This window comes from Paenibacillus sp. Lou8.1, from assembly GCF_024213565.1.
Lineage (GTDB): Bacteria > Bacillota > Bacilli > Paenibacillales > Paenibacillaceae > Paenibacillus > Paenibacillus polymyxa_B.
This window is the reverse complement of sequence record NZ_JANAVN010000005.1, coordinates 173,015-230,685: the sequence shown is the minus strand read 5'-3', so window position 1 is coordinate 230,685 and position 57,671 is coordinate 173,015. Positions and strand designations below refer to the sequence as shown.

Sequence of the window (57,671 nt, the reverse complement as noted above, 5' to 3'; positions counted from 1 at the left end):
CCGACACTTCCTTGATCGAAAAAGGGAAGCCTGCCATTTGCACAGGTTTGCGTGGACTATGTTCACTGGAAGTCGCCATTCACACGGCGAACACAGATCTACATTCCGGCTCTTTCGGTGGCGGCGTGCCGAATGCCCTGCATGCTCTGGTGTCCTTGCTGGCAACCCTGCATGACGACAAAGGCGGCGTAAGCGTGGAAGGATTCTACGACGATGTCGCTCCATTATCGGCAGAGATGAGAGAAGAATTCATGAAGCAAGGCTTCAATGAGAGCAAGCTGCAACAAGATCTTGCACTTGATTCCCTCTATGGCGAAGAAGGATTCAGCTTCGTTGAGCGTGTTGGGGCGCGTCCGACACTAGAGCTGAACGGCGTGTACGGCGGCTTCCAAGGGGAAGGCACGAAAACGGTCATTCCGAAAGAAGCTCATGCTAAAATCACGTGCCGCTTGGTGGCTAACCAGAATCCGCAAGACATTCTGGACAAAATCGAGCGCCATTTACGCGCTCATGTTCAGGCAGGAGCTACTCTGGATATTCAACAGGGTGAAAAAGCAAACGCCTTTAACATCGACCCGTCACACGCGTTTCTGCAAGCGGCAGCCGATGCTTTTGAGAAGGTATACGGTGTGCGTGCCCTCTTTACCAAGGATGGAGGCTCCATCCCAATCGTGGAAACCTTCTCCCGTGTGCTGACTGCCCCAGTCGTGCTGATGGGCTTCGGCTTGCCAGATGAGAACCTGCATGCGCCTAATGAGCATTTTAACTTGGATAATTTTGATAAGGGTCTGCTGACGATTGTAGAGTTTTTGAAATCGGTGTAAGCACATGACAACTTCTTATGGCTAAGTTACAATAGAGAGGGCGAAAGCCCTTTCTATTTTTTTTTGGAGGAGCGCTACATAATATGATTATTCAGTTTATTCGTTTACGGTAATGTGAGGTACAGTTCATGAAAACTCAACCATTTTTTTCGAAAATGGGTTGGGTCTATTTGGCTGTGCCTTTTTTCATTCACCAAATACGAATGAACGAGGTGCTTTTCTGTGTCCAAATGGAATAAACACGAGATGAAGGCTGGCCTGATTGGTAAGCATGAACATCTCTTTAGGTGTCCTCTATGCTCTCAACCGATGCGTATGGTGGAAGGTAAAAGCCTCCTATGTACGAGTCAGCATTGCTATGATCTTTCAAAATACGGGTATTTACATTTAGCCGCCCGGTCCTATAAGACCAAATATGATAAACAACTGTTTTCCTCCAGAAGAATGATGTGCAATAGCGGATTTTTCGATCCCTTAAATGAAGCGATAAGCAGCACTATAATGAAATTTATGAAGCCGCTGTTTGATCAAAAATCACACCTTTACTTGCTCGATGCAGGTTGCGGGGAAGGCACTCATTTGAGCCACATTCAGGATAAGCTGACTTGGAAGGGAATCACCGAGCTTACAAGCGTAGGTATGGATCTGTCTAAAGAAGGTATTGTGGCCGCAGCCAAAGAATATCCTCATCCTCTCTGGTGTGTTGCCGATCTGGCTCATTGTCCATTTTCAAATCAACAATTTGACGGTGTACTCAATATTTTATCCCCTTCTAATTATGCTGAATTTACAAGAATTCTTTCGGAGGACGGCTGCGTCCTGAAAGTTATTCCCGAACGATATTATCTTCGGGAATTAAGATGCTTGTATGAACAGAAAAAGAATACGCCTGCTTATTCGAATGACAATATATTAAGCCGATTTAAAGATCATTTTAAACTTCTATCCGCCGAACGGGTAACCTATCGTTTTATGTTAAATGCCGACCTCTTGAAACCTTTGCTCCATATGACTCCCTTATCGTGGGGAGCTACGGAAGCAGACTGGCAGCGAGTGCAGGAAATAAATTTACCGTATGTCACAGTAGATTTGCTCATCTTATGCGGTAAAAAATAGATACTAAAAAGCATTCACAGCATGGGATCATCCATACTTCGTGAATGCTTTTTTACGTTAGTTCCTCGCTTAAGAAAAACGGGTGTAGCGCAACAGGTGAGCCAGCCGATTGAGCCGTTCTATCTCCCGATCCAACTCATGCAGCGGCTGTCCAGCCAAAGCAGCGTTTGCTCTCAGATCCCGTAGCGGGTTCATTTTTCGACCCATGAGTTTGAGCACCGTTGCCTTCCCCATGTTATTCACCACCACATATTGCGTTAGCGGGTCAAGCTCAATCCACAATACATGATGCTGTTGAAAAAACGATAATAGTTGCTTTTTTAACGCCTCCAGCTCTTCAATCTCACCTGTGATTTGCGGATGATGATGAAAAGCCACATAACCCATCACCCGCAGGTCACTTATGATTTGTTCCAAATGAAGCGTTTCGTTTATGTACACATTGTTTGTGCTCATGCGGTTTCTTGCACCATTCGTATGATCTTCCCGTATGACGTTCACCACCTGACTATCGTTTATATCAAGCTTTATCTTTCCCCTTTTCCAATAGCTGCACAAGCCAGCAACCTCCAAACCACAATGCTCCTACAGCAAAAAAAACGGTATACACCGTATATAACGTGGTCAGTTCAAACAAGCTATTGTACCGATTAAGCAAGATCCCCCACAAGCATAGCAGAAAACTGCTACCATTTTGCTGATGAAAGCGATGCTTGTAGATCCGTTGAATCAAAACAGCCACAAATCCTATCAACAAAACGTGATTCAGCAAAATACTCCACATTTCCATAAGCCCCCTTTTTCACCATAGCGCAATGGCTTTGAAAAGTCAGGACGTACACAAACCTTGCGAATAAAAAAACAACCGGCTTATACGCCAGTTGTTTCTCTTTCTACAAAATACTTATTGGTCATATAATGGGCCTTGCCTCTGGAAGTATCCACCATTCCCTTTTTGTTGTCGAGAAAAACAATCTCCCGGCATTTGGTGCAGTACCACTTGGTCCGCTTAAAGGGAGATTCTGTTACATACGATGTACCACATTTGCAATCTACTTTAATTAAGGTTTCAGTTGATTTGTAAGCCTGGGACAACTCTTTTAGGCCAGTATCCGGCTGTTGAATCGGGATAATAACCTCCTGATAGCTTGAATACTGATTATGCACCTTAAAATCAGCCACCAGTTCCGCATGCAGTCCAAAGTACTCTTTGCCAATCTCGGTTACAAATTTCTTGCCGATTCTGTAACACTCAAGCCATTCCTGTATCTGTTGATTAGACAAAGGCACTGTGCCCTTGATACCACTATTTAATGTGTAAGTCATGATGTATAAAGTATCATCTTGTCTATGTCCGTACATGAGAAGCCTCCTTATAATACACTTGATAATGTACTACAAAGCGTAAAAAACATCAATTTTATTATTTGGCAAAAGACCTAATATCATTTTAGTAGGCACACAAGAGGTGTGAGTGTATAGTTAGAAAGCAACTGACAATCTGTCAGTTGCTTTGTCTTTCCACATAGTATTTGTTGGTCATGTACCATGCCTTTCCTTTATCTGTATCCACCATGCCCTTTTTACGATCCAGGAACACAATGTTATTACACTCCTTGCATGACCACTTGGTTCTTTTGTGCGGTGACTCTTCTATATAGGAAGCACCACATTTACATTCTACCTGAATTAATGTTTTATACTGACTGTACGCCTCTACCAGTGGGTCCAGTTCTACAGCTTTGCGTTCTATTACAGGCTGTATTATGGATATGTGTTCTCTCTGCTCCGAGTATTCATTATGTACCTTGAAATCTGCTACCAACTCAGGGTTTAAACCAAAATACTGTTTTCCCACAACCGTTACAAACTTGCTGCCAATTCGATATGCTTTGATCCATTCCTGCACCTGCTTACTGGTTAGGTCGACCGTTCCCTTTATACCGCTGTTCAGCGTATAAGTCATCAAGTGTTGGTTGGGTGTCATATGTCTTAACATTCACCTCCGATCAAGAATATACCACAGGTAGCTCTAGGCAAAAGCTACTTCCTACTACCTGAAGCAACGAGCTTTTTCTGCCTTGTGATTCTTCTTCAACACCTATATATAAAAGTATAACTCAAAACCTGATCCATCTTCCATCCTGTCGTCATGCTGAATACTGCTTTTGTAGGGATTTATATTCTTAGACTATCACCAGATGCATTTCTATCTTAGTATAACTTTGTGGTACAGTCTTGTGTTTTGATCACTCCTGTTAGTTGCACTATGATCTCTAATGGTAGTTTCTTCCTTATATACATAGTACATCATTTACACGCAAATTCCCACATATTTCAGCGGTTATTCTGTAAAACAAAAGCCTTCATCCTTTTTAAAAGGGTTACGGGACTGATCACATGGTAGAGGTTACTGCTTCCTTGCCGTCCCCCCGATTATGTTATAATAAAATAAAGCAAAAAGAGCGAGGTGAAGTCGATGAAATGGGAAGAAATTGCCGAATCACATCCAAGGCGATTTGTGTTGGTTGAGGCTATAAAAGCCAGTTCCAATAACCGCGTGCGCAATCTTGAAGACATGGCGGTTATTCAGGATTACGATAACCCAAAAGATGCATGGAGCGGGTATAAACATTTTCACAAACTGTATCCGTCACGCGAACTGTATGTGTTCCATACCAGTCGATCCGATGTCGAGGTTGTAGAAGAGTTTTTCTCAGGAGTACGGCAGCGTACATGAAGATTAACCTTCATAATGGTTTGCCAATTGTTTCCTTAACATTGAGACATCACGACCAAACTGCTCTATTACCAAACGTATTGTTCGATACAGGGTGCGCTGCAACAGTGTTTGATACGGATTTACTTGCCCAAATCGGCATTCACATTGATTTCATTAACGGGAGAGCAAAGCGGATGTACGGGGTGGGCGGTACAAGTGAAATTTGCTACGAACAGGTAATTCCTCATCTAAAAATCGGTCATATTCAATTAGATATATTTCCAATTCAACTAAGCTCTATTCAAGAGCCGTATGGATTTGATGGCATATTAGGCATTGATTTTATGCTAAAAACAAAATTAATTGCTGACTTTGATTTAATGAACATCCACTCCCCACTTTCACCTTTAAAATAATTCCAAGCAGGTGGTCACATGTCTCTTCCTTTAAATCTGTTTACCATCATGCTCAGCCCGTAGAAGTATTACTTATACCCTTGGTTTCTCCTGCGGGCTGAGCCTTTGCCCAAGGGAGCGTGATGGTAATGAAACCTAATCAAAAAAATCGTAATCGAGCTTATTTTAGGCACCACAGAAAACGTGTTATTCAGCGTAAAAAACGGCTTTCAGCACACCGGGGATGGGTCATCAAATTCGATGGTGTATTCTCCAAAGGAAAAATCCATTGTTCCTGCTGGATGTGCAGTAATAAAACAAAACGACTGGGCTATCCCAAATCAGAGCTAGCAAGAATAGATAACTGCCAGGAACAGCTTCAAGATTATCGTTTCTAAACTAAAAAACGATCAAAACAAGCGAATGTCCATTGCTATGACACTCGCTTGTTTTACGTTTACAATAGATTTTCCAGCTTCTCTCCTCAATTTGAAATATAGAATAAACTTACTAGGTTTGATCAGCTAACATACCACAAAACAAAAGCCTTCCCGACCACCCTTCACTGTCGAAGGATCATCGAGAAGACTTTGTACCCCGCAAGGAACGAGAGGTCAGATTTTTAATTCTCCAAGCCTGATTAATTCCACGACCGCCTGTGAACGACCTTTTACGTTCAATTTTTGCATCACATTGGAAATATGGTTTCGGACCGTTTTTTCGCTAATGAATAGCTGTCCGGCGATGTCACGTGTTGTTTTGTCCTGCACGAGCAGTTCAAATACTTCACGTTCACGGTGAGTTAACAAAAACTTGTTTTTGTGGTCGTTACCCTTCGTCAATTTCACCCCTCCTTGCTCGGGTTTTGTGTGGTGTAACAAGGTTAAGGGATACAGTCAACACATTTTATGTCATGTGCTCAGGTATGGTTCAATATGCGGATAAAAATGGGCATAGGCACCTTACTAACTCCCTTCGATGGAGGGTTGGACTCTGCGCCTAATTTATGTATTGACAGGCATATGGGCCAGCCTTATGATAAGAAAAACCGCGACTGATAATCATTATCAAAATAAAAATTCGATATAGGTATCGCGCAACAGACTATGGTTCAAGGCCAGTTTGGCCAGAAAGGGTGTTCTTTGATTATGAAACTACGTTATGCCGTACCGGCCGGAGTGCTGGTCTCTTCTATTCTGTTCGCAGGTTGCGGACAAACCGGAACTGCTACTCAGCAGCCTGCCGCGACGACCAAAGATGCAGGAGCAACAACACAGACAACGACTCCTGCCGCTTCTGCCCCCAATTTTGATCAAGCGGTAGCAGCTTACCGCACCTATGCCATCGAGCAATGCGATACGTTTGTGAAGAAGACAGAAGAATTCACGAACGCAGTCAAAGCTGGCGAGCTGGATAAAGCCAAGGCGCTGTATGCTCCTGCACGTATGTACTATGAACGGATTGAACCGATTGCAGAAGCGCTGGGTGATCTTGACCCGAATATTGATGCACGTGACGGTGATGTGGATGCAGCGGATTGGCGCGGCTTTCACCGGATTGAAAAAACATTATGGGAAGAAAACACAACCAAAGGAATGGACGAGTTTTCCGACCGACTGCTGAGTGATGCCAAGCTGCTGCGTGCCAAAGTAGAAACAGTTAATATTGACGCCAGCCTGATGGTAACGGGTGCAGTCGAGTTGTTGAATGAAGTATCCACCTCGAAGGTGACGGGTGAAGAGGAGCGATATTCTCATACAGATTTGTACGACTTTGCAGCCAATGTGGAGGGCGCACAAAAGATATATGACATTTTGAAAACAGATCTGAACCAAAAAGATGCGGCGTTGGAAAAACAAATTGGTGAGCGCTTTACGGCCTTACAGCAAGAGTTGGCTCCTTTTAAGGACGGAGAAGGCTATGTGTCGTATACAAAACTGAAACCGGAAGAAGTTAAAAAGTTGAGCCAAAACCTCGATGCCTTGGCAGAACCGTTGTCCCAAATGGGGAAATTGTTAGGAGTGTAATGATATGAAAGGCTTTAAGCGGCAAAAAGGGCAAGAAAAGCCGCAGTATGCGGAATCCCATAATGAACAGGCCGATCTGGTAAAAAAGGATGCGAAGCTAGTGGAAGATGAGCTGTCAGGAAAAAGCAAATCCGTATCACGCCGAGACCTATTGAAGCTGGCCGGGGTAGGTGGACTAGGCCTCCTGCTTGGCGGCGGGGGCGTGGGAGCCGTGCTGTCAGCCGGTCAACGTCTCGAAAGCATGATGACGGATGTGGATACCAAAGATGTAATCCCTTTTTACGGTAAGCATCAGGCAGGTATTGTGACTCCGGCGCAGGATTTCATCTGCTTCGCCGCTTTCGATCTAACAACCAGCGACAAGGAACAGGTGCGCAGCCTCTTCAAATTCTGGACGGAAGCAAGCGCTACAATGACTTCTGGCGTGCTGCTTGGCAACGATAATGAAAATCTCAACCTCCCTCCTTCCGATACGGGCGAGGCGGCAGGATTGTCGCCATCCCGCACGACGATCACCTTTGGTGTGGGCCCATCCTTTTTTGATGGACGATACGGCCTGGCAGGGCTTAAACCTGCCGGGTTCCGTGAGCTGCCCCGTTTTCAAGGGGATGCCCTGGAGGAGCAATGGTGCGGTGGCGACATCGGAGTGCAGGTATGTGCCAATGACTTGCAGGTAGCTTTCCATGCCCTGCGTAATTTGGCACGTATCGCCAGAGGAACGGCGGTGCTTCGCTGGACGCAGGAAGGCTTCCAGCGAACAGCACAGGCTGATCCTGCGGGAAGCACACCACGCAATTTGCTGGGCTTCAAGGACGGTACAGGGAACCCCGACACCTCCAAGGCAGACGAGATGAATCGGCTGGTGTGGACACAGGCCAGTGACGGACCAGCATGGATGGGCGACGGCAGCTATATGGCTGTTCGCCGTGTACGCATGCGAGTAGAGGTGTGGGATCGCTCAACATTGGGCGACCAGGAGGATACTTTTGGACGTCATCGCAGCAGCGGGGCCCCACTCGGCAAGGTCAAGGAGTTCGACAAGCTTGATCTGGCGGCCAAAAATCCGGAAGGCAAGCCGGTTACACCTCCCACCTCTCATGTCGCTTTGGCTCATGGGGACGGGAGCATTAATATTTTACGGAGGTCTTATTCGTATTCAAGCGGATTGGACAAGCAAACAGGACAGCTGGATGCTGGGCTGCTGTTCATCAGCTACCAGCGTGATCTGTTCAAGCAGTTCGTTCATATTCAGGAGAAGCTTGCACGCAATGACAAGCTGAACGAATACATTGTACACAAAGGCAGTGCGGTGTTCGCCTGCTTCCCAGGTGTATCGCAAGGCGGCTACATCGGGGATACGTTATTTTAACAGCAGGCAAGGAAGGGGATTTATATGAATCGGCGCAATAAAAGCTTGGGATGGGTGTTTGTGCTGGTGGCAGCTCTGCTGCTGACCGTAGCTCCGTTCATTTCCGGGTCGGTCGCTTTTGCACAAACAGATGCCAAAGCTGTCACCAATGATCAGCTAATGCCTGTAGTGGGCGGAGCACTAGTGGAGGCGGGACAAGCCCAATGGACGGAAGCCTCCAAGGATCTGAAAGAATTCCGCACGCTGTGGGAGGCCGCCAAAACAAATGGCGGAGATTCAGCTCACATCGCGGCTGTAGATCAAGCACTCACCGATGCGGAACAAACACTCGCCAGTGGTGGCGGGGAACCAGCGAAAGCTGCCTTATCCGTGCTGGCGCGCTCGGTCAATGAGTACGTCACTGCTGCCGAAGGGGACAAACCAGCCCCGGCTGGAGCCAAAGCAGCGGAAAAACTGCTTCCCATGGCGAAGGGCAGTCTGGCCGCCATGCAAAAAGGCGATTGGGCTGCTGCCCGGGTGGATTACGATCGAATCGTCAAAGACTGGTATCAGGTAGAAACACCGATTCGTTTGGACAATTTCCCGGTATACAGTTCGCTCGAAACTAAAATCAGTCTCATCCGCATCTCCATGCAAGCTGAGCCTATTCGCCAAGAACAGGCTCTCAAGGAAATGCAGAAATTAACGACTCTGCTGTCTGATTATAGTCAGGGTAAATCTATGAACACAGGTCAAGGAACGAATGCAGGCAATACGGCTGCCAGAACGGCGAATGGTTCGGCTGCTTCCCTAGGCGATGCAGTTACCTTGCTCGAATCCGCACGCCAAGATGCTGTAGCTAATCAATCAGAGCAAGCGGCTGACAAGGTAGTGCAGTTTATCGCTCTGTGGCCTTCTGTCGAAGGACATGTACAAATTGCCGATCCGACGTCTTACACTGCAATTGAAAATGAAATGACCGAGACTTCAGGATATCTGCTGTCTTCTCCACCGAATACGGACAAAGCCATTCAGACTCTTGATCAAATGCTGGACAGGCTCCGTCCGTTGACGGAAGAACGTTCTTACACTGCGTGGGATGCTGCGCTGATTTTGCTGCGTGAGGGCCTGGAGGCCATCCTCGTGCTCGCAGCTCTGCTGGCGTATGCCAAAAAAAGCGGCGAAGCCGTGGCTGGACGGTGGATATGGGCAGGAGCCGGAACGGGGCTGGTGCTGAGCGGAATTCTGGCAGTACTGTTCACCACACTGGTGGCAGCTGCCGCATCAGGCAGCATGCGTGAGTTGCTGGAGGGTGTCACCGGGCTGGTGGCGGTCGTGTTGATGCTGACCGTTGGTAGCTGGCTGCATAGCAAATCCAATGCTGCCGCGTGGAACCGCTTTGTGGAAAACAGCGTGGGCAACGCGCTGGCACGGGGAAGCCTGTGGTCGCTATTTGCGGTTTCTGCGCTCGCAATTCTGCGTGAAGGAGCCGAGACAGCTATCTTTTATGTCGGTATGGCTCCAGCCATCGAAACCTCGCAATTGCTGCTCGGCATTAGCTCGGCGACGGTTGTTCTAGTCATTCTGGCGTTTGCGATCATTAAGTTCAGTGTACGATTGCCGATTCGTGCCTTTTTCCTGACTGCGACTGTACTGATTTACTATCTCGTATTCCGATTTCTGGGCGAAAGTATTCATTCGCTTCAGGTGGCTGGCAAGCTTCCGGGGCACACTGCCTCCTCGCTTCCGTCCATTAGCTGGCTGGGAATGTATCCAACTTGGGAAACCTTTGTCCCACAAATCGCTGTACTGATCTTTATGGTATGGCAGCTTGTGCGTCAAGAAATGCGCAGCTCCAAGCAACATTGAGTCGATACTACCCTACTCATCATGTAAAAAACGCCAAATCACAGGTCCGATTTGTATCGGTTCCCATGAGTTTGGCGTTTTTTACATACTTACAACGCATCCTCAGGCAACGGAATCATGCGCTGATGATGCAGCAGGTCTGTGCGGTCACCGTGTTCACGAATGACATGCACCTCCCCACGAAAATCGAGCAGCTCCGCCGGGGTAGCATGTCCCAGAAATTGTAGCGGACTATAGCTTAATCCATAGGCACCTGCATTCGGAAAGGCAATATAATCGCCCTCGTGAATCGGAGGAAGCTGCGCTTTTTTCACAATACAATCCTCGGGTGTACAAAGCGGACCAACAATACTTACCGTTTCAAGCTCCAAAGATGCTTCCTCCGGATGCTCCCCTATTCGGCTTGCAACCTCTTCTAATGATTGTTCGACAGTAACAGCCGTTTGAGCAGAAGCGTCTCTCTGCCCCATCCGTAGGGTTGCTTCCACTTCTCGTTCTTTGGGTTCTTTCGATTCTCCCGCTTGCCTACGCATAATTCGCACCGGGTAGTTGTCCCTAATGCGGCGTCCTCGAAAAGTAGCAGCGGCGTAGTGATTCATGCCACCATCAGCCACGACAAACTTCTCCCCCTTGGATTCCTTTGTATACAATGCTCGGCAGACATACATGCCCGATTGAGCAACCAGATACCTGCCGCTTTCGATGATTAGCTTAACCCCGGGCATGCGGGTTCGGGTCTGCTCCGCGAGTGCGTTCAGTCCGTCAATGACGTGATCCATATCAAGTGGTTGCTCATGAGCAAAATAAGGTACACCAAACCCGCCGCCCAAATTGACCGTATGCATTGCCACACCATACTGAGCCTGTACCCGTTTTGCCAGCTGCAGCGTATTCGCAAATGAAGCTAAAATCTGATCCGATTTCAACATTTGCGTACCTGTATATACCTGAATACCTTGAAAATGGACATGTGGGCAATCTTCCAGCACCTTAAAAAAGTGATCCAGCTGCCCTTCATCCACTCCAAAGGGGCGCGGAACGCCGCCCATTTTAATCGTTGCTCCAGATAGGTCGTTATCGGGATTGATGCGAACCGCTGCCCTGACAAGCTGGCCCGCTTGGGCAGCAATGTCCTCCAGCAGACGCAGCTCCCTCACCGATTCGACATGAATACAGCCGATTCCATAGGCTATCGCCTCGTTCAGCTCGGCTACTGTTTTTCCCGGTCCGGCGTACAGCACGTCTTCCGCAGCATACCCGGCCTCCATAGCGACGAACATTTCTCCAGCCGAAGCAATCTCAACACCACAACCTAACGAACGCAGCAATCCAGCCAAGGCTACGTTACCATTAGCCTTGAGCGCATAATGTACACGCACGGCCGGGTGCAATCGGGATAGCAACGAGCTGACGTGGGCATGCAGCGCGTCCCCGTCATAATAGTAAAATGGCGTCGGATGCTCGCCGAAACGCTCCAGTAAGGCTTCGTCCTTTTTATCCATCACCTGAGTTCTCCTCCTCTCTATGCCTTGATACTCAGTATTGTGCATCATTCGCTTCCCTCCGCTCGAAAACACAATCATACTCATACTGCATATATCGTCTCACCCGAGCGTGCTGCTTCATGAATGGCTGCCAGCAGTCTGACGCGTTCAGCAGCCTCGCAAAATGGAATGGGCTCCGCTTCTCCCCGGATGATGCTACAAAAGGTATTCAACTGATTGACATAATAGTTCATAGGCTCGAAAACCGTTTTGGTATGCGAAGATGTCTGTGATAACCCAGGCAGTGCGTCCACATCTGTTATATTCGGCATGATATCCTTCTTTATTTCCGTCCTGAGTGTTATTTTATAAAAACCTAAATTTGCCCGAAAGCAGTCCTTCAAGGTGACTACTGCCGAATCAAAGGTCAGTACATGAGCACAGCGATAAGGGCGCTCAAATGAAAAGAGGGCAGATGCCTCCAATCCACTCGGATAACGGGCTTGCGCACGAAATGTCCAGTCACAGCCATGAGGACCATCGAAATCCGATTGACTGTGGAATTCCGCCTGCTCTAATCCAACGACGGCTTGAAGCAGCTGGAGCCAGTACACGCCCAGATCCCAAAAGCATCCCCCACCCTGCTCCGGACGAGATCTGTAATTGTCCGCATGTCCTTCTTTTGCCGGAATGCATAGACTCGTCTCTATGGAGCGTAAGCGACCATAACACCCCGATTCTACCATCCTCCGCAGCTCATGCTGCCAAGGATGGTGCTGCACCATGACTCCCTCCAGCAGGTAAGCACTGCTCTGTTCGACTGTCGCTGCCAAGGGAGCCAGATCAGCCGTATTCAGGCATAACGGTTTTTCCACCAGCACATGCTTATGAGCCCGTAGTGCTTTGCCAATCCACTCGGCATGTAAATCGTTGCTGAGCGCAATATATACAGCATCGATCTCCGGGTCCTTTAGCATATCCTCAGCATGCCGATAAACGACACTGACGCCAAAACGATCTGCCATTTCTCCTGCCTTGGCAACCGTGCGGTTCGCAAGCGCGGTCACGCGTGCCCCTGCAACATGTCGGATCGGTTCCAGCAACGCACGGGGAGCAATGGCAGAACAGCCAATGATCCCAAAGCGAATATCTCGCATCGCTGGCTCTTGCGCAGCCGCCGTAGCGTTCATAACCCCTGCTCCATTCCTGGGGAGCTTACTGGCATTTGGATACTATTCACATATGACTCTATATAACGCGGCGTCCGACTGCGCAGCTCTACGATCCTGCGATGCATATCCTCCAGTATCTGAGCACTACCGTCATAGGTTTGTATCCATGTATCGTACCGCATACCGAGCCCCAGTCGTTCCCATAGATCCGCATTATGCTTTTCATGCACACCAAATGGCTCCAGCATAATGAGTGGAGTGGCCGTAGCGAACGAGTCGGTTAGGCTGCCACCACCTGGCTTGCTGACAATGGCCTGGACACGACATGCTTGGTCCAGCATGCTATGGTAATCCGGTCCGACCTGATACACTGTCTTCTCGCCTCTTTTCACCTCTCCGAAAGGCGGAAATGTATGCTCCCCGGCTTCATTACGCTGCCATGTCCTCCACTGCGGGTCCATCTGAAAATAGCGTATACTGTCCCGTTGTTCATCCGGTTGATCCTGATCATACAACAGCAGATCCAGCTCCCAGCCCGCTTCTTCCAACCGTCCAACCTTGTCACGATATGTGCCCATGCCCCAACCGCCGCCATGTACGAATAAGCGGGATTGCCGTGCTTCAAATGGTACATACTCCACGGCTGGCACATCAATATAGTGGCTGACTCTATTCTTATCATTTTCAAAAAAGGTCATTTCTCCACAGCCCTCCGCAAAACGCGGGTTATGCTTGGCTAGATTTTTCCAGGAAGGAGAAGGTGTCGAATCCATGTACACGATGTCCACATGCACCGACTCCGGTTCTCTGCGCTTACGATACTCCTCCAGTACATACATCCAATGACCGGATAAGCATATAAAATACCGCCGATCCTCCTCCATCCATTGGTTCAGCAGCACTTCCATCGCAGCGAGATCCAGTGAATTACGCATATCCTGCGGAACCTTTTGTGACATTAAGGCCACCGCAAAATTGTCATGGTAAGCTTTGCGGCTTTTGTCGACCTTGAGACGGGCCGATTCTGGCAGCACATTTTCAAATACATGAATCGCCGTATCCACGCCCAGCCTGCGAAGACCCGCTTGTAACAACAAGCCAGGGGTATAAAAGCCCAATCCGAAACCGGAACACAAAATCGTTACCTTCATAAGCTTATCCGTACTCTTACGCATGCTCATACGCCTCCCGTTTAATTCAGCACTGTAAAATGATGCTCTGCCAAAAAACGCTCCAGCTTTGTAGTCAATCGCATTTTATCCTCATCGCTCGCAGCAACCAGCTCTAAATAAAGACGCCCCTTACCTCGTGCCCGTTCGCTTCCAGCAGTTTCTTTGTTACCATTCAAGTCCGGCTTAGCCATGCCGTTCCCTTCTGATCCGCCATCGCTGGCCCCAATCCCGCTCACACGAACCTGCTTGGCAGGCGATCTGCCTCCGCGCCCGGTTGCATTTCTGCTTGGCGTGCTTGTATGGCCCACAATCTTGTTCTCGCCATCTCGTCCACCTGTGTTCACATATAATGTATTGGCACCCAGAGGCATGACACCTTCTTCCCGTTCACCTGTGAACAACAATCCTTCACCTTTCAGCCCTTCCAGCAGTTCTTCATAGGATAGACTGCCATCATGGGACAGTGAATAATTCGTCAGCGTGCCACGCATATTTTTCCCGGCCAGAAAGGTATCGAGCTGATGCTTGATCAAACTCATCGACTTTCTGGCATTAATTTCGATAATAGGCTCCAGCTTCCCACCACGAAGTGTCATGGAATCAATGCATACATCGCCGTAATAACCATCCTGATACAATTGCCGTCCCACATCCTGCATTAAGCTAAAATAGCCCTCGCGCTCCAGCCGCTCTAAAAAAGCCCCGTCCGGCGACAAGGATTCCCGATAAGAGAATTGAGTATTAGCCAGCCATTGTACAGATAGGATATCGACACTTCCATCATCACCAATCGTAAATTGGCATGAAAAATCCTGCTCTTTCTCCTGAAAAGGCTCCAAAAGGAAAAGCACCCGTTTGCCTTTGCGCTCCTGTCCACGCAAATACGATACGATCCGGTCCAGCATTTGTGTCGAGGTAATGTGCAGGTTTCCTTTGCCCGATACGCCAAAATCATCCTTGATTAAAAAGCTTCCATCCCGCAGTAGCTTACGCCCCGCCTCAGCGACATCTGCAAACGAAGTCACGATATAGCCCGGGTTGCGCAAACCGAGACTGCGTTTCAGATCAGAGGAATACGTTTTGGCATTTACCTTGCGAATCGTTTCCAGCGGTGGCTGATGCAGTGTTATACCCCAAGCACGTGCAGCCTCCTCCACATGCGGTAAACCCGCAAACGGGCTAAGCACACAGCCTTCCAGTTGAGGAAACCCCTCTCCAGCATCGGCCTTGCGACTGCCCAGCAGTTCGAATACTGAAGCGGCCGATACGTTGCCTGCACGCTCCATGCCGTCGGTTAAATCCCGTTCGTTGACAGCCGGATGAAACCCCAACTGCGCGATATACTGACGATGTACAGGCGAAATAGCATAACGGGTCAATAACGCATCTCCCGGCTGGCAAAAGCTGAACAACAGTTCATCCATGGCTGCTACAATCGCAGAAGAAGCCCGGTCTGGCAGGGCTGGCAGGGAAGCTAACTGGGCATCCCGCCAGTAAGCCTCCGCTTCGAACGTTCCCATATACAAATGACGCTGATTCGGTATCGCATTCATATGATTCGCTTCCTTTCCTGCTTCATTATTGGCCCACTACACGGTAGCGCTACTGGCTCGCGCTCGTATAATCACGTAGAGCAAACTGCCATATCAGGCGGATGATCGCCAGCAGCCAGAGAGGTGCGAGAAATGCCCATACCACCAACCCGGTATCCATTTTGCCGAGAATGAACATGGGCGGAAAATTACAAATGACAAACACCGGAAGCACGAACAAACCGATACGCTGAATCAGATTACTGTACACGGCCATCGGCACATAGTTTGTCTCGAAAATGCTGTTGGACAGCTCCGTAACGCCGTTCGTGCGGATAATCCAGAAGGCCAGCAGTTGGGGGAGCAAAAATACGGAGTATGCCGTAAGCACTCCGCATCCGAGCAGCACAGAGAACCCTCCTGCGGTTTCAAAATTAAATGGCAATCCGAGCCGATACCAGCCGATCCCTGTCATAATTCCGCCGCCAATTACATTCGGCACGGTATAGCCCAGCTCAAATTGACGCAGTGTCACCATAAATTGCAGTGATACGGGTTTGGTCATGAGCACATCCAGTGAGCCGGTACGAATTTTGTCAGGCAGGCTTGTAAAATTACTGTAGAACAATCCACTATAAAATCCGCTCATCATCGTAAACACGCCGATATATAACAATATGGCGTCAGGAGACCAGCCGTTAATGTCCGTCCCGGCGCGGTATGGAACCGATGCGTACAGCAGCTTGATAAGCAAATAAGCCGTTTCAACCAGAAATGCAGTTATAAAATTAATGCGGTATTCCATCTGCGACATGACGGAAAACTGGACAAACTTCCAGTACAGTCTGATGTAGCGTCTAACGTTTCGGAAAACATTTTTCATGTTAACCCCCCACCGAGACAAAGCGTTTGACCCCGGCTTGCCACACCCAGCGTGATACGGCCGCCAGCACTACAATCCAGAGCCATTGCACGCCAATGCCTTTAGCGGCTTCCAGCAAAGTCAGCTTGCCCGTTAACGCATTCACCGGAAAAAATACGGTGTAGCTGAACGGCAGCAGACTGAACAGACGGGCCAAAACATCTCCAAAAATCGTCAGCGGAAACACGGTACCGCTAGCTACGTAAATGACAAGCGACAGTGTATAAAATAGCCCCGCCGATTCCGTCACCCAAAAGGCTATGCCGCTCAGCGCATAATAGACCACAAAATTAAGCACAAGCGCTCCCGGCAACGCCAATATGTAAAGCAAGATGTACGATAGCCCGAAGCTGATTTGTCCTTCCAGGCTAAGACATAACAGCAAAATAGCAGCCGCCAGCAGCACGACCGCGGACTGTATGACTTTGCCTCCGATAAACCGGCAAAAACGGTAAGCGAAATAATGCACAGGCTGTACCATGAATTTTGCCAGTCCACCTTCCTTGATATCTGTAGCAATTTCGTATTCAAAGCCCGTAGCAATCAGTTTTCCAGTTACTCCCGCCATGACCACATACACCAGCATTTCTGGCAGAGAATAGCCCAACACTCTTGCTTGTCCCGAAGAACCGAATACAGCTAGCCAGAGAAAAATTTGCGTCATGATCGGCAGCATAAATCCCGCCATTTGGAGCCAATAATTAGCCCGATACTCCATTTCGTTTTGCATGCCAAGCTGGAGTACCTTCACATATTTGTTATTTCGCATCGGCCAGCCTGCCCCCATCGTACAAATTGGCTATCCCCTCTTCCAGCGGGACGTCCTCAATCGTAAAATCAACGACAGGCAGTGCGTCCAAAATCTTTTTGGACCAAGCCAAGGTATCTTCTGCATCCAGCTCAAATACCGCCTCTATCTCCGAGTTGGAGCGAAGTTTGCCGAGGCTCGCCAATGTTAGGTTGGATACGGGGATCTCCAGTCGAACCTTAAGTAATTTACGGGCACCGATGACCTCATTCACCTTGTGTAAGTCTCCGTCATACACCAATCTGCCCCCGCTGATAATGATGGATCTACTGCACAAATCCTCAATATCCTTCATGTAGTGGCTTGTCAGCAGGATGGTCGTCCGGTGCGTGCGGTTATAGGCTTTGAAAAACTCTCGAATCCGCCGCTGAGAAACAAGGTCCAGTCCAATGGTCGGCTCATCCAGCAAAATGACCCGTGGACGATGCAGCAGCGCGGCGATCAGTTCCATTTTCATACGCTCGCCGAGAGACAACCGCCGAACCTGCACATGAAGCTGCTCCTCCACCCCAAGCAGAGTGACCAGTTCATCCAGCGCCTCTTTGTAACGGTTTTCATCAATTTCATAGATAAGCTTGTTCAGCTCGAATGACTCGCTTGCAGGCAAATCCCACCAGAGCTGGTTTTTCTGTCCCATTACAATGGAAAACTGACGTTTAAACTCTTTTTGTCGTTTCCACGGGGTAAAGCCGAGTACGGATGCCTCCCCGTCCGTGGGATGGAGAATGCCAGACAGCATTTTGAGCGTCGTTGTTTTGCCCGCTCCATTTGGACCGAGAAATCCGACAATTTCGCCTTCCTCAATGCTAAAGCTGACATTTTGTACAGCCTCTTTGGTCAGCTGCTGACGCCTGAACAAGTTTTGTAACGATTTGCGCACGCCCGGCTCCTTTTTGTAGTACGTAAATGTTTTCGACAATTGGTTTAATGTAATGGACGGCAATCAATTCCCCTCCTCTTTCCTCTGCGCGTAACCCCTGGATGAACGTGCCTGATAAGGCCGAGTGCTCTGGACTACTCGGCTGCTTGCTCTGCTAAAATCATCAGTTCCTCCAGCATATGCCGCTGTCTTTCAATTAAATGCAAAGCTCGTTCCGTAATCTCAGGCATCCGATGCTTGCGCAGTTGAAGCCCTGTTTTGTAAATATGCAGATTAAGCTTGTGCCAATCCGCGTACAGCCCCTGTGCCAATTCAATTACGTGCTGTGTTTGTGGCCCCAGCGTGGCTTGATGCAGCAGGCAATAATCAGCTGTATAATCCGTCAAATGAAGGGCACTGCCCAATCGCAGATTGTAATAGATTTCATGACAGTACGTCCGAAAATCCTGATCCTCCATGTCTGCCAACAGACGGAAGTCACCGACAAATGCCCGGTACCCCTCATCTCCCCGCTTGACCTGTTTGCCTGTTACAGCTTTCCCCGTTTGATTTTCCGACTCATTAGACGTAGGTACGCCTCTCCAGATGGCTTCGTGTCCAGTCAAATACTGTCGAATATGATGAGCACACGCAGCATGCATCTCACTTGGCGAAAGCGGGGCAGGCTGCTCCACCAGCCATGCATACTCAATAATGCCCTGCATCAGATCGTCGAGCCGGGCTGAGCCCACATAAGTCATGGCATGTCCCGAGGAATCGAGCAGGAAGCTATCATTCACCTGTGCTGTCCGTTCTTGCAAGTCCAATCCACACAACTCAATCACGTGGCCCCTTGGGTAATTTTTCACATATACATCGTGATAGGTTAAAGCGGTGCTCGACGTATGCAGCATGGTACCGTAGCCCGATGTGAGTACCCGCAACAGGTCGGTTTCATCACTGACACCAGCGACCCACGGTTCCACTCGAATAACAGGTCCGCCACTGGCTGCCATTTCTTGAAGCTGCTCTGGATATTTCTCAGGTCCGAAGCGCTTCAAATCTCCACCATACTCTGCGCACATACTCCCACACAGCATGAATAGCTCGGATTCGGCCATGTTCACCCCGTACCTCCGCAATGAGGTACGCAGGGAAGAATATACACAATGTTTCCCTGGAAGAGCGTTTGCCACTTCTTCTGCACCATAGTCCACAACGGAATCATTACGAGTCTCCATATCGGATCCCTGCATCAACCTTGTCTTTTCGGCGCCCTTATGCATATTTGCCCAGCAGACGCTCAATGCCTTGCAGTGTAGATAGATGCTCCAGCACTAGATCGTCGTCCTCCATCGTAATATCAAGCTCATTTTCCAACTCTACAATTAATTCCACAGCGGATAAGGAATTCAGCCCCAAGGTTCGCAGATCCTGATCCGGAGTCAACTGTTCCAGTTCTCCCGGAGCCAGTTTCAAAATCTTTTCCAGCAAGGGTACTACATGGTATACATCTGTTTTCATTTTTGATTCCCTCCAATTTATGAGCATCCTAATCCAGCAATGATACCTTCCAATTTGTGCGCATACGCATCAGCTTCCTGCCAGCTGTCTGCCAAAATAAGTGTGAAAATCCGGTTCACATAGCCCCGCTTCACAGGGATACCAGACAATGTACCCGCCGTATACACAAACACCCCTTCTGGACGTTCGGGCGTATAGAGCAAGCCCTCCTCCGCGAGCAACCCGCACAAGCGGCTGTAGGTGAGAGGTGTAGCGGTAACGTTGCGGTAATAACGGGATAATGTTTTATGCTGTTCTCCCAGGACGGATGACAGGAATGAAATATAGGTAGATAATGTAAACCTACCGTTAATCTCAATGACTGGAACCAGCAAACCTTCTTGGTCAACAAAACCGTCAATAGAGGCCATTCCTGTGTACCCAATGGAATAGAGATACGTACCCAGCTGATAGGCGCAACGTCTCACTTCTTCCTCCAGCGCATCACCAATCTCAGCCGGCACTTGAGATCCGATATATACGGTGCCATCCACGTTTTGTCTTTTTAGCGAAAACATCGTCACACCACCGCCCTCGTCAATGCAGAGCTGGTAGTTCAGATCCATCTGCTTATTGTGCCAGCGCTCCACCAGCCAGCCGCCGGAAGATGGCGACGAGCCGCCAAAGCGCCTCATCACACTCAGCAGCGTGTCCAGCTTGGACAGCTCGTCCAGCATATACATGCCTTGTCCCGAGGCACCGTGCGGCTGCTTGATAATCAGCTTCACAGGTCCATCCGATAAGTCAGCCAGTCTGGCACACTCCCTGCGGATCGCCGATTCGTCTGCACATACAGCGCCTTCGCTGACAGCAAAACCAAGCTTTTGCGCGGTCAGGCGGCTGAATATTTTATCATTCACCTGAGCACTGACCGCGGATGGAGCGCCGATCAGCTCCAGCCCGCAAAGCTCCGCGATCGCTTCCTCCTGCGGTGTGACCGCATAGGGGACGAGCCACGCTTTGGCTCCGCCGTTGCTGTGGCCTGCATCTGCAACCGTACGCAGTCGTGCCAAAAGCGCCTCATCCGCCAGCACCAGCTCTGAAATCGGCGTTAGCGGATCAGAAGGCTCCGGCACCTCAATACGCGGCAGGCTAAAGCCCAACCGTTGAAGCATGTCCAGAAACGCCTCATCCGGCTGTTCCCGAAGTACAATGACATCCTGACTTCGACATAGCAGGAGATTCATTTCCTCCATCCGGTTTACGACTTGCTGTTCATCCCGGTCTACCATGCCCCCCTTGCGGGGGGATGGATGCCACACTTGCTCTGCGCCGATATTAAACAGCCAAATCAGGACTCCATGGTCTCGTTCATGCGCAAGCGCTTCCACAAGGTTAATCGTTTTAGTCGTCACGTCTTGTCATCATCCCTCTCTCTTCCATCCAGTAACAAACAACATCCATAGAAAACTAAATGTACTTCAGAGAGCCTGCCCCATGCAGATACAATACGCTGCATTTGGAGCACACCGGAGTCAATCCTTCATGATTAATCTTTTGACGAGTTTTCTCATACGCATCCGAGTTCCATATCTCCTTCAGACTGTGCTCACGCATGCTTCCAATCGTGAATTCACTGAAAAATTTGCAAGGCATGACCTTCCCGTCTGGTAAAATATCTGTTCTGGAGGTGAGCGCCAAACAATGATTGGAACAACGACTGACCATTTCCTCGCCATGGATAAATTTATCAATTTCCTCATAATCCAAACCGGGCTGATAGCGCACGCGAATGTTCCATACTCGCTCATTGATCCGCTGTAGTTCCTGCATCAGAGGATCGATGTTATCCGGGTTGATTTTATATTTGAAAGCATGCCAGCTACTAATATTTTTTTCTTCAAGTTGTCGGAGCCAGGAGAAATTACGTGTAAAATATTCATCCATTTTGAGGGAAGTTTCTTTGGAAATGTACCAGGGGAACGTCAGCAGCACCAGATCCAGCCTTTTGTCCTCCAGCATTTGCAGAAATTCGTACATCCGTCCGATCATGTTATCGTTAATGACCGCATGGACAGTTACCCGTCCCTTGTACAATCCCTGGTCGCGCAGTTCAATCAGCTTATCCATCTGCCGCATTGTTTTTTGAAAAGTGCCTTTACCGCGGATTAAATCGTGTTCTCTTTCAAAACCTTCAATCGCTATTAATAACTCCAGATTTTCGGACAAATCCAAAATCCGGTCCAAATATTTATCAATAAGTAACCCATTTGTACAAAAGGTCATTTCGCGCCGATCTTCCGCCAGCACGTCCAAAATTTCATCAAAACGTCGATGAAACATCGGTTCGCCGCCCCACATGTACAGTCTGGACTTGGCTTCCTTGGTTTCGCTCAAAATTTGCCGGAGCATGTCCGGAGCAAGGTCCATGTTTTGTTCTTCTTTATCCATTTGGTGATGGTAGCCTTCCTCGTTCCATTCAAAGCAGTGTGTACATCTCAGGTTGCAGCGGTTAGTCAGCTTAATGCCGATCGTCTGGGGCATGTCCGTTTTGAAAGTAGGGTCCTGTGTGGCGTTACGGTAAGATACAGAAGCGTTTTTCAGGTTACGCTTGATGAGCTTGAACGCTTTCTCATCAATCAGCACATTGCTTTTGGGCTGCATGCTAACACCTCGTTTAATGGATTTTCAGGCACATGTACCTAGCTGTACGTCAGACCGTCTCCATTCCCTCCAGATGCGCTTGTTCCGCATCGCTGATCCCCTGAATGTAGCTGCAAAACGCATCTACCGAGCTCAAATGCTCTAGCTCAAAGGAATCAAAATCAATCTCCACATCAAACGCATCCTCCACTTGCAGCATGAAATGAACCAACTGCAACGAATCCAGTCCCGCATCATGAATAATGTCCGAATGTCCATCCAGCTTAGCGACCAGTTCAGGATCTTCCTTAACCGCGCTGATCATTTCAATCACTTGGCTTTGCATAGCAAACTCCTCCTTGTGAATGAGATTCTGTTCGTTCCACCCAACGATGCCCTCTGCAAAGAAAGCTCCTAGAAAAATTCCTTCACTGGAACTTTATTCAATTATACTCCTCCAATGAAGAGACAAGTCAATAGGTTGTTTTGTAAGTAAAACTCGCAATTTGTAAATTAATGTATGATAATTTCTACAATTTTCGCTGGCTATTTTTTCGCAAAATCTAATAAAAATTCTTCTCACATCTCTTGCATGAGCAGCAGAATTATTTTACAATACACGCGAAAATGTTTTTCTTTATATCCTTCTTATATACGATACTTATTTTCACACAAACATTCTACAGCCAAAGGAGCACAGCTCATGTCCCCCATTCTTCATACATTAGCCCATAGACTGGAGCAGCTTCCCGTACAGGAGCGCAAGCTGGCGGAATCCATCCTGCAATCCCCGGAAGATGTGTTGCATCTGGGTATTCGGGAGCTGTCAGAGCGTTGTGGTGTAAGTGCGGCGACCGTTACGCGGTTTTGCAAATCACTACATTTTAAAGGCTATCCCGATTTCAAAATGAAGCTGGCCGCCGAGTTGTCTCATTCCAACCGTAATGGTGAAGAATCCTATCAGGATATTGTCGCCGGAAATTCACTTTCCCGAATCGTGCAGGCTATTCAGGCGAACCATACCGCATCCATTGCAGACACGACCCGACTGCTGGATTTCAACAAGCTGGAGCAGGCCATTGCATGGCTGTCAGCCACGAGCCGCATTGATCTTTATGGCATGGCGACATCGTCGATTGTGGCCCAGGATTTTTACCAGAAGCTCATCCGTATTGGCAAGAACAGCACTGCCTTTGCAGATTCCCATATGCAGATCACCTCTGCCTCCTCGCTCGGAGCGGAAGATGTCGCCTTTGCCGTCTCTTATTCAGGGGAAACCCAGGAGACCATTGCGGCTCTACGCTGTGCAAAGGAACAGGGGGCCAAGACACTATCCCTAACCTCCTTCGGAAACAATACGCTGGCAGGCCTTGCGGATATTGCGCTATTTTCCTCTTCATTGGAGGAAGGAATGCGACGTGGGGATATGGCCTCTCGTATCGCCCAGCTTCATATTATAGATATTCTGTTTACAGGTATGGTGAGCGCGGATTTTGACAAATATATTCCAAGATTAGAAGGTTCATATCAACAAGTGAGCAAGCTCAAAAAACAACCAGGGGGTCACTAAGATGAACATACGCATTTTGAACAGCCGTGAAGACCTGAACGCTACTGCCGCCGCTGTGATCGCTAGCTTGCTGCTATCCAAACCACAGGCCATGCTTGGCCTGGCCACCGGTAGTACGCCGATTGGCATTTACCAACATCTTGCAGATATGTACCGCAAGGAACAGGTCAGTTTTGCACGCGCCTATTCCGTGAATCTTGATGAATATGTTGGTCTTCCCCCAGAACATCCGCAGAGCTATCGAAGCTTTATGAATGAGCACTTGTTCCAGCATATCGACATTCCCATATCCCATACACGTGTTCCTGACGGGAATGCAGTAGATCTGGCAGCAGAATGTGCAGCGCACGAGCAGGCTATTCTGGATCATGGCCCCGTGGATCTGCAGTTGCTTGGCATTGGTCATAATGGGCATATCGGCTTTAACGAACCCGGTCCCAGCTTGGCTGGAGCCACACATGTTGTAGATTTGAAAGAAAGTACGCGCTCGGCCAATGCTCGATTTTTTGGCGAAATAGATGCTGTACCCAGACAAGCAGTTACGATGGGGGTAGGCACGATTCTTAAGGCGAAGCAAATTATACTGGTGGCTTTTGGTGCGGATAAGGCCGACATTATAAAGCAGGCTTTAACTGGACCTGTCACGACTGAGTGTCCGGCTTCTTTGCTGCAATGTCACCCCAACGTACTTATTTTACTGGATCAGAAAGCGGGAGGATGGTTCAATTGAAGTCAGATGAAATGAGTGGTAACGTACCCCAGCTACTGTATGGGCAAGTTGTCGTTGGAAATGACATCATTGAAAAAGGGGTTGTCGTCATTGAGGGGCAGTCCATTGTTTATGCTGGTTCCGAGGGAAATTTGCCCGCCGATTGGACATCGGTAGTCTTGGCAAATCAGGAAGAAAGTGCAGCGAGAGCGGTAAAAATTGTGCGTCTGGAAGGAGGCTATCTGCTACCAGGCTTTATTGATATTCATGTTCACGGCGGTAACGGTGAGGACTTTATGGACTCCATTCCAAAGGTGCTGGATACGATCACCTCCTTTCACGGTTCACAAGGAACGACGGCCATGCTGGCTACCACCATGACCGCGCCCAAGGAACAGATTGACCGAGTATTGAGTGAAGTTCACGCATACATGGCACTACCTATGCCCTATGCTCAGTTGGAGGGCGTACATCTAGAAGGGCCGTTCATCAGTCCGAACTGGCCGGGAGCGCAAAACCCGGAACATATCGTGCCACCGAATCTCTCATGGGTGACAGAATGGGAGCAACGCTATCCAGGCCTTGTTCGCCAGCTCACGCTTGCGCCCGAACGGGAAGGAGCGCTGGAACTGATTGCATGGCTTTGCAGCCATGGCATTACCGCAGCTCTCGGTCATACAGATGCTACGTATGAAGAGGTTGAACAGGCAGCGACGGCGGGGCTGAACCATGCGGTGCATGCGTTTAATGCTATGACTCCGCTGCATCATCGCAAGCCGGGAGCCGCCGGAGCCGTACTTGCTGATCCGCGCATTGAAGCAGAAATCATCGCGGACGGCATTCATGTGCATCCCGCCGCCATTTCCCTGCTCGCTAGGTTAAAGCAGGCTCATAATCTCATTCTCATCACAGATGCCATGTCTGCTACGGGTCTGGAAGACGGGAAATATACGCTCGGCGATTTGCCGGTGATCGTGCAGGGCGGTGTAGCACGACTGGAGGATGGGGTCACTTTGGCAGGAAGCACACTAACGATGATTGAAGGCTTCCGCTATTTGGTTCAACATGTGGGTATGAGTATTCCCGCGGCATCACAAATGGCCAGCCTGAATCCGGCTCGATCCTTGCACATTGCTGATCGTACAGGTTCGCTTGAAGCAGGTAAACAAGCAGATATCCTGTTACTGGATGGAGACTTGAAGCTGCAAGGCGTATGGATTAAAGGATTGCGCAAATAATTCAGTTATAGTTATCATTCCCCAAAACTAAAGAGCTATCCACCAGCGTATTCGCTGAGATGGATAGCTCTTTCTTTGGCATTGCACACACTTATAGGGTTTGAATTAGCGATGATTCATCGGCGCGGGCGTATGATTTTGTGGGCGTGTGGGTGCTGTATTTTCCATTGGACGGTTTGTATCAGCCGCCGAGGTCGGGAATACACGTTCAATCACATCCACCATTTCATTGCTCAAGCCTCTAATCGGATGACCATTTTGCACACTGTGTGTAAAGTCAGTGGCTTGTTTGACAAAGTCCGGGTTAGCGGATACATGTACCTGTTCAATCGAAGGTGCAAATTGCTTAACTTTATTCGCGATACGGCTCTTGACTGCATCACTTGGTTCATATGCAGTTCTTGCTCCCTCGATTGTGGTGTTTCCGTTATCTCCGCGATTGTTGTCCGTCAAGCCACGCAACATACCGTACGAGCCTGTACCCATCGTACCGAATAAACCGTCATCACGACGCGCAGGTGTTCCATTCCCGGTAACTCCATTTCCGGCAACTCCATTGTCTGTCATTCCAGGCGTCGTAGTATCTGTAGTACGGTTTCCTCTAGTGCCATTAACGCCATTCACACTCGGTACATTACCGTTACGTCCAATACTATTAGCACCTGGAGTACCATCAATACTTGGAGTACCGTCAATACTTGGAGCACCGACACCTGTTCCGTTGGCTTGGTCTTTCAAGGAAACGGCTACATAGGCATGTCGTTCACCGACCAGCACTGTCGCAGACTTTACATCCGGCATCTCAGATATACGTTTGGACAAACTGCGATCGACTTGCAGATTACGGACTGGATGTCCGGTTCGGTTGCCATTTTCATTCAATGACATCCCGTCCATACCATTGGACTTAACCCCATAACGATTCACACCATCCATACCATTACGGTTCACACCATCCATATGATGTGTGCTTTGCGCGTTATAGCGTGTACTGTTCGTACGAACGTTATGATCGGCATTTCCGCACCCGGTCAAAGCAGCCATACTGGCGAGTAAAGCAGCAGAAATCGTAAAACTGATGACCTTCTTAGTTCCTGGCATGAACTCATCCTCCATACATTATAAAATGTGTGACGAGATTATCATGCGCTATGAATCATAGGGATATCCTGACTAAAAAATGACTAAAAAAATAAAATTTTAATGTAAATATGAAATACAATTGATGATTTACCACAAGATGGCATGTATAATAAGCTTGAAAAATACTTTATTTTACAAAGGAGGATTTTCAATTTGAAAAAGATCACTGTTTTGATGCTCATTTTTATGTTATCCGTTACTCTTGTACCCGTCGGCGCTTTTGCAGGCTCCACTACCCCCCAACCCCCGAAAGATCCCGCCGGAAGCTGGGCAGAAGGCCCACCACCTAATCGCGTTGATCCTGCCAAACCTGCATTATTATTCGTACATGGTTTGAACAGTAGCGCTGAAGTCTGGACCAAAAATAATAACGACATGCTTCATCGCGCACGTGATGCCGGATACCAGACGGCCACCATTAATCTGTACGATACAAATGGTACATCCCAGGATATGTGGGACAATGGTAAGCTTTTAGCCGACAAAATCAAGGTCATCAGTAATCACTTTGGAAAAAAGCTCATTGTCATCGCCCACAGCAAAGGTGGAGTGGATACTCAAACCGCTCTCGTATATAACGGAGCTGCTCCTTATGTTCAACGTGTCATCACCCTCAGCAGTCCCCATCATGGCTCACAACTTGCAGATCTCGCCTACAGCAGCTGGGCCGGATGGCTGGCAGACATCGTCGGCTCACAAAATCCCGGTACCTCCACTTTACAAACATCTTATATGAAGTATTTCCGATCCAAGACCGATGCACTCAGCAACGCAACTACAATTCCATTCTTCACGTTTGCTGGTGATAACTGGTCTGACGGCACTGCTTCCTACATACTCGGCGGACTTTACCTCTCAACCTTTGGTAAAAATGATGGGGTGGTCACAGTCGACAACGCTAAGCTCCCCGGCGGACGTGTAGTTAAAATAGGATCTTGGGATCATGCCAAGGTTCGTACCGGTTCTTACGTCTTCTCCCTGATCCAACCCTACCTCCAAGCGAACACTCCAGCATTGAATCAGGAAACTGAAGCACTTTCAGCATCTTCCCTGACTGCTTCTGCTGTACAATCCACCTATAACGAGATCGATAATTCATACTTTATCCGAGGCGGCGATTATAATGGAAAAGCCTCAGAAACCCTCACTGTTGAAAATGGTGTCAAATCCATTGATCTGGACTGGATCAGCGATAAACGTGTGAGTAAGCTGGAACTAACCAAGCCTGACGGTACCAGTGAAATTATTAATCTGAAAGCAGGCTATGATGACGATATTTTTGCTGGTGCCTGGCATCATAACGCCGTCATTCAAAATCCAAAACCGGGCACCTATAAACTGAACGTCACAGTTCCTGATCAAGGAGCATATCTCCTGATTGCACGTTACCAGGCTGTTCAAGTTCCAGAGCTGAAATACAATCTGAATGCAGTGGGCCCGAAGCTAAACCTGAAACCACAGGATTCCCCGGACAATGTTACACAAGTTACCTACCAAGTTCAATATTATGGTGATCCGCAGCAAGGAGTCACTTCTGCCTCCAAAGGTTTGACGGTACAGCAAAAAACCGTTAACCCTACCGGACAAATAGAGCTATCCAAAGCGGACAAGCCCGGCATCTATTCTGTAACCTATGAAATTAGCGGCACCACAGAGGCAGGTTATCCGTACCGTCGCACAGCTGTTCAATCCATCTATATTGATGCTGACGGCAATAAGTATGTTGACTAAATAAATCTACAACCTAAAAAGCCTGCGAACCCCTACATATATGGGGCGTTTGCAGGCTTTTATTCATTACAAAACATCCTGATAGAGGTAATACTTCGTTCCATTCGTTGTGTTCAATCCGTTGTCTGATTCCTCAGCTTATGAAGCCAATAGTAGCGGTGTAAATCCATAATAAAATGGAAAAGGACAAATGCCAGCATGGAGTATACACTGATCAATACTGCGGCAACTAATTGTTGTGTAGCAAATCCGAGGGAAAGATTAGCTATCAGATAACCAGCCCCAGTAAATGTGGTGATCGTCACTACAGGCGCTCTCTTGTTTTTTCCCTTAACTTTTGGTTTCTTCTTATTTTTTGAAGGATCTTTGAATTTGGCCAAATTATATTTTATAAAGAAATACAAGGCGACTCCATAAAGGGCAAAGGAACCTATAAAATACCATGAAGTATCCAGATCCAACATGCCATAAGCAAACTTTTGTGTCATGATCATGAAGCCCATAGAACAAATCAAACCAAATACACCACGGAATAAAATGTAATTAAACTGCAATTTGCGTGGCATGATGACCAGTACTAGAGCCCAAATGTTTATCATAACAATCGGTGGCAACAGTACATAAACGTAAACTGCAATGTATGGATTTCCCACTAAGGGGATAACCAGAAACAGATCTAACAGTAATAAAACAAGAATGATGACATTGGAACGAATACTGTTGACTGGGTACATCTTCATACTTTTCTCAAAAGAAGCCCTGTTATCACTCATAAACTTATAAGCCCTCCGTTAAATAAGTAAACCTACGGATAAGGATAGCCAAGGCTATATCCATTGTCCACTTTTTACTGTCTTTAACTCTTGTCGCAGTTCTTCCATAAAATCAGTCACAATGCTTTGGACAGCATCTTCACGGGACATACGGATATACCGACTGGTCTTTTGAATGTCTTCCTCGAACAATTGAAGTATCCTATACATGGCCTCCTGATCTCCACTTCGTACTAATTTTAGCAATTGGACGAACTCAGCATCCGAAATAACTCTTTGAGCATTTTCTTTTTCCATTTATTCACCGCCTGTTGGGATAGCTTTAACTCTTTTGCAATCTGTGCTTCGGTTTTATCTAGTATGTAAAGGTCAAAGATGATCATTTTTCCGATCTCAGAAGATAGAGAGTTGATAAGCTGTAATGTGTACATATTAGAGTTTGAAGATTCTGTAAAAGATAGGACACTGACGGCTTCGTTCTTTTCCATTACAAATTCATGATTGGTTTGTACCCGAGCACGATACTGGATTCTCCAGGCAATGCGGTACAGCTTCTTTCGATATTGTTCTACCAATGTTAGCTGAGACTGATCCATTGTAAATCACCCTTTCTCTTTGGATTTGACTTTTTCTAATCCTCATACTATAGGGTAATTTCCAAACCTATTCTACAACCAAAATCAGAACACTTGTTCTTATTTATTATACTATTTTTACAATCAGTTGTATATGGTTCTTTTAATTTACCTTCCTTTATATATGGCTAAAAAGGAGGGAATACATTGCAAATGGATGATGCTCTTTCTCTGGTTACCAACGTAGGCTTTCCAGCTGGACTTTGTTTTATTTTGTTGCGGCACATCCTGCACACGATGGAGGAAAAGCTGGACAAGCTGGATCTCTCACTTCATGAGCTGATTCAGGTTATCCAAGAATTAAACGACACTAACAATTCTTCTTCCAAAAGCAGCAAACCTGACGAGTAACGAACACAAAGAAGCTCCAGACGACGATCATCCGCCGTTGGAGCCTCTTTGTGCGCTAATTTAATTCTAATGATTATTTTCCAGTCTGAGCTTGGTCGTGTCCATTCTGTTCAGCACGGTTCACGTCAGATACTGACAGACCATAAGCCCAGTTACTTTGTGGCGGTACAATCCATACGGTATCTGGATCATCGTTAAGCGTCCAGCCCTGATAGACCAGCTGGGAATCATCCTTACCCAGCGATACGCTCAGCGTAAAGCGGTGAACAGGCTTGTTCAGCTCAGAGGCTTTGCGCAAGGCCTGACTGCTGGCTAGGTTTTTGATTTGCTGCGAGAGGGAAGTCGCCGTGTCACTGGCTACTGACTTTCCGTTCAGCGTCCAAGATGTGGAAGCACTGTCTCCGGTTCCGCTGTTACCGGAGGATTTGAGCATCCATGAAGCATTTTGGCCTTCCCACTCTATTCCGCTCAGCTTGGTATCGTCCCAATCGAACGGTGTTGTATCTATAAAATCATTAGCACCCAGCAACAACCCTGAAAGTGTATCGATAGGTACAGAAGCTATCTCTTTTTTGTCTGATAATACATAAACAGCATCTCCGGAAGGCAACGTTTCACCGAAGGCAAAGGTACGAACGTCACCCTTCTTGGTCTTAATCTCAATCTGATCATTGGTAGCGCTGATCCCATATTTGGCTACGTCTGTAGGAGAAGATTCCACCACTTCACCCAACTTTACATTTTGAATCGCCGCTAGCCAATTGTCTATTGTATATTGGTTTAATGGGTAAGTCCGTGGCTTGCTCATACTCCATTGGCCATCATGTTGTTCAAGTTCCACCGACTTGCCGTCCTTTCCAGTGATCGCGAAAGACGTAATATTCTCTTGCGTAAGCTGAACCAGCTGGCGAGCCGCCGGCGCTGTTTCACGAAAGAAGTTTTGGCTCTTTGCATAGATTATACCCGCTCCCAATACAACTAACAGTAGCACTGTGGGTATCCATTTTCTCATGCTCTTCTTCGCCTCCACCATAATAAGATTCCGATGACCGCGAACAGCAACGGCAATCCGATAACAGATATGGTCAATATCGTTTTCGCTTGTGCAGGAGTCAAGTAAGCTACCTTATAATCCTGCTCCTGACGAGGACGAATGGTGAGCCCATCAGAGTGTTCCTGCACATAATTCAGACTGTTCAGCACAAAGTCTCGATTGCCTCCTGTGCTGATCTCAGTGTCGCTTAAGAGGGCCGACGTTCCGAGAATAACGGCTTTGGGCTTGCCGTCTTTCCCTTCTACCGCATAACCGAGATTCAGCGGCCCCTGCGGGTCCTTGTCATCCTTCTGCGTTTCGTTGTTCAGCAGTCCTTGGATATTCGTTTCACCATAGCTGGCTGCAGAAGATTTCATCAAAAGCGTCGTCTTCCAATCCTTCTGCTCTCCTGCCTGCAAAGCAATAGACAGTGAAAGAACCGGGTACAGATTGGAAGCCGCCAACTTATCGGTGATCGCATGACTGCCAAAGGTAGGAACCGTCCATAGAGGTCCAAGTGTATTCGTCTGTTCCTGATCCACCACGATGGCATGAGTGTCCTTCACTCCATAATCAGCTGCTAATGCATCAAGGTTTTTCCAATCGGACCCCATGTTCGGGTGAAAGCCTAGTGCCATAAAAAGCTTTCCGCCATCATTCAGATACGTACGAATACTCTTCAGTTCCGTTGCACTGATATCACGTTCTGGTCCGACAATAGCCAATACAGACGCATCTTTGGGCACGCTACCCGCCTGATTAAGCTGAACTTCCTCTGTTTTCACATTATCTTGTGACAGTGAGCTGCTTAATTCAGTCATTTGGGACAATGGGATTTCCTCATGTCCAGTCAGAAAGACCACTTTCCCTTGACGGGTAGATGATAATCCCAACAGTCCACTAGTCAGCTTTTCTTCCCCGGTAAATTGGTATGCCCCTTCACCACTCCCCTGAGCTTGCGTAAATAGACTCCCAATATCTATAACCCGCTTCTTCTCCCCCTGCACCAACACAATAGATGCTGAAGTAACACCATATTGCTTGGCCAGTATCGGTTCCTGATTCAGATCGTATTGCTCGACTTTGAGCTTGTTGTTACGCTTGGCATATTCATTCAGCATGTCCGTAACATCCCGGTTCAGCTTCTGATTTTGTGAAGTAGATACGGTAAAAGCAATGAGCCGTACGTCTTCCTTTACCCCCTGGATGGTCGTCAACGTTTGGTCAGACAGCGTATACTGCTTGCCTGCCGTCAGATCCAGTTGAAAGCCCCCTAACGACCGCAGAAATAACGTCAATAAAATAAAAATCCCTACAGCAGCAACTGATAGTACCACACTATTGGTATGACCCAGCCATTTTTTCATATTCATTACCTCCACCGTTTCCGTTCGACCACTTGGATGCTGAATAGCAAAAAGAGCACCGCCACTGTCACGTAGTACATCACATCGGCTCCATTCAGCAATCCTTTGGTGAAACTGTCAAACCGTGCGGTTAGTGAAAAAGGTTCCAGCCATTGCTGTACCGCCGCAGATGCACCCGTCTGTCCACCAAACGAATCCAGCATCCAGAACACAAGTAAAATAATAAAACCGACGACCGCTGACATCATCTGATGCTGTGAAAGCGTCGAAGCGAATAAGCCGATCGCCATCATGGCTGCGCCAAGCATAAATAGACCGATCACAGATGTAAATACTAGTGTCCAATCCAGCGACCCATAAAAGGACATCACGACCGGATACGCTAGACTGCACAGCACTAATATGAGCAACATGCCCAGCGACGCCAAAAATTTACCCACGATCATTTCCGTCACACTCACAGGGGAGGTAAGCAGCAGTTCATCCGTACCTTGCCTGAATTCCTCCGCAACCAGCCTCATCGTGAGTAATGGGACGACGAACACCAGCATGGACAAGGTGTCACCGAGTACCAGCCGATAGTCCAGAATGCTAGGCTGATACATAACAAAATTTGTATAAAAAAGTAACCCCGTCAGCAGCATGTACACTGCAAGCGCAAAATAGGTCGTTGGTGTCCACAGATAGGCTTGCAGCTCTTTTTGACAGACCGCGAACAAACGCCTCATGACCGATTACCTCCTGTATCCTTATCTTCTTCAGCCTTATCGTCGCCGGATGCAGCATCTCCATGCTCCACCGTGATAGCCGTAGGGGCTGCATTCTCCGAGGAATGTAGATCTTGTACTGCTGGATCGCTGACCTGACTTTCTTCCGTCTCGCGGGTCGTTAACTGCTGGAAGATATTTTCCAAGCTAAGGCTTTCTTTTTTCATCTCCAAAATCGGAAGCTTCGCATCAGACAGCACATAAAATAGTTCTTCGCGAAAATCCTCACCGGAGGCTCCTGTGAGTAGCAATTCGGTCATATCTGGCTCTGCGGCAGTCAGCTTCGTGTTCGCTGGAGGCTGCGTGGCCGCCATAGATTCAACCTCTACTTTTCCCCAAGTACGCAGGACATCCAGCACCTGCTCACGCTTCCCTCTGACCTCCACCTTCACCTTGAATCCATCTTCCATCGAACCGCCGAGCGCGTCAGGGCGCCCATCCATGACCAGTTTCCCTTCATGAATGATGAGAACACGATTGCACAACGCATCCACCTCAGGCAATATATGCGTGCTAAGCAATACCGTATGATTTTCGCCAATTTCCTGAATGAGCTGACGAATCTCCAAAATCTGATTGGGGTCCAAACCCGAAGTCGGTTCATCCAGCACCAGTAAATCCGGGTTATGAATAATCGCACCTGCCAGTCCCAAGCGCTGTTTATACCCTTTGGACAAACTGCGGACTAATTGTTTTTCCCGCCCATTCAGTCCCAGTCGGGACATCATCTCCGAAATACGCAGCTTCTGCTCTCTCGCAGGCACGTCACGAATACTAGCTACAAACTTCAAATAGGATCTTACGGACATATCCTCATACAAAGGGGGAGTCTCCGGCAGATAACCGATTTTGGAACGGGCCTGTCTGCCCTTATCCTGAATCGGGATACCATCAATCGTAATCACTCCCTCGTTGGGTTGAAGATATCCTGTAATCATGCGCATCGTCGTCGTTTTACCCGCACCATTCGGCCCCAGGAAACCAACAATTTCACCGCGCTGCATTTCAAAATCCAGCTTATGTACACCCCGGTTGCCCTCATACCACTTGCTCACCTGCTGTACTTTGAGCACATGTTCCACCCTTTCTTTTATCGTAATCTTCTCCCTGCTGCTCCCCTACTTCCCTCCCACCTAAAATGTTGCATCAGTAGCGGGTAGCAGCGGAGCGGAGGATTTGGAGCTGGAGAAGCGTCCGCGTTCGCCTTTGCCTTGGGATTTTTACCTTTACATGTCTTATTTAATCACAGAAAAATCCCACGGCAACAGCGATCGGAAGCCCAAAGCCTTCGCGGAGCGGTCTCCTCGCACCTTATGCTACACTTTTAAATTCTAATAATAATCCCCCACATATAACTCCAGCTTAACGTCACTTAAATAGAAGCTTAAAATAATGTGTCTGAAATGTGAACACAAAATTACACATCTACCCTCAGAAACTTGTACGGTTCGCTAAGGTATGGATTCGCATCTACTATCATTACAACGTGTGAAGGGAGTGTATAAAAGCGATGAGTGTATTGTTTACCAATCTAGTTTCTAACGGCGACTTCGAGATCGGATCAACCCTTTTTTGGAGCTCTGTCAATGTGACTGTCACTAACTTATCTGTAAAAAAGACAAACTTTTATAGTGCGATCCTGGCAGGAGGCGCAGTAGATGCATCTCTTTCCCAGGTCGTTTTTGCTGCACCAGGCGAAAGTTATACGTTAAGCCTTTCAGCTGCAAAAATAGGAAGTCTGTCCAGTCCTCAAGTTAACATTTTTCTGTATTACTATGACGCAACCTTTGGCTTCCTTGGCACGGGGCTAACTACCTATTTGAGTGCAGGTACATTACCAGACGCTGTGAATGGGACATGGCAAAGCCTATACGAAGTAACAGCTCCTGTACCAGCCAACGCAGCCTATGCCTTTTTGGTTATTAGTAAAAACGCCTTGGCTAACACCGCTGATGTAGCTATTGATGCCGTTGCTCTTGTTAAAGCAAGTGCAGCTGGAGCTGTGGGTCCAGCCGGACCTGCCGGCCCAACTGGTGCTACAGGCGCTAGTGGCGCTACAGGTGCTACGGGGCCTGCGGGTGCCACAGGCGCTACGGGCGACACTGGCGTTACCGGACCTGTCGGGCCTACGGGTGCCACGGGGGACACAGGTGTTACTGGACCTGTCGGACCTACGGGTGCCACGGGGGACACTGGTGCTACCGGACCTGTCGGGCCTACGGGTGCCACGGGCGACACAGGTGTTACTGGACCTGTCGGGCCTACGGGTGCCACGGGCGACACTGGTGTTACTGGACCTGTCGGACCTACGGGTGCCACGGGCGACACAGGACCTGCTGGACCTATCGGGCCTATCGGGCCTATCGGCGACACAGGCGCTACTGGACCTACCGGACCGTTTGGATTTACTGGCCCGATTGGGCCAACAGGAGACACTGGTCCACAAGGACCGATTGGGCCTACCGGACCTACGGGGCCGACTGGACCTACGGGGCCTACCGGACTCTAACCTCCTTTTCTACCACATCATGTTTAAGCGATGTACCATACCTTATCGACAAAGCCGCACAGCATGTTAAAGCTTTGTTATCCTTGCCCTGCCGCGATTGTGGCAGGGCTTCTATAAATCAGACCTCTTTTAAATCCAACTTTATGTTTGACCTGAACCCTTAGATGGTTCCCAAAGGAGTGATGCTCAATTGATCAGTATCAGCCTGTGCATGATCGTCAAAAATGACCAAAATACGATTGGCCGTTGCCTGGAATCGGTCCATCCTATTGTGGATGAAATCAACATCGTGGACACAGGTTCACAGGATCGGACCATTGACATATGTCGCAACTTTACGGATCGAATTTTTCCATTTGAATGGGTAAATCATTTTGCCCTTGCACGTAACTACTCATTTGAGCAAGCTACGCAGGAGTACATTCTCTGGCTTGATGCCGATGATATTTTGAAGGAGCAGGATGCCGTCAAGCTGCTTGAGCTGAAGCAAACCCTTGATTCCTCAGCCGTACCAACCGTCGATTCCGTGTCTATGAATTATCATTATGGCTTTGATGATCATGGCAATGTCACCCTACATTTTCGCCGAAACCGCTTGATCAGAAGGTCAGCCGGATTCCGTTGGCACGGAGCCGTGCATGAGTACCTCGCCGTAGACGGGAATATTCAACATGCCGATATCGCCATAACTCATACCAGAACACATACAGTCTCTCCAGGAAGAAATCTGCGAATTTATGAGAAGTTGCTCGCCCAAGGTCATGCCTTCTCTCCTCGTGACCTCTACTATTACGCTAACGAGTTAAGAGATAATGAAAGATATGAGCAGGCCGTGCAGGCTTACCAGAATTTTCTGGATACCGGACAGTGCTGGGTAGAGGATGCGATTAGTGCATGTAGCAAAATGGCCGACTGTCTGCAAAAACTTGGCAAGCTGGAGCAAAGTATTACCGCGGCGCTCCATAGTTTGACCTTCGATACGCCCAGGGCAGATCTATGCTGTCGGATAGGTCATTATTTTTTGCATAAAAATGAGATCTCCAAAGCTATTTATTGGTACGACATGGCTACCACTCTGAATCCTCCCGACACGATGGGCCCGGTGCAGGACGCGTACCAAACGTGGTTTCCTCATATCCAGCTATGCATTTGCCATTTTCGGATGAAGGATTACACACGTGCGAATTGGCACAACGAACAAGCTGCAATGTACGTTCCCAACGACCCGCATGTCCTGCATAATCGGCAATTTTTCAGCTCAATCCTGAATCCTCCCCAATAGAGATGTCTCCCATACTCACCCCTCAATCTTTAAGTAAGTCAAAGGAGGAGCAAGCGGAATGCAACAATCGAATCGGTACAAGATAGCTGTCTATGCCATTAGCAAAAATGAAGCCCGATTCGCCAAACGCTGGATGCATACCATGCGTGAAGCCGATGTTGTCATTGTAGCGGACACCGGCTCTACAGACGATACTGTTTCCCTGCTACGCGAAGCGGGTGCAGAGGTGCATCGTATCGAGGTAACTCCTTGGCGTTTTGACAAGGCTCGCAATGAGTCCCTACGGCTGGTCCCTGACGATGTAGATATTTGTGTCTGTACGGATCTGGACGAAGTCTGGGAGGAAGGTTGGCGGTCGCGGCTGGAACGTAACTGGAAAGAAGGAACTACCCGGATGCTATATGCCTTTACGCATGGACAGCCTGGGCAAGATACCGTTTATACATGGTTCTGGAAAGAAAAAATACACACTCGTCACGGTTACCGCTGGGTACGCCCGGTTCACGAGGTGCTTGAATATATCGGGGAGGGTGAAGAACGTAGCATTCGATCCGATCAGCTCCGCTTGTATCATGATCCCGATCCGCACAAATCCCGCAGCCAATACCTTCCGCTGCTGGAGCAGTCTGTGCGCGAGTTTCCCGAGGATGACCGCAACATGCATTACTTGGGGCGAGAATATATGTATCATGGCCGCTGGGATGAGTGCATTACTACACTGCAACAACATCTTGCCATGCCGCAGGCACGCTGGGCAGATGAACGCAGCGCTTCGATGCGCTTTATTTCTAGAGCCTATAAAGCAAGTGAACAATGGCAGGAGGCAACACGTTGGTTATACCGGGCTATTGCGGAAGCGCCGTATTTACGTGAACCTTACACGGAAATGGCTCAGCTGGCCTATCATACACGGAACTGGTCCGCCGTCTATCATATGGTTGAAGAAGCGTTGCGTATTTCAACACGACCCGATACGTACATGCAAGAAGATTTTTGCTGGGACGCCACACTGTATGATCTTGGTGCCCTCGCTTGCTACGAGTTAGGCCTTTTACACAAAGCTTGTGAATTTGCGAGAGAAGCAACAGAGCGCTCCCCGGACGATTCTCGCCTTAGCCATAATTATGCGCTAATTCAATCTAGGCTTCCATAGAAACCCACACCCCGTCCTGTAGGTTGAATAACTTGGTATAGGAGCTTGTGATTGGCAAAGGAGGTTATTGAGATCAAAGTTCTATTTACTTTTTATATACCGAGCGGCGGCGTAGAAACCTTGAACCGCCAACGCTGTAAAGTGCTCATGCAGGACGGGATTGAATGTCATCTTCTCTATTATCAGCAAGGTACAGGGATGCAAAACCTGAACGGCGATATTCCTGTATTCATGACTTCCTCTGAAGAAGAAATTCGAATGCTGGTAATGACTAACCGCTATGATGCAATTATCGTCTCATCGGATTATCCTATGCTCCCCAGACTGCGAATGTTGGGCTATCAGGGGGTATTAATCTATGAATCGCAGGGCTTTGGTTCTCACGAAGAGGCTGCTTGGGTGGTCGCGGATGCAGTTCCGTATCTTCAGAGACATGCCAACGCGGTGCTCTTGCCCAATACAACTCATCTGGTGCAGCTATTTACCGACATGTGTCCATGGCTTAATCGTTATGTATTTCCAAACGTACTGGATACCAGCGTATTTAATTATGTACCTAACACTCCTCCGATCAATCCGATTATTGCCTGGGTTGGGCGGTTGGAGCCCAACAAGAACTGGAGGCATTTTATCGACATTTCTTACTGGATGCTGCAAAACCGTGCGGATCTTCGAATCTGGATGTTTTATGATGACACTTTGTCTCAGCCGGAGGATAAAATACAATTCGAGAACATGCTTGCTCAGCTTGGCATGTCCTCCATTATCGAGCGTTTTAAAAGCGTACCTCATGCCCAAATGCCCCTGTACTACTCCATGATTGGCGACTCAGGCGGCTACCTGCTATCGACCTCGCTGGTAGAGGGCTTCGGCTATGCGGTTGCTGAGGCGATGGCCTGTCGTTGCCCGGTATTAAGCTCTGATTCAGACGGAGTACGAGCATTCATTGACCACAACGAAACAGGTAAATTTTATCAGCAGGGAGACATCTTGCAGGCGATACTGCAAGGACTAGACCTGATGAACAACGTACCTCAACGCGAATCTATCCGCAGGAAAGGGCTGGAGCGAATCGTTAGTCTGTTGGCACCGGATAAATATGTGCGCTCCTTCCGGCAGATGATGAACACGCTGGGTGTGAGGTAACTAAAAAACAGCTGACGACAACCCTTTTTATATACGGGCCATCGTCAGCTTTAACTTGCCTTTTTATTATGGAATATTGTAATCTATCTAATCTTTAGTAAGCGGTCTCCTGCATGAATATCCTTGGGATCTTCAACTAAAATATCCGTGTACACGGCTGTATTGGTTACAATGACGGATGTGGTAATATCATATCCTTCATCCCCTATAGCTTTGGGATCGAATTCAACCAGCTTGTCCCCTTTTTGAATCGTATCCCCTTCAGACACAAAGGAAGTGAAATGTTTTCCTTTCAAGCTGACCGTATTAATCCCAATGTGAATGAGCAGTTCAACTCCATCCTCAGAAATAAGACCGATGGCATGCTTGGTTTTGAAAACGGTAACAACAGTTCCGTTAAATGGTGCATAGGCTACTCCTTCTTTCGGAATAATTGCGGCCCCCTGGCCCATCGCACCGCTGGAAAAAGCTTCATCTTTTACTGTGGTTAAAGGAATCAATTCACCGTGTAGAGGACTGAATACCGCTTTTTCTTCTTCTTTGTTTTCATCTGCAATTTTAATCTCAGACGCAGGTTTTGCATTTTTATAACCGAAAAGATAGGTCAAAATAAATGCGACTACAAAAGCTACTACCAAAGATATAATAAAGCCGATGAAGCCTGCATCCATGCCTTTTGGATTAATGAATAGAGGTATACCAAAAATGCCGCCTGAGGCAAATCCATATGCCGTTGAGCCGAGTAAGCCTGCAGCAGCTCCTCCTATACCTCCAGCGATCGAGGCTAAAATAAACGGTTTTTTGGCGGGTAAAGTAACCCCGTAAATAGCTGGTTCAGTAACCCCCATCAAACCCGCAATTGTGGCAGAAGTGGCGATAGGTTTTAATTTAGGGTCCCGTGATTTCAAAGCGATGGCAAATGCCGCACCTGTTTGCGCAAAAGTCGTACAGAAAAGCATACCGTTAATCGGATCAAACCCGTTTGTAACTACATTATTCAGGAGAATTGGAATGAATGCCCAATGCAGACCAAAGATAATAATGCCCTGCCAGAACCCGGCCAGAACGAGGCCAGCTACAGCCGGACTTAACTGGTAGATCCACATAGAGCCTTTGGCTAACCCATCGCTGACTATAGTTGCTATCGGTCCGACAACCAGAAAAACAAGCGGTGATATGATGACCAAGGTCAGAAAAGGCACCATGAACATTTTAATGGAAGCAGGTGCATACTTACTTATCATTTTTTCGACCTTAGCTGCCAAGAACGCTCCAATAATGATAGGTATAACAGAAGAAGTATAATTAATCAGAACAACAGGTATGGTCAAAAAGGACAGCGCCGTTTTATCCGTAAAGGCGGAAGTAATGGTCGGGTACACCATCGCTGCTCCCAAAACGGCAGACAGATACGGGTTTCCTCCAAATTTTTTACCTGCTGAAAACCCTAGAATAACCGGAAAGAAATAAAACATTGCGTCTGCTGTCGCATATAAAATTTTATACGTGCCCATCTGATCAGTCATCCAGCCCAGGGATGTGCATAAGGCTAATAGTCCTTTTAGAATCCCCACAGCAGCGAGCACACCCACAACGGGCATGAACACACCTGAAATTACATCGACAAAGCGGCTGAATAGGCTCGCTTTTTCATTCTTTTGATCATCTTCAACCATCTGATCTCCATGCTTTACTCCCATTGTATCCAAAAGAGCTTCATAAACTTTGGGAACCTCATTCCCGATGACCACCTGAAATTGGCCACCACTTTCTACAACGGTAATGACACCGTCAATCTGCTTGATCTTTTCTTTATCTGGCAATTGATTATCCTTCAATTTGAATCTCAATCGAGTGACACAGTGAATGACACTGTTCACATTTTCATTTCCGCCCACGGCACTCCATACTTCTTTGGCTGTTTTTTTATGATCCATCATGTTCACTCCTTCTTGGATGCGCTTTCTATTTTTCTATTCGTAGTAGCTGGATGTGCTATAACTGCGACAATTACGGCACTGATCCCGCCTGCAAGTTTGCCCACGATCATGGCAATCACCATATTCTTGTCCATTCCTGCTACAAAGCCAAGATGTCCCCCCAGAACGAAAGATCCACTGACAGCAAAAGCAATACTGATCACTTTTCCTCTGGGCTCCATCTCTTTAACTAAAGTGAACGTAGGAATATTATGAGCAAGACTAGCTACCAGACCCGCAGTAGCCGATGGATCTATGTTTAGCAAACGTCCTGCCCGTTGAAGCGGATTTTTAAATATTTTTGTAATCCAAGCAACCAACGGAAACGCACCAGCCAATACAATAGCAATCGTTCCAACCGTTTGCACACCGACAGACAACGGAGCCATATTGGGAATGATCACAAATCCAGTTAAGGTTTCGACCCCAATCGCTGCCAAACCGACAAGGGATAGAAGCCTAATGCCGTTACCAAACCACTTGAACAATCGGATCGTAAGCTCCGTAAATAGACGTAAACCCAGCATAATGATTATTGAAAGAAGCATGGGAATAATCAGATTTTTTAAAATCATCATCACGTCAAATCCGGCGGTCATTCCCCCTATGAAACAGCCAACAGGAATTGTACTGATACCGATTAAGATTCCTTTTGCAAAATATAGATGATCCTCTTTTTCCAAAATGCCGAGGGCAACCGGAATCGTAAATACGAGCGTTGGGCCAAACATGGTCCCCAGAAAAACCCAGGAAAATAAACCCGCTTGCTGGCTGTGCGCCATTTCTGCCGCAAGTGCGTATCCTCCCATATCTACCGCCAATATCGTATTGGCAAAGGATGCCGGATCGGCACCCATTGCCACATATAATGGTGAAACAATAGGAATCAACCATGAGGCGAGTACAGGAGCCAAGGAAACAATTCCTATCATGACCAGAGCAAGAGAACCCATGGTCATGAGCCCATTGTTGAAGGCTTGTCCCAACCCCCAGCGATTTCCCAAGCATTCATCCAATGCACCCAGCACTAAAAAAAGAGCGATAACATACATCACAATATCGTTAATGGACATCCTGTTGCCTCTTAATACACATGAACTTTATGATTTTCTGCGCTGTCATAGGTGTCGAATACAAGCTGAAGGGTCTTGATATTGTCGTGACCACTCGTTTGAAACTCTTTTCCCGTGTTGAGACAATCTATAAAATGAGCTTGTAGCTTTTTATGGCTTTCCTCATAGTTTAATTCAGTCTTTTCAACCAATACTTTTTCGACTCCCTGATTATTAATGAGAGATAATTTACCTGTGTTATACAGTTTTAGGGTGGCCTCATCGCCTTCAATCACCAGCTGTTCTTTATGATCGGGAAGGACCTGCTCTGGAAGCTGCCCATTGAGTTCCCTACGAGTCGCCCAGCTCATGTCCATAAGACCAAAATAATGTTCATAACCTAACATAATAATGCCCGTGTCTTCTCCCTGTGTGTAGGGGCTGACTCGCTTGGTTTCCGCATACAAACGCTGAGGTTCACCGAATAAGAAACGCCAAGTATCCAGCCAATGAACTCCCATTTCATAAAACAAAAGCTTGGGCATATCTCTGAAAAATGGCTGCGGCAGCTCTTTTTCCGGAGCAAACCTCGGCGAATAAAAATCCGTATGCGTATAACGTATAACATTCATATTCCCAACGATATTCTCTACCAGCAATTTTTTTATAATTTGAAAAGGCTCAAGCCAACGCCAATTTTCGGTCACCATAAGTCTGACTCCTGCTGCTTCAGCAATACCTACAATTTGCTCAGCTTCCTCCACAGAACGTGCAAAAGGTTTTTGACACATCATATGTTTTCCGGCTGCGGCCGCCAGTCGAACCAGTTCCAGATGTGTCTCAGGAGGTGTAATGATGTCCACGACATCAATATCCGCTTCGCTTAGCATTTCCTCCAGACTGGTATAGCAATATTCAGTAGGGATATGGAATTGAGCTGCTTTTTCAAAAAGTAAGCCTTTATTTCGATCACAAAATCCTTGGATTTCTACATCCGAGATACACTGCCATGCTTTTATATGTTTTTCCGACCAATATCCCGTTCCAATGACGCCGATTTTCCACATGGTGCTTCACTCCATCCACATTCTTCTCTGTTTTTATTTCGTTCCGATGATGACAACATCACTTTCAAAGCTGTGCATGTCTAGCACCGATTGATCCTTTTGGACGGACACGTCGGTTTGGGCAAACCGCTTCCCGGCTAAATCAATCGTTGTAAACTTGTAATCCTGCACGTTAATACTTAGCGATACCTTCGTGTTAACCGGGACATACAAGACAATGGTATTCTCGTTCCCCGCAGCTCTGATTTCCTCTGTCTTGTTTAAAACAATATCCAACGGTTTTACGCCAATCAGGTTATACATTTCAAACAAATATTTAATAAAGGAGTAATCCCATGCGCCCTCAAATCGCAATGCTGTTCTCCAATCATAGGGACTATCGAATCCTTCCCCTTCTACAATGCCGAATTTCTTTCCTTTTTTGTGCCAGCTCCAAATGCCATGCGCTCCGTAGGTAATGCCCGCACCTCCGCCTGCAAGGAGGCTTTGCCATGCTACTTTTCTCACATCCAGTGCTGTGTATCTGCCATACACATTGCGGCTATAACTAATTTGTTCATAACATGGCTCTCCATTAATGACAGGCCGTATATCCGGCTTATGGTAGAAATGTTGAGCAATCTCATGGCCCACATGCTGAAACTCGGAATTATGTCCTGATTGATACATATAAAATCCAAGACCCTGGTGTTTCTCAAAGGCTGGAGGAATTTCTCTCAATCTTCCTTGAATATGCAGCGTAGTCAAGCTTGCAGGGCTTAATTGTTGTACAATTTCCAGTGCTTTTAAATAATAGGAATTGGCACGTTCGGTCGGAAAATCACTATCTCCGCTGATCAGAAAAATAGGATCAAATGGAGAAAAACGGTTTACGACGTACGTTACATAGGGTTCAACGCATTCAAACGGCATTTTATTACCCTTTTGGAACATTTCAGCCCATGTATCCGGCACATAGTTACACCACAATAGAACCAGGGCTGGAACAAATCCACGCTCTACAGCCATTTTCAACATGATTTCTGCCCGGTCAAAATAAGCTTCGTTTAATGTATGGTAGTCGAAATCCCCATTTTCCAGTAATGCAAACGGCTGTAGATTCAGATCCGATTCACTTGCATCCCATTGTCGGAGCATGTTGATTTGCAACACATTGAAACCTTGCATCTTCCGATAGTCAAGATAATCGCTCCACTCCTCTATCGTCGCGTTGGTAAATACACTCCAAACCGTATCTGCCAAATAAAAAAAAGGTTTTTCCTCTTTTGTAAAACTTCTTTGATTTTCAGCCATGTTTAAACTCAAATAAATCACCGTTCCTCTCTTGCTGTATTCACAAAATTCTCTAAACAAAACTAAATAAACAACTAAAATTATATGATTATTTCGCAAATTAAACTAAATTAAAGCGCTTTACACTTGAATATTAACACTATAAATCATAAACGGTCAACGAATTTTTATTTTTAGTTATTTAGTTTAGTTTAGTTTATAAGCTAAACTTTCTTGCAGAGTAATGATATAATTTATGTAGTTTAGTTCAATAGGGGGTTCCACATTGAAAATTGATGATATTGCAAGGCTTGCAGGTGTTTCGAAATCTGCTGTTTCTCTTGCTTTTAATAACAAGCCCGGAGTCAGTGAAGAAACCAAGGAGCAAATTCTAAAAATAGCCCAAGAGCATGGATATAAACCACGCACCATGAAGACAAGCAAGGAAGTTATTAAAAATCATCATGTGATACGCTTTGTGGCATGTAAAAATACAGACATCGTAACAGAACATTATGATTCACTTCCATTTTTCAATGAGTTAATTCATCATATTACCAATCAGGTGAGAGAACATGGAAACACCTTGATTTTTTCGTCTTTTGATAGCCATAGCCTGGAAGAAGAATTATCTGCTTTGGAAAAAGATCAGCCTTCTTCAGGCATACTTCTGCTTGGTACCAATTTAACTTCTGAGACTATTCATTCCATACAATCCATTCATTCCAATATTGTGATTCTGGATACTTGCTTTGAACACGTCGATGCCAGTTTCGTATCTATTAACAACTATCTTGGTGGGTATCAGGCAGGCCAATATTTAATTCAGTCAGGACACAGAAAGATAGGATACGTACAATCCAGTACGAGGATTCTTAACTTTACAAAACGAAAGGAAGGGTTTATGGCTGCTTTAGAGGAGCACAATCTTTCCATAGAAAATGGGCTTACATTTGATATGCATCCCATGCTTGTGATGTCACAGGACGCATTTAAAACAGCTATTCATGAACTGAATGAGCTACCTTCGGCCCTATTTTGTGAAAATGATTATATGGCGATCAGTGCCATTAAAACGTTTCAAGAAATGAATATTCGAGTGCCTGAGCAAATTTCCGTCATGGGATTTGATAATATTCATGAAGCCAAGGTGATTAGCCCGGAACTCACAACCATTCATGTGAAAAAGGATATTTTGGCCCGAACTGCTGTAAACTTGCTTATGGAGAGGCTTAACCATCATCAGGGGCATCATACCCAGGTTCTTGTGAATACAGAGGTTATTGAAAGAAGATCTTGTTTAGCCTTGAAATGACCTATGATCATTGGTTTATTATTGCTTGCTCTCTCTATGATTTTAGAATAAAGCCGCCGTGTTGGCGGCTTTTTCTATTACGAACTCCATATGGGATATTCAAATTTATCGTTATTCGTTGAAATCTTCCTCTGTCAAATCCATATTTACGCTCGCAGCAGTTCGACTGCCGTCGGCCGCGGCAAAAATCAACTGGGAAGGCATGAAGTACGATGAATCCCCGGCAGCATATACACCAGGTATGGAGGTTCTCCCCGCTTCATCCGTCTTGATCCCACCCGATTCCGTTCTTTCACAGCCCAAACGTTCTCCAAACGGTGCACTTTGTACAAACTGGGGAGACACAAAGCCGCCGACCCTCGGGACTTGAGTGCCATCCGTAAAGCGCACATGCTCCAACTTTCCATTGTGACCGATGAACGCCGCAACAGGTTGCTCCATTACGATGATTCCTTTAGAATAGAGCCGTTCTTTTTGCTCGTCCGACAGGGATGCCTGACCATTCGTACAGACGATCAAATCCTTACTCCAGTTAAGGAGTAGTTTGGCTGTATGAAATATAGCTGCCGATTCAGAGACGAGGACAAGCGGTTGATCCCGCAACTCCCAGCCGTCGCAATAAGGGCAATTAAATAAACTTTTCCCGTATAACGGATAAAAACCTTCAATCTCGGGGAATATCTCCTTTACGCCCGTCGCCAATATCAATTTCCGCGCTTGAACGCGATGGCCTGACGAATCAAGTACCTCAAAGCCAGATTCGTTTTTTGTAATCGAAACAACCTCGGTTTGCAGATGATGGACAGACGGATAACGCAACACTTCCTCATAAGCTACACGGCGGAACTCGGCCGGCGTTACGCCGTCTCTCGTAATAAAACCGTGCGACGCATGCGTAACCGCATTTCTGGGCCGATTATTATCAATCAAAGCCACACTTCTTCTGGCCCTGCCAAGCACGAGGGCTGCATTCAATCCGGCGGGCCCTCCGCCAATAATAGCGCAATCGTACAGCATAACACCCAACTCCTTTTAAGAGATATTAAAGACTCTTTATGTCTGCAATAAAACAAAAAAAAGCTTTACATAACTGGCAACCACCCTCTTTCTATATAAAGTCGCTTACTTTGAAACTTGCGTTTGCTTTTGCGCCAAATCGGACAATTTCGTATTTTTAAGATGTCGTTCCATTTTCTCCTCTGCTTCCCTCATTACAGCTTGAATCAGGCACTCGGAGCCGTGGACAAAATCACATTCAAACAAGGAATTCGTCCCTTCAATGGCATGGATAATATCCAAAAAGGTAATATCCTCTTTATGACGAGAAAGTCGATAGCCTCCATTGGCTCCAGAAACCGATTCGATCATCCCAGCCTTCACAAGCCTTGTCAAAATTTTCGAAAGATAAGTTGGCGAAACATTTTGGGATTCGGCTAGTTGCTGAACACCTACCGGCTTCACCGACGAATCAGTAACAAGCATGAGCATAGTGTGCAGAGCATAATTCGTTGCTTTTGTAAATTTCATAACTACACCTCAATCAAAGACTTATTGTATCCACTATATCCCCGAATCTGCTAGTGTGTCAAGGTCATCTAGCATTCACGCTGCTGTTAATCCTTCTTTTGGTTACGCTCTAACCGTTGTATACTGTTCATCAGAACAGCTAAGAAAGGGGGCTCGTTGTGCGTATTTTTGATATTCTTCGTATATTGGTTGCAGAACAGATGGTCAAAGGAGAACACTTGGCAAATGCATTGAAGGTATCTTCTCGAACGATACGAACGGATTTAAAGGAATTGGGTGCTCTGTTGTCAAAGCATGGAGCAGCAGTTAAGCCCCTTAAAGGAACAGGATACAAGTTAGAGGTTCGGGACGAACAAGCATTTCATCATCTACTGAAGCAATTAAAGGATTATGATCATCATGTGCCCTATCCATTAGCGAGTTCTTCTGAAGCTAGAAACCGTTTTTTAATGAAAAAGCTATTGCTTACCAATGCATATGTCAAACTTGATGATTTAGCCGAGATCCTGTATGTTAGTCGATCTACTTTACAGAATGACCTCAAAGAACTGCGCAAGTTACTGGCAACTTACGGACTATCTCTGGAGAATAGACCCTATCATGGTATTCGAGTCAAAGGTAATGAGGCCAAGCTGCGTTATTGCATTTCCGACTATATATTTAACAGGTTAGATGAAATAGGCGAGCAGCAGGTGTCCCCCCCTCTTCTGATCTCTAACGAAGAGATGGAATTCATAAGAGAAGTGATTCTGGATCGTATTGATTTCCATGATATTCAGTTGTCGGACATTGCCCTGAACAATCTGGTCATTCATATCGCCATAGCATGTAAGCGTATTCGCGAAGAAAGGTATGTGTCGTATTATCCGCAAGAGATGAAAAAAATTGAAGCGCAAAAAGAGTTTAGGGTGGCGACTGAGATCGTATCCGCCTTGGAACAAATCATGAAGCACTCCTTTCCACTTGTTGAAATTGCGTACATTGCTGTTCACCTGTTGGGTGTAAGGACCGTCGTTAGTGCCCGTATGGATGAGGTGGAGATTAAAAAGATCATTGATAAAGATATCTACGAACTGACTATCGAAATACTAGACCAAATTGATCAGCAGTTGAAGATGAACATTCATAACGATCAAGAATTGCTGATTGCATTTTGCCTTCACCTCAAACCGGTCATTAACCGTTATCAATACGGAATGAATTTGCGTAATCCTATGCTGGATGAAATCAAAGCCAATTACCCGCTTGCCTTTGAAGCAGGTATCATTGCTGCGGAAGTCATCAAGCAGCGGCTTCATATACACATCGAGGAAAATGAAATTGGGTATTTAGCCATTCATATCGGAGTCGCGATGGAAAGAAAGAAAATGGAGGACGCGCCCAAAAGATGTATGATCGTATGTGCTTCTGGACTCGGCAGCGCTAAGCTGCTGTATTATAAGCTTCAATCGGTCTTCGGTTCCAGGTTGGATATCGTAGGAACCACTGAATTTTATAAGCTGAAACAAATGCCTTTGGATACACTGGACTTTGTCATTAGCACGATCCCCATTTCAGAACCGCTTTCTATCCCCATGATCCATGTGAATACATTTTTGGGCAATTCCGATATTACCAAAATTGAGCAAGCCATTTCTGAGGCCAGACTTCCTGCTGTGCAGTATGTACGAAAAAAATTGGTCTTTCTTCAGCAGAAGTTTGAGAACAAACTCCAAGTGCTTGAATTTATAGCCGAAAAAATACACGAAGCAGATCTTGTAAAAGGCCCCCTGCTGCAATCTGTAATAGAGCGTGAAGCCGTTTCCCCCACTTCATTTGGCAACTTGGTCGCGATCCCGCATCCGATGGAACCTTTCGCAGATTCTACGTTTTGGGCCATCTGTACATTACAAAAAGCAATCGATTGGGATGGCAAGCCGGTACAGTTTATTTGTATGCTCTGTATACAGCGCACCAAATCAGAAGATTTACAGACTATGTATCATATCTTGCTTGAAATATTAAATAATGAACAGCTCGTCCAGCAGCTTATTCGCTGCAAATCATATACAGAATTCATAGAAGTGTTGCACAAAAATTGTTGAACATGAGGAGTATGAAGAATAATTTATTTCCGTTAAGAAGAGGAAATAATGTGCGTTATGTTGAAAGCGATTCCAAATTATAATAGCCATACGACGAGGATGATTGAAAGGAGAGAGGATCACGTGAATAATGATGAATCTACAGAGCACGACGTGAACATGGAGGACATGGATGATACAGAGATTGTATTCCAAATTATATTATACGCAGGGAATGCACGCAGTTCGGCCATGGAGGCGATTGAGCTTGCAAAGGCGGGGAAATTTCAGGAAGCCAAAGATGAATTAGCTACAGCAAAAAAAGAACTGGTGTCTTCCCACAAAATTCAAACCAGAATTATCCGCAAGGAAGCAGCGGGTGAAAAAACAGAGATGTCCGTCATGATGGTACATGCTCAAGATCATCTGATGAATGCCATCACCATTCGCGATATGGCCTCAGAGTTTGTAGACCTGTATGAACGCATTGATCAATTCGTACCGAAATCGTAGAGGGAGGGACGCTATCCCATGGCATTCAAAGACAAACTGGTCGAGGGCCTCACATCGGTAGCAAATGCAATCAATAATTTTAAATATATTATAGCGATCAAATCAGCTTTTATCACATTGATGCCTGTTATTATTGTCGGTGCCTTTGCTGTATTGATTTCTAATATGGTCATGGACCCGGTCAATGGCCTTGCGCATTTTAAGCCGTTCTCATTCCTGGCTGAGTACAAACCGATTTTCTCGGGCATTAACTATGCCAGCTTGAATATCCTTACCATTCTGGCTATTTTCATGATTGGTCTGGAGCTAGGAAAAATTAACGGTGAGAAAAATCTCTTCCCCGGTTTGCTTGCTTTAATCTGTTTTATCTCTGTGACACCAACCACGATAGAGTTGATGGTTAACGGTGACATGCAAAAAGTAACAGACGTCTTAGCCCGTCAATTTACGGATACCAAGAGCTTGTTTTTAGGTATTTTCATAAGCATCCTATCCGTTGAGCTGTACAGTAAGTTGGGCAAGTCCGATAAGCTAAAAATCAAAATGCCTGAAAGTGTTCCCAGCAATGTGGCCGTTTCTTTTTCTGCATTGATACCAACCATCATAACGGTGACAGTCTTCTCAATGCTCGGATTTTTCTTTCATAAGTTTACAGGTCTCTACCTGTACGATGCCGTCTATAATGTGGTGCAAAAACCTCTGGAGACCGTAGTACAGGGACTGCCAGGTATACTGGTGCTGATGCTGGTTGCGCAAATCTTCTGGGTGATCGGTATTCACGGGAACCAAATGGTAAAGCCCATTCGTGAACCCCTGCTGCTTGGCGCGATTACCGTCAACATGACTGCTTATGAGCAAGGACTGCCCATTCCGAACATTATTACGATGCCTTTCTGGGACGTATACATGAGTATCGGTGGTTCAGGAATTACGCTGGCTCTCTTGATTTGTATTATGATCGCTTCCAAGCGTGAAGATATGAAGGAAATAACAAAGCTTTCGTTGGGTCCGGGTCTGTTTAATATTAATGAGCCTGTCATTTTTGGACTTCCGATTATGTTGAATCCATTGATGGCTATCCCTTTCATTATTACTCCGCTCATCACAGGAACGATTGGTTACTTCTCGACGTTGCTTGGATTTGCAGGTAAAGCCGTCGTCATGGTTCCATGGACTACTCCGCCTATTATTAATGCCTACCTGTCTACAGGTGGAAGCATTGGCGCCGTCGTAACTCAGATCATTTGTATTGTGGTAGCCATTATCATTTATTTCCCTTTCGTCAAAATTGCCAACAAGCGAACAGCTGAATAATGCGTTACTATAGAAATACATCAATAATTGAAAACGCATTCTTTATACAATGAAAAGGAGAAACATGTCATGGCTAAACATACGATACAAATCCCGTCGAATTTCATCATGGGTGCAGCGGCTTCCGCTTGGCAGACAGAGGGATGGAGCGGTAAAAAAGAAGGTCAGGACTCATACCTAGACCAATGGTACAAAAATGACCGCTATGTCTGGCACAATGGATATGGACCCGCGGTTGCAACCGACTTTTATAATCGCTATACCGAAGATATTGCGCTGATGAAGCAGATTGGCTTAACCCATTATCGTACTTCTATTAATTGGTCCCGCTTCTTAACGGATTATGAGAATGTAGTGGTGGATGAAGCGTATGCGGATTATATGGGCCGAGTCATTGATGAGCTGATTGCAAGCGGAGTCGAGCCGATGCTTTGTCTGGAGCACTATGAGGTACCCGCTTATTTGATGGATAAATATGAGGGCTGGTCCTCCAAGCATGTAGTGGAACTGTTTGTAAAATATGCGGAAAAAGTGTTTGAACGGTACGGGGATCGGGTCAAGCACTGGTTTACATTTAATGAGCCCATTGTTGTACAAACGCGTGTCTATCTAGATGCCCTCCGCTATCCCTATGAACAAAATACGCGGAAGTGGATGCAATGGAACTATAATAAAACGCTGGCTACCGCGAAGTGTGTACAGCTTTTCAAAGCAAAAAACTATAGTCAGCACGGGGCTAAAATAGGCGTTATTCTGAATCCCGAAGTCACGTATGCCCGATCAAGCGCCCCTCATGACCAACACGCGGCGCATGTGTATGATTTATTTTACAATCGAGTATTTCTGGACCCGCTTATTAAAGGCGAATACCCACAAGAATTGTTTGATCTCATGGGCAAGCATGATATTGCATTTGAAGCTACAACGGAAGAGCTGGCCGTGATTAAGAAAAATACCGTTGACTACGTCGGAATCAATCTCTATTATCCCCACCGGGTCAAAGCGCAGAGTAAAGCGTGGAACGAAAACACCCCCTTCCACCCCTCTTACTACTATGAGCATTTTGATCTTCCGGGTAAAAGAATGAACAAGTCACGAGGCTGGGAGATTTATCCGAAAATCATTTACGATATGGGAATGCGTATCAAGAACGAATATCACAATATCGAGTGGTTTGTCGCAGAAAATGGTATGGGCATTGAGAATGAGGTTGCCTTCAAAAATGAGGAACACATCATTCAGGACGACTATCGTATTGACTTTATAACTGAGCATTTATACTACACGTTACAAGCTGTAGAAGCAGGCTCCAACTGTACAGGTTATATGCTGTGGGCCTTTACAGACAACGTTTCTCCCATGAATGCTTTTAAAAATCGCTACGGACTGGTGGAAATTAACCTAGACAATGATCGAAGTCGGCATTTGAAGAAATCCGGCTACTGGTATCAAACTGCTATCAAGGAACGCTCGTTTGTTGCTGATCTGGATGAAGAGTATAAGTAGTTAAAAATGAATTTCTGGAGGCGCTCAACGATGAAAAAAATTATTCTGGCATGTGCTGCGGGTATGTCCACATCCATTTTGGTTTCTAAAATGAAAAAAGAAGCAGCAGCAAGATCCATAGAGCTGAACATCGAAGCCATCCCCGAAAGCACCATTAAGGAAGATCTGGATGGCATTACAGATTCTGTGATTGCTATTTTGCTCGGACCTCAAGTACGGATGCGTAAAAAGGCAGTAACCGAAATTGCTGCTCCCTATAGCATTCCTGTAGATGTCATTGACACGTTGGCTTATGGTAGAGGAAACGGTGCAGCTGTCCTGGATCAAGCCTTGAAGCTGGCTGGCGAGAACATCTAATTGCTATTCAAATGAAAAAGAGGCTGAGTATTTCCTCAGTCTCTTTCTTGATATCCGCGCGCTTCTGATCAAGACATACCTTCTTGGCCTGAGCCCATACTGCTCACATACGTTTCCTGTAAACCGGCAGAAATGCCGTATAGCGGTTCCCAACGAAGCCAATGTCTGGCGACTGCGTTACTAAGACAGCTATGGTGAATGTCTCCCGCTCGCGCCGGTGAATATACAGGGCGGACAGACGAACCGTGCAGCTTTAGTAAATCGTAGGCCAGTCGATTGATGGACGTCGTCCGTCCCGTACTTACATGTACTGTGCGTTGATCCGCTGCATGAATAGCCGCCATATTCGCTCGAACGACATCCTTGACGTACACAAAGTCGCGGGTTTGTGTCCCATCGCCGTGAATGAGCAAGGGGCTCCCTTTTTTCAGCCGCTCCATAAAGAGAGCGACTACACCACCCTCTCCCTTCACAGCCTGACCGGGACCATACACATTTCCATAACGCAAAATCGTGTAGTTCATACCGTACAGCCGATAAAAAAGTCGAATATACGATTCTGCGGTCAGCTTGGATAGTCCGTAGCCTGAAATCGGCTCCACGGGATCGTCTTCCTGTATACATTGCTTTTGTAGCTCTCCATATACACCGGACGTGGACGCAAATATAAATTTTGACACACCGGCTTCATGACAAGCCTGCAACAAATGAATCGTCCCCAGCACGTTCACATCCGCGTCCTCATCGGGTTGATGGATGGATTGCTGTACATCCGCCTGTGCGGCCAAGTGAAACACAATATCCGGGCTTTCCCGAATCAGCAGCGTCCTAGCTTCAGAGCTGCGAATATCCGCAATATGCATGACTGCGCGCGGGTCCACATTTGCGATATTCCCGGTCGTCAGATTATCCAGCACATGCACTCTGATGCCCGAATCAGCAAGCGCACGTACCAGCTGAGAACCAATAAATCCGGCTCCCCCGGTGACCAAAGCCTTCACTAGCTCACCCTCCTTTTGAACCGAAGCATATGACTTCCCTTCGCATCATGTTATGCGACTCCCTATAGCTTGGCGCAGGCACAAGCACAGTCCGAAGACAATCTATAATGTGTCTCTGGAATCTCAGCACCTCAGACATGCAGCCTGACATTTTCCAGCATATAACGCCACATCTGATCCTGACCGTTCCATATATCCTCAGGCGGTAGCTCCACTGAAATCAGCCGCTCCAATCCCCAATCCAGCTCCGTCACACCATCAGTCCCTGTATAATCCACGTATAACAAGCGAAAATCGTGTGTAATCCTCTGCAATAACACATCATGTAGTTCCACCGCTTGCTCCCGACTGCCCCCGAGACGAACCAGTAGCAGACGGGACGCAAGCGTGAATTGATCCAGTAGACGTGCGATGCGGCGATCAAGCGTCGTTTTGAATGCAGGATAGGAAGTCAGCTGCTCCGATGTATTCTCGCTAACCGGAAAATGGTGTGCCGCTGTAATCCCATAGTTTGCATCCTCGACCATGAAGTTATGCTCGCCGTAGTCGTGCCCCGTGACACGCAGACTATCAACATCCATAAAACCGGCAAAACGAGCGTCCAGCAAGCGACTGATCTGTGACAAGTTACCGGAAATCATCCAGTCCAGCGGACCCGCATAGGGACGCAGTCCGTTTTTATCCAGCTGAATGGAAGGCAAGCAATGTCCACCCAGACTGAATGCAGCATCATAATCCCCCTGCAACCGCTCAAGCACGACGCCCTCCCCTTTCCGAAGACAAGGTCATCCCTTTAAAAAGAGTACGCCAGTGCGGATCACTCTTGTAATTCCATACATCGGCAAAAGGCATTTCCACCGCGCATACATGTGGAAGCTGCCAATCCACCTCCGTCAACTCCGTTACACCGGAACAATTCACCACCAACAAACGAAATTCATTCGCTACCATACCTGACAAGATACGTTCCAGTTCCTCTACTTCTTCATAGGTTCCCAGCATACGGACGAACAAGCTGCGCTTCGCCATCTGTGTTTTTGCAAAAAAACGTTCGATACGACGGTCTATCTTTTCCCTGAACTCGGGATAGGTCACCAGATCTGAGGACGTATTGCGTTCCTGTGGAAAATCATGCACCGAGATCACATTATAAGCGATATCTCTGACCATATAATTCAGTTGGCTCGTACCAACGACACTTAAATTGGGCAAATCCATAAATCCGGCAAACCGATTTTCTAGCAAGCGGTTCACATCGGACAGCGTGTCAGACATCATCCAATCCAGTACCCCGGCAAACGGCCGCAAACGGTTCTTTTCCAATTGAATGGCAGGTGTACAGTTTTGTCCCAGACTGAAGACCGCTTCATATTCCCCTGCCAGCTGTGCGAGTCTCATAGCCGTGCCTCCTTTTTTAATACGACCCATCCCTCAGCGCCCTTCTTCGGTAGTCGAAAAGGGACTTCAGGCCGTAGTATGTTCCACTCTACATTACATGCACAGCACGGCGAAAAGGGTTGGACACCAATGCGCTTTTTGTCAAAGAGGCGTACAACTATCCAGTCCAATCTCGGTTATTTTTCATATCATATTAAGGCTGATAACCTAACGGAATTCAAGGAGGCATCATCATATGTCCGTGTTTCTTTTAACCGTCGATCATCATCTCGCTTACCACAGCGCCCATATAGAAAGCTGCCATGTGACCTTTTTCAATCGCGAAAAGAGAGCCGTCGATGTGTTGCTGGAAATGGGAAATGACAGTGGCGTTTTCCGACGGCAGCTCCTTCGATTGAGCCCTTCTCCTGAAGCTGACTCCGTGCTAGAACTCAAGGATATGGAGACCGCCCAACATCCTTTTTACCTGCGAGTGGTGACGAGTATTTACAATCCGGAAACGCTGTTTATCCTGGCTGAATTTTTGGAAAACGGGAACGTTGTCGCTAAACGTACAGCCAGTCATTTTACCGTGACGCCCTAATGAACGGGCAGAGGAGGAAGAAGGTATGTTGAAATATTCAGTTCAAAATAAAGCTGAGCCAGGCACATATGCACTGCCTTTTCAGGTCACCGAGCAGGAGAGCGTGCTCTCTACATTAATCATTCCTGCAAGTGAATCTGAAGGACGTATTGTCATTGAAGTCTCTTTGGCATGGGAAAATCCGCTGCTCAACTGGGATATCGGGGAGCTAGACATTCGATTGCGTCGCAATGATGAGCGGGGACCTATGCTGGATTGGTTGCAGGATTCCTGTTATCAGGAGGGATTTGCTGAGTTAAGCTATGAGGAAACGGGAAAACAGGCAGAGCCTTATGTATACTGCTTGACCGTACAATCAGCTGACCGCCGTGCTGTTGTTACGGGACCGCTCATAATTCAAGGCTCCGTTTATGAAGATTGACGAAAACTGGATGACAATGAGCTGAAATAAACTAAAGGCAGGTGGGAGTTTTAAGCCCGACCTGCCTTTTTATATGGTCTGTGCCCTCATGGTGCGGATTGTCTCAGATGTTCCAAAATGTCAGCGTCTGGCAGCTTATAATCTTCCGGCAACGAGGTGTTAATTCGGTTCCATATTGCGTAATCGACCTTCATATCCGGGTGCGACTGCTGGATTTCAAAAATACGGTTGTACAAGTCTCCAACGACAGGAAAAGTCATGCTCTCCCTCCTAACTATAAGAATCAACGTATTCAACGTACTTGATTCAGCGCTTGCCCATAAATATTCACGAGCCGCTCAATCATAACATCCAGAGACCAATGCGCGGTCCCCCATGCTTTGGCACGTTTCCCCATAGCTATCCGCACTTCATCCTGAGCCAGCAAATGCTGCAAATGAGCTGCCAGTGCCTCCACATCGCCAACCGGGGAGACCAGTCCGGTGTGTTCATGCTTCACC

General features: G+C 46.9%; 61 protein-coding genes and 1 pseudogene (2 of these 62 running past the window's edge). 26 read left to right on the top strand and 36 right to left on the bottom strand.

What is annotated here, in order from left to right:
- The 3 genes and pseudogenes from NLX78_RS09265 to NLX78_RS09260 form a co-directional block, all read left to right on the top strand.
- On the top strand, positions 1–824 hold the 3' portion of the coding sequence (locus NLX78_RS09265) for a dipeptidase (RefSeq protein WP_254350214.1). Its footprint begins 532 nt before the window's first position; the window shows 824 of its 1,356 coding nt (coding positions 533–1,356); its start codon lies beyond the left edge, outside the window; the stop codon is at positions 822–824.
- A gap of 246 nt (positions 825–1,070) precedes the next feature.
- Positions 1,071–1,202: pseudogene (locus NLX78_RS26705) on the top strand (putative RNA methyltransferase); the annotation flags it as partial.
- A 132-nt stretch (positions 1,203–1,334) separates the two neighbouring features.
- Complete coding sequence (locus NLX78_RS09260; protein WP_254350213.1) at positions 1,335–1,940, top strand: methyltransferase domain-containing protein; 606 nt, start codon at positions 1,335–1,337, stop codon at positions 1,938–1,940.
- A gap of 69 nt (positions 1,941–2,009) precedes the next feature.
- Here NLX78_RS09260 and NLX78_RS09255 read toward each other — a convergent pair whose 3' ends face one another.
- From NLX78_RS09255 to NLX78_RS09240, 4 genes are all read right to left on the bottom strand, one after another.
- A complete protein-coding gene (locus tag NLX78_RS09255) occupies positions 2,010–2,396 on the bottom strand; it encodes a hypothetical protein (RefSeq protein ID WP_180984650.1) in 387 nt (128 codons plus the stop codon).
- Between the two features lie 64 nt (positions 2,397–2,460).
- Positions 2,461–2,724 (bottom strand): hypothetical protein, encoded by a 264-nt coding sequence (locus NLX78_RS09250; protein WP_235308511.1) that lies wholly within the window; start codon positions 2,722–2,724, stop codon positions 2,461–2,463.
- Between the two features lie 86 nt (positions 2,725–2,810).
- Positions 2,811–3,302, bottom strand: coding sequence for a hypothetical protein (locus tag NLX78_RS09245; RefSeq protein ID WP_013311697.1), 492 nt, complete (start codon positions 3,300–3,302; stop codon positions 2,811–2,813).
- 142 nt (positions 3,303–3,444) lie between these two features.
- On the bottom strand, positions 3,445–3,927 hold the full coding sequence (locus NLX78_RS09240; protein ID WP_235308509.1) for a hypothetical protein: 483 nt from the start codon (positions 3,925–3,927) through the stop codon (positions 3,445–3,447).
- A gap of 492 nt (positions 3,928–4,419) precedes the next feature.
- Here NLX78_RS09240 and NLX78_RS09235 point away from each other — a divergent pair, with 492 nt between their 5' ends.
- The 3 genes from NLX78_RS09235 to NLX78_RS09225 all read left to right on the top strand — a co-directional run bounded on the left by NLX78_RS09235 (position 4,420) and on the right by NLX78_RS09225 (position 5,455).
- Complete coding sequence (locus tag NLX78_RS09235; protein ID WP_023990050.1) at positions 4,420–4,680, top strand: hypothetical protein; 261 nt, start codon at positions 4,420–4,422, stop codon at positions 4,678–4,680.
- Positions 4,677–5,078: a retropepsin-like aspartic protease gene (locus NLX78_RS09230; protein WP_254350212.1), complete on the top strand. Its 402-nt coding sequence runs from the start codon at positions 4,677–4,679 to the stop codon at positions 5,076–5,078. Before NLX78_RS09235 ends, NLX78_RS09230 begins: the two co-directional genes overlap by 4 nt.
- Before the next feature lie 128 nt (positions 5,079–5,206).
- Entirely contained in the window at positions 5,207–5,455 is a 249-nt protein-coding gene (locus tag NLX78_RS09225; RefSeq protein ID WP_254350211.1) for a hypothetical protein, read from the top strand.
- 216 nt (positions 5,456–5,671) lie between these two features.
- On the opposite strand, the gene NLX78_RS09220 is transcribed toward NLX78_RS09225, so the two are convergent.
- Complete coding sequence (locus NLX78_RS09220) at positions 5,672–5,899, bottom strand: helix-turn-helix domain-containing protein (protein ID WP_007431813.1); 228 nt, start codon at positions 5,897–5,899, stop codon at positions 5,672–5,674.
- Positions 5,900–6,205: 306 nt separating this feature from the next.
- Here NLX78_RS09220 and efeO point away from each other — a divergent pair, with 306 nt between their 5' ends.
- From efeO to NLX78_RS09205, 3 genes are read left to right on the top strand one after another with little or no spacing between them, the layout of a single operon-like run.
- Positions 6,206–7,084: an iron uptake system protein EfeO gene (efeO, locus tag NLX78_RS09215; RefSeq protein ID WP_025721876.1), complete on the top strand. Its 879-nt coding sequence runs from the start codon at positions 6,206–6,208 to the stop codon at positions 7,082–7,084.
- A gap of 4 nt (positions 7,085–7,088) precedes the next feature.
- Positions 7,089–8,453, top strand: a complete 1,365-nt coding sequence (gene efeB, locus NLX78_RS09210; RefSeq protein WP_254350210.1) for an iron uptake transporter deferrochelatase/peroxidase subunit — start codon at positions 7,089–7,091, stop codon at positions 8,451–8,453.
- Positions 8,454–8,477: 24 nt separating this feature from the next.
- Positions 8,478–10,301, top strand: a complete 1,824-nt coding sequence (locus NLX78_RS09205) for an FTR1 family iron permease (protein ID WP_254350209.1) — start codon at positions 8,478–8,480, stop codon at positions 10,299–10,301.
- A gap of 89 nt (positions 10,302–10,390) precedes the next feature.
- Here NLX78_RS09205 and NLX78_RS09200 read toward each other — a convergent pair whose 3' ends face one another.
- The 12 genes from NLX78_RS09200 to NLX78_RS09145 all read right to left on the bottom strand — a co-directional run bounded on the left by NLX78_RS09200 (position 10,391) and on the right by NLX78_RS09145 (position 22,742).
- Positions 10,391–11,803 (bottom strand): type III PLP-dependent enzyme domain-containing protein, encoded by a 1,413-nt coding sequence (locus NLX78_RS09200; RefSeq protein ID WP_254350267.1) that lies wholly within the window; start codon positions 11,801–11,803, stop codon positions 10,391–10,393.
- A gap of 83 nt (positions 11,804–11,886) precedes the next feature.
- Positions 11,887–12,975, bottom strand: a complete 1,089-nt coding sequence (locus tag NLX78_RS09195) for a Gfo/Idh/MocA family protein (RefSeq protein WP_254350208.1) — start codon at positions 12,973–12,975, stop codon at positions 11,887–11,889.
- A complete protein-coding gene (locus NLX78_RS09190) occupies positions 12,972–14,132 on the bottom strand; it encodes a UDP-glucuronosyltransferase (RefSeq protein WP_254350207.1) in 1,161 nt (386 codons plus the stop codon). Before NLX78_RS09190 ends, NLX78_RS09195 begins: the two co-directional genes overlap by 4 nt.
- Positions 14,133–14,149: 17 nt before the next feature.
- A complete protein-coding gene (locus tag NLX78_RS09185) occupies positions 14,150–15,682 on the bottom strand; it encodes a hypothetical protein (RefSeq protein ID WP_254350206.1) in 1,533 nt (510 codons plus the stop codon).
- 49 nt (positions 15,683–15,731) lie between these two features.
- Entirely contained in the window at positions 15,732–16,544 is an 813-nt protein-coding gene (locus NLX78_RS09180) for an ABC transporter permease (RefSeq protein WP_061828870.1), read from the bottom strand.
- A 1-nt stretch (position 16,545) separates the two neighbouring features.
- Positions 16,546–17,352 carry an ABC transporter permease gene (locus NLX78_RS09175; RefSeq protein ID WP_061828871.1) on the bottom strand — a complete coding sequence of 269 codons (807 nt, stop codon included), beginning with the start codon at positions 17,350–17,352 and terminating at the stop codon, positions 16,546–16,548.
- The gene (locus NLX78_RS09170; protein WP_061828872.1) at positions 17,342–18,334 is read right to left on the bottom strand and encodes an ABC transporter ATP-binding protein; all 993 of its coding nucleotides are present in this window, start codon (positions 18,332–18,334) and stop codon (positions 17,342–17,344) included. The genes NLX78_RS09175 and NLX78_RS09170 overlap by 11 nt, the downstream gene beginning before the upstream one ends.
- Positions 18,335–18,405: 71 nt before the next feature.
- On the bottom strand, positions 18,406–19,491 hold the full coding sequence (locus tag NLX78_RS09165; RefSeq protein WP_254350205.1) for a hypothetical protein: 1,086 nt from the start codon (positions 19,489–19,491) through the stop codon (positions 18,406–18,408).
- 37 nt (positions 19,492–19,528) lie between these two features.
- Entirely contained in the window at positions 19,529–19,774 is a 246-nt protein-coding gene (locus NLX78_RS09160) for an acyl carrier protein (RefSeq protein WP_023990061.1), read from the bottom strand.
- 17 nt (positions 19,775–19,791) lie between these two features.
- Entirely contained in the window at positions 19,792–21,168 is a 1,377-nt protein-coding gene (locus NLX78_RS09155; protein ID WP_254350204.1) for a preATP grasp domain-containing protein, read from the bottom strand.
- A gap of 55 nt (positions 21,169–21,223) precedes the next feature.
- Positions 21,224–22,417 (bottom strand): radical SAM/SPASM domain-containing protein, encoded by a 1,194-nt coding sequence (locus NLX78_RS09150; protein WP_061828875.1) that lies wholly within the window; start codon positions 22,415–22,417, stop codon positions 21,224–21,226.
- Positions 22,418–22,466: 49 nt separating this feature from the next.
- On the bottom strand, positions 22,467–22,742 hold the full coding sequence (locus NLX78_RS09145; RefSeq protein ID WP_254350203.1) for an acyl carrier protein: 276 nt from the start codon (positions 22,740–22,742) through the stop codon (positions 22,467–22,469).
- A 357-nt stretch (positions 22,743–23,099) separates the two neighbouring features.
- Between NLX78_RS09145 and NLX78_RS09140 the strand changes: the two genes are divergently transcribed.
- From NLX78_RS09140 to nagA, 3 genes are read left to right on the top strand one after another with little or no spacing between them, the layout of a single operon-like run.
- Positions 23,100–23,966, top strand: a complete 867-nt coding sequence (locus NLX78_RS09140; RefSeq protein ID WP_254326767.1) for a MurR/RpiR family transcriptional regulator — start codon at positions 23,100–23,102, stop codon at positions 23,964–23,966.
- Between the two features lies 1 nt (position 23,967).
- Positions 23,968–24,696 carry a glucosamine-6-phosphate deaminase gene (gene nagB / locus NLX78_RS09135; protein ID WP_254350202.1) on the top strand — a complete coding sequence of 243 codons (729 nt, stop codon included), beginning with the start codon at positions 23,968–23,970 and terminating at the stop codon, positions 24,694–24,696.
- Positions 24,693–25,913: an N-acetylglucosamine-6-phosphate deacetylase gene (gene nagA, locus NLX78_RS09130; protein ID WP_254350201.1), complete on the top strand. Its 1,221-nt coding sequence runs from the start codon at positions 24,693–24,695 to the stop codon at positions 25,911–25,913. The genes nagB and nagA overlap by 4 nt, the downstream gene beginning before the upstream one ends.
- A 105-nt stretch (positions 25,914–26,018) precedes the next feature.
- Here the strand turns inward: nagA and NLX78_RS09125 are convergent, their stop codons facing one another.
- Entirely contained in the window at positions 26,019–27,014 is a 996-nt protein-coding gene (locus tag NLX78_RS09125) for a YhcN/YlaJ family sporulation lipoprotein (RefSeq protein ID WP_254350200.1), read from the bottom strand.
- A 195-nt stretch (positions 27,015–27,209) separates the two neighbouring features.
- Here NLX78_RS09125 and NLX78_RS09120 point away from each other — a divergent pair, with 195 nt between their 5' ends.
- Positions 27,210–28,787 (top strand): esterase/lipase family protein, encoded by a 1,578-nt coding sequence (locus NLX78_RS09120; protein ID WP_250266568.1) that lies wholly within the window; start codon positions 27,210–27,212, stop codon positions 28,785–28,787.
- A 113-nt stretch (positions 28,788–28,900) separates the two neighbouring features.
- Here the strand turns inward: NLX78_RS09120 and NLX78_RS09115 are convergent, their stop codons facing one another.
- Genes NLX78_RS09115 through NLX78_RS09105 form a run of 3 tightly spaced genes read right to left on the bottom strand, consistent with a single transcriptional unit; the run spans position 28,901 to position 30,156 of the window.
- Entirely contained in the window at positions 28,901–29,560 is a 660-nt protein-coding gene (locus NLX78_RS09115) for a hypothetical protein (protein ID WP_254350199.1), read from the bottom strand.
- Between the two features lie 54 nt (positions 29,561–29,614).
- The gene (locus tag NLX78_RS26495; RefSeq protein ID WP_302057319.1) at positions 29,615–29,857 is read right to left on the bottom strand and encodes a helix-turn-helix domain-containing protein; all 243 of its coding nucleotides are present in this window, start codon (positions 29,855–29,857) and stop codon (positions 29,615–29,617) included.
- A complete protein-coding gene (locus NLX78_RS09105) occupies positions 29,800–30,156 on the bottom strand; it encodes a sigma-70 family RNA polymerase sigma factor (RefSeq protein ID WP_254350197.1) in 357 nt (118 codons plus the stop codon). Before NLX78_RS09105 ends, NLX78_RS26495 begins: the two co-directional genes overlap by 58 nt.
- Positions 30,157–30,348: 192 nt before the next feature.
- Between NLX78_RS09105 and NLX78_RS09100 the strand changes: the two genes are divergently transcribed.
- Positions 30,349–30,546 (top strand): YvrJ family protein, encoded by a 198-nt coding sequence (locus NLX78_RS09100; RefSeq protein ID WP_223822138.1) that lies wholly within the window; start codon positions 30,349–30,351, stop codon positions 30,544–30,546.
- A 73-nt stretch (positions 30,547–30,619) separates the two neighbouring features.
- On the opposite strand, the gene NLX78_RS09095 is transcribed toward NLX78_RS09100, so the two are convergent.
- Genes NLX78_RS09095 through NLX78_RS09080 form a run of 4 tightly spaced genes read right to left on the bottom strand, consistent with a single transcriptional unit; the run spans position 30,620 to position 34,786 of the window.
- Positions 30,620–31,558, bottom strand: coding sequence for a DUF4340 domain-containing protein (locus NLX78_RS09095; RefSeq protein WP_254350196.1), 939 nt, complete (start codon positions 31,556–31,558; stop codon positions 30,620–30,622).
- A complete protein-coding gene (locus NLX78_RS09090; protein ID WP_254350195.1) occupies positions 31,555–32,946 on the bottom strand; it encodes a GldG family protein in 1,392 nt (463 codons plus the stop codon). Before NLX78_RS09090 ends, NLX78_RS09095 begins: the two co-directional genes overlap by 4 nt.
- A 5-nt stretch (positions 32,947–32,951) precedes the next feature.
- Complete coding sequence (locus tag NLX78_RS09085) at positions 32,952–33,674, bottom strand: ABC transporter permease (protein ID WP_013311725.1); 723 nt, start codon at positions 33,672–33,674, stop codon at positions 32,952–32,954.
- A complete protein-coding gene (locus NLX78_RS09080) occupies positions 33,671–34,786 on the bottom strand; it encodes an ABC transporter ATP-binding protein (protein ID WP_069292019.1) in 1,116 nt (371 codons plus the stop codon). Before NLX78_RS09080 ends, NLX78_RS09085 begins: the two co-directional genes overlap by 4 nt.
- 437 nt (positions 34,787–35,223) lie before the next feature.
- Here NLX78_RS09080 and NLX78_RS09075 point away from each other — a divergent pair, with 437 nt between their 5' ends.
- The 4 genes from NLX78_RS09075 to NLX78_RS09060 all read left to right on the top strand — a co-directional run bounded on the left by NLX78_RS09075 (position 35,224) and on the right by NLX78_RS09060 (position 39,803).
- Positions 35,224–36,222 (top strand): NTTRR-F1 domain, encoded by a 999-nt coding sequence (locus NLX78_RS09075; protein WP_254350194.1) that lies wholly within the window; start codon positions 35,224–35,226, stop codon positions 36,220–36,222.
- A gap of 190 nt (positions 36,223–36,412) precedes the next feature.
- Positions 36,413–37,504: a glycosyltransferase gene (locus NLX78_RS09070; protein WP_254350193.1), complete on the top strand. Its 1,092-nt coding sequence runs from the start codon at positions 36,413–36,415 to the stop codon at positions 37,502–37,504.
- Between the two features lie 58 nt (positions 37,505–37,562).
- Complete coding sequence (locus NLX78_RS09065) at positions 37,563–38,657, top strand: tetratricopeptide repeat-containing glycosyltransferase (RefSeq protein WP_254350192.1); 1,095 nt, start codon at positions 37,563–37,565, stop codon at positions 38,655–38,657.
- Between the two features lie 51 nt (positions 38,658–38,708).
- On the top strand, positions 38,709–39,803 hold the full coding sequence (locus NLX78_RS09060; protein WP_061830050.1) for a glycosyltransferase family 4 protein: 1,095 nt from the start codon (positions 38,709–38,711) through the stop codon (positions 39,801–39,803).
- Positions 39,804–39,886: 83 nt separating this feature from the next.
- Here the strand turns inward: NLX78_RS09060 and NLX78_RS09055 are convergent, their stop codons facing one another.
- Genes NLX78_RS09055 through NLX78_RS09040 form a run of 4 tightly spaced genes read right to left on the bottom strand, consistent with a single transcriptional unit; the run spans position 39,887 to position 45,215 of the window.
- Positions 39,887–41,740 carry a beta-glucoside-specific PTS transporter subunit IIABC gene (locus NLX78_RS09055; RefSeq protein ID WP_254350266.1) on the bottom strand — a complete coding sequence of 618 codons (1,854 nt, stop codon included), beginning with the start codon at positions 41,738–41,740 and terminating at the stop codon, positions 39,887–39,889.
- A gap of 5 nt (positions 41,741–41,745) precedes the next feature.
- A complete protein-coding gene (eutH, locus tag NLX78_RS09050; RefSeq protein ID WP_254326757.1) occupies positions 41,746–42,855 on the bottom strand; it encodes an ethanolamine utilization protein EutH in 1,110 nt (369 codons plus the stop codon).
- Between the two features lie 11 nt (positions 42,856–42,866).
- A complete protein-coding gene (locus tag NLX78_RS09045; RefSeq protein ID WP_254350191.1) occupies positions 42,867–43,901 on the bottom strand; it encodes a Gfo/Idh/MocA family protein in 1,035 nt (344 codons plus the stop codon).
- 33 nt (positions 43,902–43,934) lie between these two features.
- Positions 43,935–45,215 (bottom strand): glycoside hydrolase family 140 protein, encoded by a 1,281-nt coding sequence (locus NLX78_RS09040; RefSeq protein ID WP_254326755.1) that lies wholly within the window; start codon positions 45,213–45,215, stop codon positions 43,935–43,937.
- 244 nt (positions 45,216–45,459) lie between these two features.
- Here NLX78_RS09040 and NLX78_RS09035 point away from each other — a divergent pair, with 244 nt between their 5' ends.
- Positions 45,460–46,488, top strand: a complete 1,029-nt coding sequence (locus NLX78_RS09035) for a LacI family DNA-binding transcriptional regulator (RefSeq protein ID WP_254350190.1) — start codon at positions 45,460–45,462, stop codon at positions 46,486–46,488.
- A gap of 111 nt (positions 46,489–46,599) precedes the next feature.
- Here NLX78_RS09035 and NLX78_RS09030 read toward each other — a convergent pair whose 3' ends face one another.
- Together NLX78_RS09030 and NLX78_RS09025 are read right to left on the bottom strand one after the other, a co-directional pair.
- On the bottom strand, positions 46,600–47,505 hold the full coding sequence (locus tag NLX78_RS09030) for an NAD(P)/FAD-dependent oxidoreductase (protein WP_061830055.1): 906 nt from the start codon (positions 47,503–47,505) through the stop codon (positions 46,600–46,602).
- 105 nt (positions 47,506–47,610) lie between these two features.
- Positions 47,611–48,015: an Rrf2 family transcriptional regulator gene (locus NLX78_RS09025; protein ID WP_061830056.1), complete on the bottom strand. Its 405-nt coding sequence runs from the start codon at positions 48,013–48,015 to the stop codon at positions 47,611–47,613.
- Between the two features lie 158 nt (positions 48,016–48,173).
- Here NLX78_RS09025 and NLX78_RS09020 point away from each other — a divergent pair, with 158 nt between their 5' ends.
- The 5 genes from NLX78_RS09020 to NLX78_RS09000 all read left to right on the top strand — a co-directional run bounded on the left by NLX78_RS09020 (position 48,174) and on the right by NLX78_RS09000 (position 53,768).
- Positions 48,174–50,099 (top strand): BglG family transcription antiterminator, encoded by a 1,926-nt coding sequence (locus tag NLX78_RS09020; RefSeq protein WP_254350189.1) that lies wholly within the window; start codon positions 48,174–48,176, stop codon positions 50,097–50,099.
- A gap of 168 nt (positions 50,100–50,267) precedes the next feature.
- Positions 50,268–50,591 carry a PTS lactose/cellobiose transporter subunit IIA gene (locus NLX78_RS09015; protein WP_043882570.1) on the top strand — a complete coding sequence of 108 codons (324 nt, stop codon included), beginning with the start codon at positions 50,268–50,270 and terminating at the stop codon, positions 50,589–50,591.
- Between the two features lie 18 nt (positions 50,592–50,609).
- Positions 50,610–51,905: a PTS sugar transporter subunit IIC gene (locus tag NLX78_RS09010; RefSeq protein WP_250266578.1), complete on the top strand. Its 1,296-nt coding sequence runs from the start codon at positions 50,610–50,612 to the stop codon at positions 51,903–51,905.
- 69 nt (positions 51,906–51,974) lie between these two features.
- Positions 51,975–53,411: a glycoside hydrolase family 1 protein gene (locus NLX78_RS09005; RefSeq protein WP_254350188.1), complete on the top strand. Its 1,437-nt coding sequence runs from the start codon at positions 51,975–51,977 to the stop codon at positions 53,409–53,411.
- A 30-nt stretch (positions 53,412–53,441) separates the two neighbouring features.
- A complete protein-coding gene (locus NLX78_RS09000) occupies positions 53,442–53,768 on the top strand; it encodes a PTS sugar transporter subunit IIB (RefSeq protein ID WP_254350187.1) in 327 nt (108 codons plus the stop codon).
- 68 nt (positions 53,769–53,836) lie between these two features.
- Here NLX78_RS09000 and NLX78_RS08995 read toward each other — a convergent pair whose 3' ends face one another.
- The 3 genes from NLX78_RS08995 to NLX78_RS08985 form a co-directional block, all read right to left on the bottom strand.
- Positions 53,837–54,769: an NAD-dependent epimerase/dehydratase family protein gene (locus tag NLX78_RS08995; protein WP_254350186.1), complete on the bottom strand. Its 933-nt coding sequence runs from the start codon at positions 54,767–54,769 to the stop codon at positions 53,837–53,839.
- 131 nt (positions 54,770–54,900) lie between these two features.
- Positions 54,901–55,527 (bottom strand): DUF1796 family putative cysteine peptidase, encoded by a 627-nt coding sequence (locus tag NLX78_RS08990; protein WP_254350185.1) that lies wholly within the window; start codon positions 55,525–55,527, stop codon positions 54,901–54,903.
- Entirely contained in the window at positions 55,520–56,167 is a 648-nt protein-coding gene (locus NLX78_RS08985; RefSeq protein WP_134903945.1) for a DUF1796 family putative cysteine peptidase, read from the bottom strand. The genes NLX78_RS08990 and NLX78_RS08985 overlap by 8 nt, the downstream gene beginning before the upstream one ends.
- Before the next feature lie 235 nt (positions 56,168–56,402).
- Between NLX78_RS08985 and NLX78_RS08980 the strand changes: the two genes are divergently transcribed.
- Complete coding sequence (locus NLX78_RS08980) at positions 56,403–56,750, top strand: hypothetical protein (RefSeq protein WP_069290291.1); 348 nt, start codon at positions 56,403–56,405, stop codon at positions 56,748–56,750.
- A 25-nt stretch (positions 56,751–56,775) separates the two neighbouring features.
- A complete protein-coding gene (locus NLX78_RS08975) occupies positions 56,776–57,171 on the top strand; it encodes a hypothetical protein (protein ID WP_254350184.1) in 396 nt (131 codons plus the stop codon).
- Positions 57,172–57,257: 86 nt separating this feature from the next.
- Here the strand turns inward: NLX78_RS08975 and NLX78_RS08970 are convergent, their stop codons facing one another.
- Together NLX78_RS08970 and NLX78_RS08965 are read right to left on the bottom strand one after the other, a co-directional pair.
- The gene (locus NLX78_RS08970; protein WP_254350183.1) at positions 57,258–57,431 is read right to left on the bottom strand and encodes a hypothetical protein; all 174 of its coding nucleotides are present in this window, start codon (positions 57,429–57,431) and stop codon (positions 57,258–57,260) included.
- A 32-nt stretch (positions 57,432–57,463) separates the two neighbouring features.
- Positions 57,464–57,671: the 3' portion of a glycosyltransferase family 4 protein gene (locus tag NLX78_RS08965; protein WP_069290293.1), read on the bottom strand. 1,013 nt of this gene lie beyond the right edge of the window; 208 of the gene's 1,221 nt are visible here — the last part of the coding sequence; its start codon lies beyond the right edge, outside the window; it ends in the stop codon at positions 57,464–57,466.

Coding starts and splice junctions, on each gene's coding strand:
- NLX78_RS09075 (WP_254350194.1), top strand. CDS start 35,224: ATGAGTGTATTGTTTACCAATCTAGTTTCTAACGGCGACTTCGAGATC.
- NLX78_RS09010 (WP_250266578.1), top strand. CDS start 50,610: ATGGCATTCAAAGACAAACTGGTCGAGGGCCTCACATCGGTAGCAAAT.
- NLX78_RS09260 (WP_254350213.1), top strand. CDS start 1,335: ATGAAGCCGCTGTTTGATCAAAAATCACACCTTTACTTGCTCGATGCA.
- NLX78_RS09005 (WP_254350188.1), top strand. CDS start 51,975: ATGGCTAAACATACGATACAAATCCCGTCGAATTTCATCATGGGTGCA.
- NLX78_RS09065 (WP_254350192.1), top strand. CDS start 37,563: ATGCAACAATCGAATCGGTACAAGATAGCTGTCTATGCCATTAGCAAA.
- NLX78_RS09160 (WP_023990061.1), bottom strand. CDS start 19,774: ATGAAAACAGATGTATACCATGTAGTACCCTTGCTGGAAAAGATTTTG.
- NLX78_RS09180 (WP_061828870.1), bottom strand. CDS start 16,544: ATGAAAAATGTTTTCCGAAACGTTAGACGCTACATCAGACTGTACTGG.
- efeB (WP_254350210.1), top strand. CDS start 7,089: ATGAAAGGCTTTAAGCGGCAAAAAGGGCAAGAAAAGCCGCAGTATGCG.
- NLX78_RS08985 (WP_134903945.1), bottom strand. CDS start 56,167: ATGAGACTCGCACAGCTGGCAGGGGAATATGAAGCGGTCTTCAGTCTG.
- NLX78_RS09030 (WP_061830055.1), bottom strand. CDS start 47,505: ATGCTGTACGATTGCGCTATTATTGGCGGAGGGCCCGCCGGATTGAAT.
- NLX78_RS09175 (WP_061828871.1), bottom strand. CDS start 17,352: ATGCGAAATAACAAATATGTGAAGGTACTCCAGCTTGGCATGCAAAAC.
- NLX78_RS09090 (WP_254350195.1), bottom strand. CDS start 32,946: ATGAAAAAATGGCTGGGTCATACCAATAGTGTGGTACTATCAGTTGCT.
- NLX78_RS09250 (WP_235308511.1), bottom strand. CDS start 2,724: ATGTGGAGTATTTTGCTGAATCACGTTTTGTTGATAGGATTTGTGGCT.
- NLX78_RS09105 (WP_254350197.1), bottom strand. CDS start 30,156: ATGGATCAGTCTCAGCTAACATTGGTAGAACAATATCGAAAGAAGCTG.
- nagB (WP_254350202.1), top strand. CDS start 23,968: ATGAACATACGCATTTTGAACAGCCGTGAAGACCTGAACGCTACTGCC.
- NLX78_RS09195 (WP_254350208.1), bottom strand. CDS start 12,975: ATGAACGCTACGGCGGCTGCGCAAGAGCCAGCGATGCGAGATATTCGC.
- NLX78_RS09025 (WP_061830056.1), bottom strand. CDS start 48,015: ATGAAATTTACAAAAGCAACGAATTATGCTCTGCACACTATGCTCATG.
- NLX78_RS09255 (WP_180984650.1), bottom strand. CDS start 2,396: ATGAGCACAAACAATGTGTACATAAACGAAACGCTTCATTTGGAACAA.
- NLX78_RS09225 (WP_254350211.1), top strand. CDS start 5,207: ATGAAACCTAATCAAAAAAATCGTAATCGAGCTTATTTTAGGCACCAC.
- NLX78_RS08975 (WP_254350184.1), top strand. CDS start 56,776: ATGTTGAAATATTCAGTTCAAAATAAAGCTGAGCCAGGCACATATGCA.
- NLX78_RS09125 (WP_254350200.1), bottom strand. CDS start 27,014: ATGCCAGGAACTAAGAAGGTCATCAGTTTTACGATTTCTGCTGCTTTA.
- NLX78_RS09055 (WP_254350266.1), bottom strand. CDS start 41,740: ATGGATCATAAAAAAACAGCCAAAGAAGTATGGAGTGCCGTGGGCGGA.
- NLX78_RS08980 (WP_069290291.1), top strand. CDS start 56,403: ATGTCCGTGTTTCTTTTAACCGTCGATCATCATCTCGCTTACCACAGC.
- NLX78_RS09205 (WP_254350209.1), top strand. CDS start 8,478: ATGAATCGGCGCAATAAAAGCTTGGGATGGGTGTTTGTGCTGGTGGCA.
- NLX78_RS09085 (WP_013311725.1), bottom strand. CDS start 33,674: ATGAGGCGTTTGTTCGCGGTCTGTCAAAAAGAGCTGCAAGCCTATCTG.
- NLX78_RS09000 (WP_254350187.1), top strand. CDS start 53,442: ATGAAAAAAATTATTCTGGCATGTGCTGCGGGTATGTCCACATCCATT.
- NLX78_RS09015 (WP_043882570.1), top strand. CDS start 50,268: ATGGATGATACAGAGATTGTATTCCAAATTATATTATACGCAGGGAAT.
- NLX78_RS09095 (WP_254350196.1), bottom strand. CDS start 31,558: ATGAGAAAATGGATACCCACAGTGCTACTGTTAGTTGTATTGGGAGCG.
- NLX78_RS09100 (WP_223822138.1), top strand. CDS start 30,349: ATGGATGATGCTCTTTCTCTGGTTACCAACGTAGGCTTTCCAGCTGGA.
- NLX78_RS09140 (WP_254326767.1), top strand. CDS start 23,100: ATGTCCCCCATTCTTCATACATTAGCCCATAGACTGGAGCAGCTTCCC.
- NLX78_RS09200 (WP_254350267.1), bottom strand. CDS start 11,803: ATGGATAAAAAGGACGAAGCCTTACTGGAGCGTTTCGGCGAGCATCCG.
- NLX78_RS09245 (WP_013311697.1), bottom strand. CDS start 3,302: ATGTACGGACATAGACAAGATGATACTTTATACATCATGACTTACACA.
- eutH (WP_254326757.1), bottom strand. CDS start 42,855: ATGTCCATTAACGATATTGTGATGTATGTTATCGCTCTTTTTTTAGTG.
- NLX78_RS09230 (WP_254350212.1), top strand. CDS start 4,677: ATGAAGATTAACCTTCATAATGGTTTGCCAATTGTTTCCTTAACATTG.
- NLX78_RS09115 (WP_254350199.1), bottom strand. CDS start 29,560: ATGAGTGATAACAGGGCTTCTTTTGAGAAAAGTATGAAGATGTACCCA.
- NLX78_RS09150 (WP_061828875.1), bottom strand. CDS start 22,417: ATGCAGCCCAAAAGCAATGTGCTGATTGATGAGAAAGCGTTCAAGCTC.
- efeO (WP_025721876.1), top strand. CDS start 6,206: ATGAAACTACGTTATGCCGTACCGGCCGGAGTGCTGGTCTCTTCTATT.
- NLX78_RS26495 (WP_302057319.1), bottom strand. CDS start 29,857: ATGGAAAAAGAAAATGCTCAAAGAGTTATTTCGGATGCTGAGTTCGTC.
- NLX78_RS09145 (WP_254350203.1), bottom strand. CDS start 22,742: ATGCAAAGCCAAGTGATTGAAATGATCAGCGCGGTTAAGGAAGATCCT.
- NLX78_RS09045 (WP_254350191.1), bottom strand. CDS start 43,901: ATGTGGAAAATCGGCGTCATTGGAACGGGATATTGGTCGGAAAAACAT.
- NLX78_RS09185 (WP_254350206.1), bottom strand. CDS start 15,682: ATGAATGCGATACCGAATCAGCGTCATTTGTATATGGGAACGTTCGAA.
- NLX78_RS09235 (WP_023990050.1), top strand. CDS start 4,420: ATGAAATGGGAAGAAATTGCCGAATCACATCCAAGGCGATTTGTGTTG.
- NLX78_RS09165 (WP_254350205.1), bottom strand. CDS start 19,491: ATGGAGACTCGTAATGATTCCGTTGTGGACTATGGTGCAGAAGAAGTG.
- NLX78_RS09240 (WP_235308509.1), bottom strand. CDS start 3,927: ATGACACCCAACCAACACTTGATGACTTATACGCTGAACAGCGGTATA.
- NLX78_RS09190 (WP_254350207.1), bottom strand. CDS start 14,132: ATGCGTAAGAGTACGGATAAGCTTATGAAGGTAACGATTTTGTGTTCC.
- NLX78_RS08970 (WP_254350183.1), bottom strand. CDS start 57,431: ATGACTTTTCCTGTCGTTGGAGACTTGTACAACCGTATTTTTGAAATC.